The organism is Pseudomonas beijingensis, from assembly GCF_030687295.1.
GTDB classification, from domain to species: Bacteria; Pseudomonadota; Gammaproteobacteria; order Pseudomonadales; family Pseudomonadaceae; genus Aquipseudomonas; species Aquipseudomonas beijingensis.
In genome coordinates this window covers 3,416,700-3,474,370 of sequence record NZ_CP117425.1, presented here as the reverse complement: position 1 = coordinate 3,474,370, position 57,671 = coordinate 3,416,700, and the positions used below count along the sequence as shown (strand labels likewise).

The 57,671-nt window shown below is 62.0% G+C and carries 44 protein-coding genes, 3 pseudogenes and 2 riboswitches (2 of these 49 cut by a window edge); of the genes and pseudogenes, 21 read left to right on the top strand and 26 right to left on the bottom strand.

The features are described 5' to 3' along the window. From gacA to PSH84_RS15765, 3 genes are all read right to left on the bottom strand, one after another. Positions 1-13 carry the start of a response regulator transcription factor GacA gene (gacA, locus tag PSH84_RS15775; RefSeq protein WP_003200277.1) on the bottom strand. Its footprint begins 629 nt before the window's first position, so 13 of the gene's 642 nt are visible here — the first part of the coding sequence; its start codon is at positions 11-13; its stop codon lies off the left edge, out of view. 126 nt (positions 14-139) lie between these two features. After that, positions 140-574 (bottom strand): GNAT family N-acetyltransferase, encoded by a 435-nt coding sequence (locus PSH84_RS15770; protein ID WP_122568226.1) that lies wholly within the window; start codon positions 572-574, stop codon positions 140-142. A 7-nt stretch (positions 575-581) separates the two neighbouring features. Next, positions 582-1,343, bottom strand: a complete 762-nt coding sequence (locus PSH84_RS15765) for a carbon-nitrogen hydrolase family protein (RefSeq protein ID WP_305470521.1) — start codon at positions 1,341-1,343, stop codon at positions 582-584. Positions 1,344-1,957: 614 nt separating this feature from the next. Between PSH84_RS15765 and PSH84_RS15760 the strand changes: the two genes are divergently transcribed. Continuing rightward, positions 1,958-3,028 (top strand): 3-deoxy-7-phosphoheptulonate synthase, encoded by a 1,071-nt coding sequence (locus PSH84_RS15760; protein WP_305470520.1) that lies wholly within the window; start codon positions 1,958-1,960, stop codon positions 3,026-3,028. A gap of 153 nt (positions 3,029-3,181) precedes the next feature. Here PSH84_RS15760 and PSH84_RS15755 read toward each other — a convergent pair whose 3' ends face one another. Next, on the bottom strand, positions 3,182-4,243 hold the full coding sequence (locus PSH84_RS15755) for a hypothetical protein (RefSeq protein ID WP_305470519.1): 1,062 nt from the start codon (positions 4,241-4,243) through the stop codon (positions 3,182-3,184). Between the two features lie 323 nt (positions 4,244-4,566). Between PSH84_RS15755 and PSH84_RS15750 the strand changes: the two genes are divergently transcribed. The 6 genes from PSH84_RS15750 to PSH84_RS15725 all read left to right on the top strand — a co-directional run bounded on the left by PSH84_RS15750 (position 4,567) and on the right by PSH84_RS15725 (position 11,594). Further along, positions 4,567-5,436, top strand: a complete 870-nt coding sequence (locus PSH84_RS15750) for an esterase/lipase family protein (RefSeq protein ID WP_122568416.1) — start codon at positions 4,567-4,569, stop codon at positions 5,434-5,436. A gap of 96 nt (positions 5,437-5,532) precedes the next feature. Continuing rightward, complete coding sequence (locus PSH84_RS15745) at positions 5,533-5,814, top strand: peptidylprolyl isomerase (protein ID WP_305470518.1); 282 nt, start codon at positions 5,533-5,535, stop codon at positions 5,812-5,814. A 230-nt stretch (positions 5,815-6,044) separates the two neighbouring features. Beyond that, positions 6,045-7,913, top strand: coding sequence for an extracellular solute-binding protein (locus tag PSH84_RS15740; RefSeq protein ID WP_305470517.1), 1,869 nt, complete (start codon positions 6,045-6,047; stop codon positions 7,911-7,913). Beyond that, on the top strand, positions 7,913-8,971 hold the full coding sequence (locus PSH84_RS15735; protein WP_122568220.1) for a microcin C ABC transporter permease YejB: 1,059 nt from the start codon (positions 7,913-7,915) through the stop codon (positions 8,969-8,971). The genes PSH84_RS15740 and PSH84_RS15735 overlap by 1 nt, the downstream gene beginning before the upstream one ends. Continuing rightward, positions 8,971-9,993 carry an ABC transporter permease gene (locus PSH84_RS15730; RefSeq protein WP_122568219.1) on the top strand — a complete coding sequence of 341 codons (1,023 nt, stop codon included), beginning with the start codon at positions 8,971-8,973 and terminating at the stop codon, positions 9,991-9,993. Before PSH84_RS15735 ends, PSH84_RS15730 begins: the two co-directional genes overlap by 1 nt. A 26-nt stretch (positions 9,994-10,019) precedes the next feature. Next, on the top strand, positions 10,020-11,594 hold the full coding sequence (locus PSH84_RS15725; protein ID WP_305471176.1) for an ABC transporter ATP-binding protein: 1,575 nt from the start codon (positions 10,020-10,022) through the stop codon (positions 11,592-11,594). 12 nt (positions 11,595-11,606) lie between these two features. Here the strand turns inward: PSH84_RS15725 and PSH84_RS15720 are convergent, their stop codons facing one another. Then, positions 11,607-12,941 (bottom strand): methyl-accepting chemotaxis protein, encoded by a 1,335-nt coding sequence (locus PSH84_RS15720; protein ID WP_305481352.1) that lies wholly within the window; start codon positions 12,939-12,941, stop codon positions 11,607-11,609. A gap of 168 nt (positions 12,942-13,109) precedes the next feature. Continuing rightward, positions 13,110-13,325 carry a TIGR02450 family Trp-rich protein gene (locus PSH84_RS15715; protein ID WP_305470515.1) on the bottom strand — a complete coding sequence of 72 codons (216 nt, stop codon included), beginning with the start codon at positions 13,323-13,325 and terminating at the stop codon, positions 13,110-13,112. A 226-nt stretch (positions 13,326-13,551) separates the two neighbouring features. Between PSH84_RS15715 and PSH84_RS15710 the strand changes: the two genes are divergently transcribed. The 4 genes from PSH84_RS15710 to PSH84_RS15695 all read left to right on the top strand — a co-directional run bounded on the left by PSH84_RS15710 (position 13,552) and on the right by PSH84_RS15695 (position 19,556). Then, positions 13,552-14,967 carry a sigma-54 interaction domain-containing protein gene (locus PSH84_RS15710; protein ID WP_305470514.1) on the top strand — a complete coding sequence of 472 codons (1,416 nt, stop codon included), beginning with the start codon at positions 13,552-13,554 and terminating at the stop codon, positions 14,965-14,967. A gap of 303 nt (positions 14,968-15,270) precedes the next feature. Further along, on the top strand, positions 15,271-16,662 hold the full coding sequence (locus PSH84_RS15705; RefSeq protein WP_305470513.1) for a GntP family permease: 1,392 nt from the start codon (positions 15,271-15,273) through the stop codon (positions 16,660-16,662). An 8-nt stretch (positions 16,663-16,670) separates the two neighbouring features. After that, positions 16,671-17,447, top strand: a complete 777-nt coding sequence (locus tag PSH84_RS15700) for a 3-hydroxybutyrate dehydrogenase (protein ID WP_305470512.1) — start codon at positions 16,671-16,673, stop codon at positions 17,445-17,447. Between the two features lie 153 nt (positions 17,448-17,600). Then, positions 17,601-19,556 (top strand): acetoacetate--CoA ligase, encoded by a 1,956-nt coding sequence (locus tag PSH84_RS15695; protein ID WP_305470511.1) that lies wholly within the window; start codon positions 17,601-17,603, stop codon positions 19,554-19,556. 173 nt (positions 19,557-19,729) lie between these two features. Here PSH84_RS15695 and PSH84_RS15690 read toward each other — a convergent pair. Further along, a pseudogene (locus PSH84_RS15690) lies at positions 19,730-20,849 on the bottom strand (PilT/PilU family type 4a pilus ATPase). 132 nt (positions 20,850-20,981) lie between these two features. Between PSH84_RS15690 and PSH84_RS15685 the strand changes: the two are divergent. Both PSH84_RS15685 and PSH84_RS15680 read left to right on the top strand, forming a co-directional pair. After that, entirely contained in the window at positions 20,982-23,519 is a 2,538-nt protein-coding gene (locus tag PSH84_RS15685; protein ID WP_305470510.1) for a hybrid sensor histidine kinase/response regulator, read from the top strand. Positions 23,520-23,567: 48 nt separating this feature from the next. Then, positions 23,568-23,843 carry a peptidylprolyl isomerase gene (locus PSH84_RS15680; RefSeq protein WP_305470509.1) on the top strand — a complete coding sequence of 92 codons (276 nt, stop codon included), beginning with the start codon at positions 23,568-23,570 and terminating at the stop codon, positions 23,841-23,843. Positions 23,844-23,977: 134 nt separating this feature from the next. Here the strand turns inward: PSH84_RS15680 and PSH84_RS15675 are convergent, their stop codons facing one another. From PSH84_RS15675 to PSH84_RS28785, 15 genes and pseudogenes are all read right to left on the bottom strand, one after another. Further along, a complete protein-coding gene (locus PSH84_RS15675) occupies positions 23,978-24,892 on the bottom strand; it encodes a sugar kinase (RefSeq protein WP_305470508.1) in 915 nt (304 codons plus the stop codon). A gap of 153 nt (positions 24,893-25,045) precedes the next feature. Further along, positions 25,046-26,263 carry an amino acid deaminase gene (locus tag PSH84_RS15670; RefSeq protein ID WP_305470507.1) on the bottom strand — a complete coding sequence of 406 codons (1,218 nt, stop codon included), beginning with the start codon at positions 26,261-26,263 and terminating at the stop codon, positions 25,046-25,048. Positions 26,264-26,303: 40 nt separating this feature from the next. Beyond that, positions 26,304-27,068: an IclR family transcriptional regulator gene (locus PSH84_RS15665; protein WP_122568413.1), complete on the bottom strand. Its 765-nt coding sequence runs from the start codon at positions 27,066-27,068 to the stop codon at positions 26,304-26,306. 145 nt (positions 27,069-27,213) lie between these two features. Further along, complete coding sequence (locus PSH84_RS15660) at positions 27,214-27,603, bottom strand: RidA family protein (protein ID WP_305470506.1); 390 nt, start codon at positions 27,601-27,603, stop codon at positions 27,214-27,216. Between the two features lie 24 nt (positions 27,604-27,627). Then, positions 27,628-28,465, bottom strand: a pseudogene (locus PSH84_RS15655) (amino acid ABC transporter ATP-binding protein). Further along, positions 28,462-29,124 (bottom strand): amino acid ABC transporter permease, encoded by a 663-nt coding sequence (locus tag PSH84_RS15650; protein ID WP_305481351.1) that lies wholly within the window; start codon positions 29,122-29,124, stop codon positions 28,462-28,464. The pseudogene PSH84_RS15655 and the gene PSH84_RS15650 overlap by 4 nt, the downstream one beginning before the upstream one ends. A 9-nt stretch (positions 29,125-29,133) precedes the next feature. After that, positions 29,134-29,796, bottom strand: a complete 663-nt coding sequence (locus PSH84_RS15645) for an amino acid ABC transporter permease (protein ID WP_122568207.1) — start codon at positions 29,794-29,796, stop codon at positions 29,134-29,136. A gap of 54 nt (positions 29,797-29,850) precedes the next feature. Next, a complete protein-coding gene (locus tag PSH84_RS15640) occupies positions 29,851-30,699 on the bottom strand; it encodes a transporter substrate-binding protein (RefSeq protein ID WP_060738109.1) in 849 nt (282 codons plus the stop codon). Positions 30,700-31,087: 388 nt separating this feature from the next. Then, positions 31,088-31,429 carry a YdcA family protein gene (locus PSH84_RS15635; protein ID WP_305470504.1) on the bottom strand — a complete coding sequence of 114 codons (342 nt, stop codon included), beginning with the start codon at positions 31,427-31,429 and terminating at the stop codon, positions 31,088-31,090. A 55-nt stretch (positions 31,430-31,484) separates the two neighbouring features. Beyond that, entirely contained in the window at positions 31,485-33,131 is a 1,647-nt protein-coding gene (locus PSH84_RS15630) for a phospholipase D-like domain-containing protein (protein ID WP_305470503.1), read from the bottom strand. Between the two features lie 199 nt (positions 33,132-33,330). Further along, on the bottom strand, positions 33,331-33,888 hold the full coding sequence (locus tag PSH84_RS15625; protein WP_305481349.1) for a vWA domain-containing protein: 558 nt from the start codon (positions 33,886-33,888) through the stop codon (positions 33,331-33,333). Positions 33,889-33,989: 101 nt separating this feature from the next. Continuing rightward, positions 33,990-34,994 carry a magnesium chelatase ATPase subunit I gene (locus PSH84_RS15620; RefSeq protein ID WP_305481347.1) on the bottom strand — a complete coding sequence of 335 codons (1,005 nt, stop codon included), beginning with the start codon at positions 34,992-34,994 and terminating at the stop codon, positions 33,990-33,992. A 209-nt stretch (positions 34,995-35,203) separates the two neighbouring features. Beyond that, a complete protein-coding gene (gene cobN, locus PSH84_RS15615) occupies positions 35,204-38,977 on the bottom strand; it encodes a cobaltochelatase subunit CobN (RefSeq protein ID WP_305481346.1) in 3,774 nt (1,257 codons plus the stop codon). A 3-nt stretch (positions 38,978-38,980) separates the two neighbouring features. Continuing rightward, a complete protein-coding gene (gene cobW / locus PSH84_RS15610) occupies positions 38,981-40,045 on the bottom strand; it encodes a cobalamin biosynthesis protein CobW (RefSeq protein WP_305481344.1) in 1,065 nt (354 codons plus the stop codon). A gap of 98 nt (positions 40,046-40,143) precedes the next feature. After that, positions 40,144-40,358: riboswitch (cobalamin riboswitch) on the bottom strand. Between the two features lie 1,273 nt (positions 40,359-41,631). Continuing rightward, the gene (locus PSH84_RS28785; RefSeq protein ID WP_500862547.1) at positions 41,632-42,018 is read right to left on the bottom strand and encodes a toxin-activating lysine-acyltransferase; all 387 of its coding nucleotides are present in this window, start codon (positions 42,016-42,018) and stop codon (positions 41,632-41,634) included. Positions 42,019-42,302: 284 nt separating this feature from the next. Then, positions 42,303-42,525: riboswitch (cobalamin riboswitch) on the top strand. 101 nt (positions 42,526-42,626) lie between these two features. Between PSH84_RS28785 and PSH84_RS15605 the strand changes: the two genes are divergently transcribed. The 4 genes from PSH84_RS15605 to cobM all read left to right on the top strand — a co-directional run bounded on the left by PSH84_RS15605 (position 42,627) and on the right by cobM (position 44,747). Then, positions 42,627-42,815 carry a CbtB domain-containing protein gene (locus PSH84_RS15605; RefSeq protein WP_014338677.1) on the top strand — a complete coding sequence of 63 codons (189 nt, stop codon included), beginning with the start codon at positions 42,627-42,629 and terminating at the stop codon, positions 42,813-42,815. 11 nt (positions 42,816-42,826) lie between these two features. Beyond that, positions 42,827-43,522: a CbtA family protein gene (locus PSH84_RS15600; RefSeq protein WP_305481343.1), complete on the top strand. Its 696-nt coding sequence runs from the start codon at positions 42,827-42,829 to the stop codon at positions 43,520-43,522. Further along, positions 43,519-43,923: a cobalamin biosynthesis protein gene (locus tag PSH84_RS15595; RefSeq protein WP_122568197.1), complete on the top strand. Its 405-nt coding sequence runs from the start codon at positions 43,519-43,521 to the stop codon at positions 43,921-43,923. The genes PSH84_RS15600 and PSH84_RS15595 overlap by 4 nt, the downstream gene beginning before the upstream one ends. A 77-nt stretch (positions 43,924-44,000) precedes the next feature. Further along, a complete protein-coding gene (gene cobM, locus PSH84_RS15590) occupies positions 44,001-44,747 on the top strand; it encodes a precorrin-4 C(11)-methyltransferase (protein ID WP_122568196.1) in 747 nt (248 codons plus the stop codon). A gap of 402 nt (positions 44,748-45,149) precedes the next feature. On the opposite strand, the gene nfuA is transcribed toward cobM, so the two are convergent. Both nfuA and PSH84_RS15580 read right to left on the bottom strand, forming a co-directional pair. After that, positions 45,150-45,734, bottom strand: a complete 585-nt coding sequence (gene nfuA / locus PSH84_RS15585; protein WP_003182850.1) for a Fe-S biogenesis protein NfuA — start codon at positions 45,732-45,734, stop codon at positions 45,150-45,152. 116 nt (positions 45,735-45,850) lie between these two features. After that, positions 45,851-48,142 (bottom strand): fatty acid cis/trans isomerase, encoded by a 2,292-nt coding sequence (locus PSH84_RS15580; protein WP_305481342.1) that lies wholly within the window; start codon positions 48,140-48,142, stop codon positions 45,851-45,853. A gap of 156 nt (positions 48,143-48,298) precedes the next feature. On the opposite strand from PSH84_RS15580, the pseudogene metH reads away from it, so the two are divergent. Further along, a pseudogene (gene metH, locus PSH84_RS15575) lies at positions 48,299-52,011 on the top strand (methionine synthase). A gap of 153 nt (positions 52,012-52,164) precedes the next feature. On the opposite strand, the gene PSH84_RS15570 reads toward metH, so the two are convergent. Then, positions 52,165-53,634 carry a zinc metalloprotease gene (locus tag PSH84_RS15570; RefSeq protein WP_305481340.1) on the bottom strand — a complete coding sequence of 490 codons (1,470 nt, stop codon included), beginning with the start codon at positions 53,632-53,634 and terminating at the stop codon, positions 52,165-52,167. A gap of 227 nt (positions 53,635-53,861) precedes the next feature. Here PSH84_RS15570 and PSH84_RS15565 point away from each other — a divergent pair, with 227 nt between their 5' ends. After that, positions 53,862-54,080, top strand: coding sequence for a DUF2970 domain-containing protein (locus tag PSH84_RS15565; RefSeq protein ID WP_122568192.1), 219 nt, complete (start codon positions 53,862-53,864; stop codon positions 54,078-54,080). An 86-nt stretch (positions 54,081-54,166) separates the two neighbouring features. On the opposite strand, the gene PSH84_RS15560 is transcribed toward PSH84_RS15565, so the two are convergent. Continuing rightward, complete coding sequence (locus PSH84_RS15560; protein WP_305481339.1) at positions 54,167-55,306, bottom strand: ABC transporter substrate-binding protein; 1,140 nt, start codon at positions 55,304-55,306, stop codon at positions 54,167-54,169. Between the two features lie 503 nt (positions 55,307-55,809). On the opposite strand from PSH84_RS15560, the gene PSH84_RS15555 reads away from it, so the two are divergent. Further along, entirely contained in the window at positions 55,810-57,468 is a 1,659-nt protein-coding gene (locus tag PSH84_RS15555) for a nitrite/sulfite reductase (RefSeq protein WP_122568191.1), read from the top strand. Beyond that, positions 57,452-57,671, top strand: partial view of a DUF934 domain-containing protein gene (locus PSH84_RS15550; protein WP_053121484.1) — the 5' portion only. 275 nt of this gene lie beyond the right edge of the window; only the first 220 of its 495 coding nucleotides appear in the window; the start codon lies at positions 57,452-57,454; its stop codon lies off the right edge, out of view. Before PSH84_RS15555 ends, PSH84_RS15550 begins: the two co-directional genes overlap by 17 nt.

The window sequence follows — 57,671 nt, the reverse complement described above, 5'->3', positions numbered from 1 at the left end:
ACACCCTAATCAAGCAGACACCTCACGATTTGGTCTTATTTGGGTTGCACAACACCTTAGCAAAAAGCATCCGGCAGACCTAGCGCAAAGGGACAGATAAAAGTTACAACGCATCTTTATCGGCACGGCATCCGAGGCTTCAAGCACCGACGTCTCGCTGCATCCTCAGGAAACACTCGTCCTCGCCCACGACACGCAGCCCCATGCGTTCGTACAACGCCCTGGCCGGATTATCCTTGAACACCGTCAGGCGCAGCGCCGGCCGACGTTCCAGCGCCACCAGGTCCCAAACCTGTCCGATCGCCCAGGTCCCGGCGCCCTGCCCGCGGAACGCCTCGCTTATCTGCAACTCCCGGATATACAACGCCCGGGCATCACGACTGAGGCTCACAAAGCCCAGCGCCTGGCCTGCACGGCTGATTATCCAGTTCTGGCGAATGATCCAGGCCAGATCGAATGCTTCGTCCTGCCAGAGCAAATCATGCCTGAGGTAATAAGGAAGCATGTTGTCGCAGGTCAGTTGCCGGGCGAAGTCGATGTCCCCGTTCGTTGCAGCACGCCACTCAAAGCTCATGAGGACTTCATCCGCCGTTGGTCACCGGCACGACTTGCCCGGCCCAGCCGTTGGCGTCGCGGCGGGCAACCACCAACAGCTCGCCCGTGCCTGGCGCCGCTGCGAGCAGCGAGCCATCAGGGCCCCAGATGGCGCTGCGGCCAGCCGATTCCCAACCGCCAGTGACGCCGCCATGATTAGCCATCAGCACGGTCATGGCATGCTGTCGGGCATAGCCTTGCAACAACGTCGTATCGGCCACGTAGCCACCCTCGGTGATCAACACCCCCGCTGCATACAGCGTAGCGCCCTGCCCGGCTGCCGCGGCCGCATGGCTGGCGTGGGAAAAATCGGCACACACCGCCAGGGCGATGTGATCCTCCCCCATTGTCAGCATCGAGCCACCATGGCCCGGAGCGAAGGCGACTTCTTCCCCTGGGTGCAGATGTTGCTTGCTGTACACCCCGAGGGAGCCGTCAGCGCCGAGGACCAACGCGCCGATCAACACCGGAGCGTCGGCCGACAGTCGAATGGGCATGCCCACCACGGCGGTCAGGCCGAGTTCCCGCGCCAGGTCACGCAGCGGTTGCAGTACGGCATCCTGCGGCAGGATCGCCAGATCCGCCGCCAGGCCACGTTCGTAACCGGTGAGCGACAATTCCGGGAAGACCAGCAACTGCACGCCCTGCTCAGCGGCAGCCTGCATGAAACGCTGATGACACGCGAGGTTGGTGCGAATGTCTCCCGCGACGGAAATCGACTGGGCGGCGGCGAAGGCTGGAACGGTCATGGGTCATCCCTGGGAGGTGGTGCAAACCTGAAGTGTGTCATAAAGCCCGGCGGACTCAAGCCAGAGCGAACAATTGCATGCCCTCGATAGAATTTTCTGATTGAACCGCCGCCCCGCCCTCTAGTAAGCTCAGGGCCATTCATCGGAGACAGACCATGTTCAACGCCCTCTCACCGCTTAACACCGCCAGCGCCCCGCGCTCGGTTGCGGCTGCCCGGGCGAACAGTGTTCAAACTCCGGTCAGCTTTTATTTTGGGTATTGGTTTAGCCACTGGCGCGCCTGATACCCAACCGGCGCCCACTTTAAACGGGTCGCCTTCCAGAGTTTTCCAAACCCCCGGTCGGCCTCCCGACCGGGGGTTTTGTTTTTCCGGCCCCAGACATTCGCAACACCAGACAACTTGAGGATTGAGCCATGAACTACGCCACTTATTACCGTTACGACAGTTTTTCCGCCTGGCGATTTACCAGCCCCCGCTCGGGACAGCCTGCCGCCTCCGATCGGTCACCTACCGGTGGCAAGCCTCAATTTCGGGCCCATACGGCCAACTGTCGAACACCCCACTAGGACCGGCGCGGGAACGAACCCGCCGCCCGTCCAGGAAGCCAAAATCATGAATTCGTCCGTCTCTGCTTTGCCGCTGTCCACGCTCAACCCTGCCAACGAAGCCCTGACCCTGCGTCTGCCAAGCTCGTTGCAACTCAAGCATCAATTGCCGCTCAACACCGCGTTGAGCCACCAAGTGGACGCCCATCGCCAGGCGATCCGCGCGATCCTAGACGGTGAAGACTCCCGCCTGCTGGTCATCGTCGGCCCCTGCTCGATCCATGACCCCAAATCCGCCCTCGAATACGCCTCCAACCTGGCTCGCCTCGCCCGCGAAGTGAGCGACAGCATGCTGCTGGTCATGCGCGCCTACGTGGAAAAGCCCCGCACGACTGTGGGTTGGAAAGGCCTGGCCTACGATCCAAGCCTGGATGGCAGCGACGATATGGCCGCCGGCCTGACCTTGTCCCGGGAGCTGATGCGCGAAATGCTGCAACTGGGCCTGCCCGTCGCCACCGAACTGTTGCAACCCATGGCCGCCAGTTACTTCGATGACCTGCTCAGTTGGGTCGCCATTGGCGCTCGCACCACCGAATCACAGATCCACCGGGAAATGGCCAGCGGCCTGGGCATGCCGGTAGGGTTCAAGAACGGCACGGACGGCGGGGTTGGCATTGCTTGCGATGCGATGCGCTCTGCCGCCCACCCCCATCGGCATTTCGGCGTCGACAGCCAGGGACATCCGGCGATCATCCAGACACCGGGCAACCCCGACACCCACCTGGTGCTGCGCGGTGGCCATCGCGGACCGAACTATGATCGCCAGAGCGTCACGCAGATACACAGTGACCTGACCCGCCTCAAGATACCGGCGCGGATCATGGTGGACTGCAGCCACGCCAACAGCGGCAAAGACCCGTTGCGCCAGCCGCAGGTGTTCAATGACGTGCTGGAACAACGGCTGCAAGGGAACCGCTCCCTGATCGGCATGATGCTCGAAAGCCACCTGTTCGAAGGCTGCCAGCCACTGGGTCCGTCGATGCGCTACGGCGTCTCGGTCACCGATGGCTGCCTGGGCTGGGAGTCCACCGAGCAGCTGTTGCGCGAGGCTCATCGCCGGTTGCAATTGCCCGCCTGAGTCCCGAACCCGCCTTCCCCTGGAACCAGGGGTAAGCATGGGCCCCTTTGTGGGAGCGAGCTTGCTCGCGATGGCGTCAGTTCAGCCAGCATTGATGTTGCCTGACCCAATGTCATCGCGAGCAAGCTCGCTCCCACAAAGGCTGTGCAGGCCTTAGATCAGCGTCTTGGAACGCACCCGGACCGTCACCCACTCGGACCGCTGGCTGACGTCATCCAGGCGCTCGACCTGATAGAACACACTCACCGACCTGCCGCGCTGGTCCTGCCAGTAACTTGCAGGCATCACAAACACCACCGGTTTACCTGCCGTGGCCTCAGTGATTTCGCGCTCCAGGACATAAGCGGAGTTGCCGTTGCACTGCAACCAGACCAGCTCGCCCGCCTCAAGCCCGGGATCATCGATGACAATCGTTACCCCCTCTTGCAGCTCGTCGGCCTCCAGCCACCCTTCGTTCATCTCCCGAATCTGAAGGGCCTTCAGCGCAGGGCGCTGCAGCGGGCCGATATGCAACGACAAAGGCTCAGCCCGACGCACCGAGTGTCCACGCCTGACGACATAAGCCAAGGCCAGGTCGTGTCCCACATGGGGCGCGATCAGCGAATGATCGATCCAGAGCGATACCTCACGGCCAACCGCATGAGCTTCTATATCCAGTACATCGCGCCACAGCGCTTTGAAATCCTTGCTGGCAGTCAGGATCACGCGATCGCCGACCGCCATCCTGGCGTAGGGTCGAATGCTCACCCAGGTGCCTTCAGGCACCCGGTTCGGATCGAGGCTGCCTCCCACCGCATCGTTGGCAATGGCGGGCAGCAGTTGCGGCGATGCATCGCCGATCTCCAGTTGCAGGTGCTCCGAAACCAGCGCGGTCGGCAACCGCTTGCCCGTCACCTGGTAGGAGATCTCCAGCGAGCCGCCGTCCAACTCGGCGATATGCGGTTCGCGCACGACGAACACAACGTCTCGCCCCACCTGCCGCTCCGTGACGAACCCGGCCACGTCATGCCGGTAGGGTTCGCCATCGTTGTTGAGGCCGTGCCAACGCAGCAACACCTCATCCCCACACGTCATCATGGGATAAGGCTTGACGGTCACCACGGTGTTGCGCCAAGCGGGGTTGATCACCCCGTCCCTGGCCGCTGCCAGGACCGGTGGCGGCAGCCTTGTTGCAGAGGTTGAACGGAATCGTTGAAGCGATGGATAGGTGATCATGTACAGGCTCCAGTCCTTGGATGAAGGCATCGTTTGCATAACGGTGCCCGGGGGAGCCATTAAAACCCGCTCGCGCCAAACCCGCTGCCAGACAAGACGACAGCTGAAGTGGTCCTTGGCGTTCGAACCTGTAGCTGCAAACGACAGCGGCTATAGGAGGCCTCCTACATCCTCAAGTAGCGGCGGATTACTTCGCTCTCTTCCCACTTTTTTTATGCCGGTTTCCTTGGATCAGGGCGGTTTCTTCCTACACCGCACAGGATGAGCCTGCTTTAGAGTGAAGTCGCAAACTCAAGGTGAACCTCTTCGAAAAAGGTACGAACATGCAACGGAATGCAACCACTCAATTTCCCATCCTGTTGGTCCATGGGTTGTTCGGGTTTGACAAGGTCGGCGGCGTCGAACTTTTCCATGGCATCAAACAGGCCCTACGCGCAGGCGGTGCTCGGGTGTTCATCCCGTACTTGTCGGCCATCCACTCCAACGAGGCCAGAGGCGAACAACTGCTGGCCCAGATCGATCGGGTGCTGGTCGGCACCGGCACCACCCGGGTCAACCTGATCGGCCACAGCCAGGGTGCGCTGGCCGCTCGCTATGCCGCCGCGCTGGCACCCGACAGGGTGGCCTCGGTCACGTCGGTCAGCGGCCCCAATCATGGTTCTGAACTGGCCGACTTCTTGCGCAAGGCCCTTACTCCCGGACGGCTGCCAGGGCATGTGGCGAGAGGCGTCGCCACGCTGTTCGCCGATTTCATTTCATTTTTGAACGGCCAGGCGCAGCTATCGCCGGCCGCCGTCGCCGCGCTGGCGACGCTGACCACCGAGGGCGTGGGCGCCTTCAATGACAAATATCCCCAGGGCCTGCCGAAGCACTGGGGCGGGGACGGCCCGGCCAGGGTCAACGGCGTGCGCTACTACTCGTGGAGCGGCACGCTGCGAAAATCGACGGACGAAGAACAAGAGCCTTTGCAGGCTTTCTGCCGGGCCTTTTCCGAGTACTTCATCACCGAAGCCGGGCAGAACGACGGTCTGGTCGGGCGTTTCAGCTCGCACCTGGGCAAGGTCATTCGCTCCGACTATCCCATGGACCACCTGGAGGCTATCAGCCCGGGAGGCGGCAAGACATGCAAGGGGGTAGCCCCCACAGAGCTTTACCTGCGCCACGCCGAGCGCTTGCGCAAAGCCGGCCTTTGATCGCCAAGCCCAAGGTTTTGACGCAATTTTGACAACACCCCGCCAATGAATCCGGTAGGCTCAGCACCTTTAAATACATCGAAAGGAATTTGCCCCATGGCCAAAGCCACTGCCCGCCACATCCTGGTTTCCACCGAAGACAAGTGCAACGAACTCAAGGCCCAGATCGAGGCTGGCGCCGATTTCGCTGAAATTGCCAAGGCCAACTCCTCCTGCCCGTCCAGCCGTCAGGGCGGCGACCTGGGTTCGTTCGGCCCGGGCCAGATGGTCAAGGAATTCGACACCGTGGTGTTCAGCGCACCGCTCAACACCGTCCAAGGCCCGGTCAAGACCCAGTTCGGCTACCACCTGCTGGAAGTCACCAGCCGCCAGAATTGATGGTCCCTTGTGGGAGCAAGGCTTGCCGCCGCGATGAACGATAACGCGGAACAGCTGTTGGACCGCGGCGCAGCAATCGCGGGCAAGCCTTGCTCCCACAGGCATTGCTCCTACAGGCATTGCTCCCACAGGCCTTGCTCCTACAGATAATCCCTCGCCACAAGGGCTGGCGATTCAGGCGCCGCTCGCGTACAAATCGTCTCATCGATCACCCGGCTCTAAGGCTGACAATGCGACTGGCGTTCCCTTCACTGCTATTGATTGCCGTGGTCCTGCTGACAGGCGCTGCCGCCGTCGATGCGGCACCGCAACATGCCCTGACCGTCTATGGCGAACCCGCCAAATATGCCGAAGGCTTCGGCCACTTCGCCTACGCCAACCCCCAGGCACCAAAGGGCGGGACCATGCGCCGCTCGGCTGTGGAGATTGGTCACTTCGACCACATCCTGCCCTACATCGACAAAGGCATCGGCGTCAGCCAGATCGACGGGATGCTGTATTCGCCCCTGGCCCAGCGCTCCCTGGACGAGCCCTATACCGTCTATGGCCTGGTGGCGCAGAAGATGGAGCGTGCCGACGATGGCTTGTCACTGCGCTTCTACCTGAACCCCAAGGCCCGCTTCGCCGATGGCAAGCCCATCACCGCCCAGGATGTGCGCTACAGCTTCGAGCTGTTGATGACCCAAGGCAGCCTGCGCTATCGCACCCAGTTCGCGGCGGTCAAGGACGTCGTGGTCGAGGACGAGCGCACCGTGCGCTTCAACTTCAAGAACAACGAAAGCCGCACCCTGCCCCTCGACATCGCCACCCTGCCGGTCTTTCCCGAACATTGGTGGAAGACCCGCGATTTCGCCAACGGCGGTGGCTACGAGGCGCCACTGGGCAGTGGCCCTTACCGGGTGAGCAAGGTCGATTCCGGGCGCAGCATCACGTTCGAGCGCAATGCCGATTGGTGGGGCAAGGACTTGCCGGTCAGTCGCGGGCTCTACAATTTCGACCACTTCAGCATCGAGTACTTTGGCGACACCGACGTCGCCCGCCAAGTGCTGCGCGGCGGCGCCTATGACTACAATCGCGAGTTTTCCGCCACCGGCTATTCCATCGGCTATGACGGCCCGGCCCTGCAGGACGGCCGTCTGCAAAAAGCCCACCTGGCCAAAGAGGCGCCCCAAACCGCCCAGGGTTTTGTCTTCAACCTGCAAAAACCGCAGTTCCAGGACCGCCGCGTGCGCCAGGCCCTGGCCATGCTCTGGGATTTCGAATGGAGCAACCGCCAGATGATGCGCAACGTCTATGTGCGTCAGCAGAGTTACTTTTCCAACACTGACCTCGCCGCCCGCAAACTGCCCGATGCCGGCGAGCTGGCAATTCTGGAGCCGTTGCGCGGGCAGATTCCCGACGAAGTCTTCACCCAGGTCTTCCAGGCCCCGAAAACCGACGGCAGCGGCGTGATCCGCGATAAGCAACTGCAAGCCCTGGCCTTGTTGGAACAGGCCGGCTGGAAACCCGACGGCGACCGTCTGGTGAATGCCGAGGGCGAACCGCTGAGCTTCACGTTCCTGAACAGCCAGAACGGTATCGACCGCCTGCTACTGCCCTACAAACGCACCCTGGCGCAAATCGGCATCGACATGAGCATCCGCCGCATCGACGCGTCCCAATACGTCAATCGCCTGATGAGTCGCGACTACGACATGATCATCACCGGCTACCCCGTCAGCACCTCGCCGGGCATGGAACTCTATAATTACTTCGGTTCGGCGGCCGCCAACGATCCGGGGGCCAACAACTACATGGCCTTGAAGAACCCGGCGGTGGACGCGCTGATCGACGGCTTGGTCAAGGCCACCACCCAAGCCGACATGCTGCGCCATGCCCATGCCCTGGACCGGGTGCTGCAATGGAATTACTACTGGATCCCCAACTATTACCCGCCGGGCAGCTCGACCGTGTGGTGGAACCGCTTCGGCATGCCAAAGGTTCAGGCCAGCAATGACGAGGCCATCGAAAGCTGGTGGGAAGTGAGCACCACACCGCTGACCAACGAGCAGATGCGCGCCGAACGCATCAGGCGCGGCACACCCGGAGGGCCGCATTGATGTGGGCTTATATCGCGCGACGCCTGTTGTTGATCATCCCCACCCTGGTAATCATCCTGCTGGTGAACTTCGTCATCGTGCAGGCCGCGCCCGGCGGGCCGGTGGAACAGGCCATCGCCCATCTGCAAGGCATCGGCGGCGGCAGTGTCGGCAGCTCGGGCAGTGAGATGAGCGGCAGTTCCCGCGCCAGTCGCGGCCTGGACCCGCAACTGATCAAGGACATCGAGAAACAGTACGGCTTCGATAAACCGGCCCACGAGCGCCTGTGGCTGATGCTCAGCAGTTACGCCCGCCTCGACTTCGGCAAGAGTTTCTTTCGCGGTGCCACGGTCACCGACCTGATCCTGGAAAAGATGCCGGTGACCATTTCCCTTGGGCTCTGGGCAACGCTGATCACCTACCTGGTGTCGATCCCCCTGGGTATCCGCAAGGCCGTGCGCCACGGCTCGGCATTCGATGTGTGGAGCAGCACGGCGATCATCATTGGCTACGCCATGCCGGCGTTCCTCTTCGCGATGTTCCTGATCGTGATGTTCGCCGGCGGCACCTCGCTGAACTGGTTTCCGGTGCGCGGGCTGGTCTCGGACAACTTCGAGTCGCTGTCGACGCTGGGCAAGATCGCCGATTACTTCTGGCACCTGGTGCTGCCGGTCACCTCGCTGGTGATCGGCGGCTTCGCCACCCTGACGATCCTGACCAAGAACTCGTTCCTCAATGAAATCACCCGCCAGTATGTGGTCACGGCGCGGGCCAAGGGCATGAGCGAACAGCGGGTGCTCTACGGTCACGTGTTCCGCAATGCGATGCTACTGGTGGTCTCTGGCATTCCACAGGCGTTCATCAGCGTGTTCTTCGCCGGCTCCTTGCTGATCGAGGTGATCTTTTCCCTCGACGGCCTGGGACGCATGAGCTACGAGGCCGCGGTGTCCCGGGATTATCCGGTGGTGTTCGGCTCGCTGTTCATCTTCACGCTGTTCGGCCTGCTGATCAAACTCATCGGCGACCTCTGCTACACCCTGGTGGACCCGCGCATCGACTTCGCCGCGAGGAATGCCTGATGTTCAAGCTTTCTCCCTTGGGCCGTCGACGCTTCGAACGTTTCAAGAAAAACCGTCGGGGCTGGTGGTCGCTGTGGCTGTTCATCAGCCTGTTCATCCTGAGCCTGGGCGGCGAGTTGATCGCCAATGACAAGCCACTGGTGGTCAGCTATCAGGGCTCGCTGTATTTCCCGGTGTTCAAGCGCTACACCGAGCAGGAGTTTGGCGGGCAGTTGCCGTTCCAGGCCGACTACCGCAGCAGCTACGTGCAGAACCTGATTCACAAGGACGGCGGCTGGCTGTGGTTTCCACCGATCCCGTTCAGCGACGACACCCCCAACTACGACCTCAATCAACCGGCGCCGAGCCCACCCTCGACGGTGAACTGGCTGGGCACTGACGACCAGTCCCGGGATGTGCTGGCCCGGGTGATCTTCGGCGCGCGGGTGTCGATCCTGTTTGCCCTGGCCCTGACCGCCATCAGCGCGCTGATCGGTATCGCCGCCGGTGCGTTGCAGGGCTATTACGGCGGTTGGGTGGATCTGCTCGGGCAACGCCTGCTGGAAGTCTGGTCCGGACTACCGGTGCTCTACCTGTTGATCATACTGTCCGGTTTTGTGGAGCCGAATTTCTGGTGGCTGCTGGGGATCATGGCGCTGTTTTCCTGGCTGGCCCTGGTGGACGTGGTCCGCGCCGAGTTCCTGCGCGGGCGCAACCTGGAATACGTCAAAGCCGCCAGGGCTCTGGGCTTGTCCGACCGCAAGGTGATCGTGCGGCATATCCTGCCCAACGCGATGAACGCCACCTTGAGCTATCTGCCCTTCATCCTTACCGGGGCGATCTCCACCCTCACCGCCTTGGATTTTCTTGGCTTCGGCATGCCGGCCGGGAGCGCCTCTCTGGGGGAACTGATCGCCCAGGGCAAGCAAAACCTGCAAGCACCGTGGCTGGGACTGACGGCGTTTTTCACCTTGGCGCTGATTCTTTCCCTGCTGGTGTTTATCGGCGAGGCGCTGCGCGACGCCTTTGATCCACGCTCTTGAAAACAGCCATGAAGCGGAACCTTGAGATGAGCAAAAACCTGATCGAAATCCGCGACCTGAGCGTGGCCTTCAACGACCAGACGGTGGTGCGCAACCTGTGCTTGGATATCCGCCCCGGCGAATGCCTGGCCCTGGTGGGCGAGTCGGGCTCCGGCAAGTCGGTGACGGCCCATTCGATCCTGCAATTGCTACCCGAGACCGGCACCCGCACCACCGGCAGCATTCGCTATCGCGGCCAGGAACTGCTGGGAGCCGAGGCCAAGACCCTGCGGGAGTTGCGCGGCAACCGCATTGCCATGATCTTCCAGGAGCCGATGACCTCGCTGAACCCGCTGCACAGCGTCGAGAAACAGATCGGTGAAACCCTGATGCTGCACCGGGGCCTGGGCGGCAAGGCGGCGCGTCAGCGCATTCTCGAGCTGCTGGCCCTGGTGGGCATCCAGAAACCCACCGAGCGACTCAAGGCTTACCCCCATCAACTGTCCGGCGGCCAGCGGCAACGGGTGATGATCGCCATGGCCCTAGCGTGCGAGCCGGAACTGTTGATTGCCGACGAACCGACCACGGCGCTGGACGTGACCGTGCAACGCAAGATCCTGCTGTTGCTCAAGTCCTTGCAGCAACGCCTCGGCATGTCCTTGCTGCTGATCAGTCACGACCTCAACCTGGTGCGCAGCATCGCCCAACGGGTGTGCGTGATGAAGGCCGGGGAAATCGTCGAGCAGGCGACGTGCGAAACCCTGTTCAGCGCACCGAAACACCCCTATAGCTGCGAGTTGCTGCACGCCGAGCCGGAAGGCGAAGCCCTGCCCCGGGACGAACGCGAAGACGTGTTGCAGGTGCGGGACCTGCGCGTGAGCTTTGCCCTGGGTGGCGGGCTGTTCCGGCGCAAGGAATATTTGCGCGCCGTGGACGGTATCAGCCTGAGCATCCAGCGCGGCAAGACCTTGGGCATCGTCGGCGAATCCGGTTCCGGCAAGTCCACGCTTGGCCAGGCGATCCTGCGACTGATCGAGTCCGAAGGCAGCATCCACTTCCAGGGCCAAGCCCTTGAGCAGTTATCCCACAAGGCACTGCGGCCGTGGCGCAAGAAAATGCAGGTGGTGTTCCAGGATCCGTTCGGCAGCCTCAGCCCGCGCATGTCGGTGCAGCAGATCATCAGCGAAGGCCTCGAAGTCCACAGCCCGTCCAGCCCCAAGGAGTGTGAAGCACGGGTGATCCAGGCCCTTGAGGAAGTCGGCCTCGACCCGCAGAGCCGCCACCGCTACCCCCATGAATTTTCCGGTGGCCAGCGCCAACGCATCGCCATCGCCCGGGCCCTGGTGCTCAAGCCGGCCCTGATCCTGCTGGACGAACCGACCTCGGCCCTGGACCGCACCGTGCAGAAACAAGTGGTCGCGCTGCTGCGCCAGCTCCAGGAAAAGCACGGCCTGACCTACCTGTTCATCAGCCATGACCTGGCGGTGGTCCGCGCCCTGGCCCACGACATGATCGTGATCAAGGACGGCAAAGTGGTCGAGCAGGGCGCCAGCCATGACGTGTTCGACGCGCCCCAGCATCCCTATACCAAGGAGTTGTTGGCGGCGGCGCAGCCGCAGTAATCCCGGGTTCGCTCAGGCGCCACGTCGTTGATCCAGCGCTTGAGCGAATTCTCCCATCACCTCCACAACCTGCTGCGCGCCTCGATGAATATCCAGAATGACAGTGCCGGCCTGGTTAGCCAGTTTCACCCCCTGCTCCGCCTTGAGCGTGCTCGATTGCATGCTGCTCACCGCTTGCCTGGCCAATTCACGGTTCTTGGCGACGACCTGAGTAATGGCCACAGTTGACTGGCTTGTACGTCGCGCCAGATTGCGCACCTCATCGGCCACCACCGCGAAGCCGCGTCCCTGCTCCCCGGCACGAGCCGCTTCGATGGCTGCATTGAGGGCAAGCAGATTGGTCTGTTCGGCGATGCCCCGGATGGCATCGACGATGCTACCGATTTCCTCGGACTGCGCGCTCAGGGCACCTATCCCGGCTGACACCTGTTGAAGCTCATCGGCGATGCATTGCACCACCGTAACGGTTTGCTGAACCACACACGTGCCGATCCGGGTTTGCTCATCGGTCTGCCGGGACGTCTCGAAAGCAAGTCCGGCCGCTTTTGATTCACTTTGGCGCTGCTCGACTTCGCGAGTGCTGTCAGTGGCGAACTTGACCACGCCATACAAGCGCCCCCGTGCATCGTAGAGAGGGTTGTAGGTAGCCTGCAGCCAGACAGTCGCGCCTCGATTGTCGACGCGTTCGAAAAGGCCGGTCCTGTATTCACCGCGATTGAGCCCGGCCCAGAAGCCACGATAAGCCTCGCTCTGGGCCTCGCTTGGTTTGCAGAAAATCCGGTGATGCTGCCCCCGAATCTCTTGCAGGCGGTACCCCATGACGTTCATGAAATTCTCGTTGGCATTCACGACCTGACCGCTCAGATCAAATTCGATAACCGCCATGGAGCGGTCGATCGCTTGCATGAAGCTGGTTTCGGCCTGGGCGCGCAACACCTGCTCATTGATATCGCGAACGATCAGGATGATGCGCTGCACCTTTGCATGTTGATCCAGCACAGGGACGTAACTTGCATGCACCCACAGCCAGCTTCCATCACGCCGCAAATGCAGAAACTGGCTGTCGGCAGAAGAGCCCTGCCCCAACTGCCGCCATAACGCCGAGCACTCGGCGCTGCGCGAATAGGCAGGCTCACAAAACATCGAATGATGCTGACCGAGGGTTTCGCTGAGTGAATACCCCATCATTTTCAAAAAAACCGGGCTGACGTCGAGCACCTCACCCGTCGGGGTGAACTCGATGATTGCCATGCATTGCTGCAAGGCCGTCCGTTCGGCTTCGAGAATAGCCTGCCTGGCCTGGATTTCGTGCAAGGCGTCCTGATGCTTGCGAGTACGAATGAACATGGGTGGGGCTCCCGGAGGCGGTGAATGCGTGGCTGTAGCCACACGAAGGCAGAGATGCCCTCGCTAGATAGCCGCATTAAGCCACTACCGCAGGAAAACTTGTACAATTTTATTATTATGTATAACTATCGTCAGTCATACGGATCTCTATGGCACAGCCCAAGCCATTCAGCACCAGCCCATTTTCCAATGCTTGCTGTCGCGCAACTCGCGCCAGTCGAACACCGCTACACGAGCGCTGTACACAGCTTCAAGCTCAACCTGAATGGGTGTTCCCTCCTCATCACAGAGCAGCTTGGTGACGAGAAAATGCTTTTCCCGATCAGTCGGCGCACAGGCCGTCCATTTGGAGAGCTGCAGCTTGCGAGGGTTGAATTTATTCATGAGCGCTCTCAAAAATGTACAAAATAAGAATAACTGTACAACTTTCTCCAGCTGCCCACTACTGCGCAGACTTGCCGAGACCTCGTGTTGCCAGCGAGGCGCGCCACGCCACGGCAAAGAATGCGGGCGGAGTAGTGCTCGGCCAGCCGCTCCCGGCATAATGCCGCTCTTTGGCAACCCCTTTGATCGGAGGATGCCGGCAAATCCCACCTTCTGGAAATGCCCGATGAACCCCACCGAAAGCCTCAAGGATTACAAGCGCGTGCGCACGCTGGCGATCCGTTCGTTGTTCGAGATCATCGAGCAGTCCAGCGAAGGCACGGTGATTGTCGACCGTGACGCGAATATCGTCTGGATGAACGAACGCTACGCCCGGCGCTTCGGCCTGAACTCGGCGCAGGAAGCGATTGGTCGGGCGTGCGAGAGCGTGATTCCCGGCAGCCTGTTGCGCGAAGTGGTGCGCACCGGGCGGCCGATCCTGCTGGACATGCAGGACACCCCCAAGGAGCCGCTGGTGGTGATGCGCCTGCCGATCCACGACAGCGCGGGCGCGGTGATCGGTGCCATCGGCTTTGCCTTGTTCGATGAATTGCGCAGCCTGTCGCCGATGCTCAAGCGCTATCTGAGCATGCAGGAAGAACTGGCCTCCACCCGTTCGCTGCTGCGGGCGCGGCAAACCAAGTACAACTTTGCCCATTTCATTGGCACCAGCAACGCCGGTCTTGAGGTCAAGCGCCGTGCCCGGCGCAGCGCCAGCGCCGATTCGCCGGTGCTGCTGCTCGGCGAAACCGGCACCGGCAAGGAACTGCTGGCCCAGGCCATCCACAGCGCTTCGCCGCGGGCGCACAAGGCGTTCGTCAGCATCAACAGCGCGGCGATTCCTGAATCACTGCTGGAAGCCGAATTCTTTGGTACCGCGCCTGGGGCCTTTACCGGGGCCGACCGCAAGGGCCGCGCCGGCAAGCTGCAGATCGCCCAGGGTGGCACGCTGTTCCTCGACGAGATCGGCGACATGCCGCTGCCGCTGCAAAGCAAACTGCTGCGAGTGCTCCAAGAAAAAGAGTACGAACCGGTGGGCTCCAACGAGGTGCTGCAAAGCGACGTGCGAATCATCGCCGCCACCTCCATGGACCTGGAAGCGGCGATCAAGCGCGGAGAGTTCCGCGCCGACCTGTATTACCGCCTCAACGTACTGCCGATCCAGGTCCCGCCGCTGCGCGAACGCCTGGATGATTTGCCGGCCCTGAGCGAAGCGATCCTGGAAGAGCTGCGCAGCCAGCACGAACTGAACCCCGCCGCCCTCGACCTGCTGCGGCAACACGCCTGGCCAGGCAACATCCGCGAACTGCGCAACGTGCTGGAACGGGCCGCGCTGCTCAGCGATGACCTGATGCTCACGGCGGCGGACATTCGCGCAGCCATCGGGACCTTCATCCCGGTGACACGCCCGGCGGACGCGAGCTTCGAACCCCTGCCCCATGAAACCTTCAGCCAGGCCCGGGCGCGCTTCGACCGGCACTTGATCGAAACCACCCTCGCGCAATGCGGGGGCAAGGTGGTCGAAGCGGCCGGGCGGTTGGGGCTGGGGAGGTCGACGTTGTACAAGAAGATGGTGGCGTTGGGGATTGCGGAGTCTCAATAAAGAGATTCAATTCTCAAAATATAGACTATTGGTTTTTGGAGCGCTTTACGCTCATCGCGAGCAAGCTCGCTCCCACAGGGGACGGGGTTCTCTTGAGCTACGCGGTCAACTGTGGGAGCGAGCTTGCTCGCGATGAGGCCAGCCCAGCCCCTAAAAATCTCCAGATAGAGACAAAACCCTCGCACCCGCCCTACAAATCAAAATAATTTCCTTATATTTCAGATAGTTATACACCTGGCACAAAACTCGCTAAAGCCCTCCCCACAGTTTCACCACAACAATAACAATCCCAGGAGACACACCATGAGTGTGATCATTGCCTTGGCAGCCCTCGCGCTGCTGATGGTTGCCGCCTACCGTGGCTACAGCGTTATCCTCTTTGCTCCCATCGCCGCCCTCGGTGCCGTCCTGCTCACCGACCCGTCCGCCGTCGCCCCTGCCTTCACCGGGGTGTTCATGGAGAAAATGGTCGGTTTCATCAAACTGTATTTCCCGGTGTTCCTGCTCGGCGCGGTGTTCGGCAAGCTGATCGAGCTGTCGGGGTTCTCCCGCTCCATCGTCGCCGCAGCGATTCGCTTGCTGGGCACACGCCAGGCCATGCTGGTGATCGTGCTGGTCTGCGCCGTGCTGACCTATGGCGGTGTGTCGCTGTTTGTCGTGGTGTTCGCGGTGTACCCGTTCGCCGCCGAGATGTTCCGCCAGAGCAATATTCCCAAGCGCCTGATCCCGGCCACCATCGCCCTCGGCGCGTTCTCCTTCACCATGGACGCCCTGCCCGGCACGCCGCAGATCCAGAACATCATCCCCAGCACGTTCTTCAACACCACCGCCTGGGCCGCACCGTGGCTGGGGGTGATCGGTACGATCTTCGTGTTCAGCCTCGGCATGCTGTTTTTGCAACGCCAGCGCAACAAGGCCCAGCGTGTGGGCGAAGGCTACGGCACCGAGTTGCGCAACGAGCCGGAAACCGCCGAAGACATCAAGCTGCCGAACCCCTGGATCGCCGTTTCGCCGCTGCTGGCGGTAGGGGTCATGAACCTGCTGTTCACCCAGTGGATTCCCCAATGGTATGGCAAGACCCACAGCCTGGCGCTGCCAGGCATGGCGACACCAGTGACCAGCGACATCGCCAAGCTCACCGCGATCTGGGCGGTGCAGGCGGCGTTGCTGGTGGGCATCATCATGGTCCTGCTGTTCGGCTTCCGGGCCATTCGCAGCAAACTGGCCGAAGGCAGCAAGAGTGCCGTGGGCGGTGCGTTGCTGGCGGCGATGAACACCGCGTCGGAATACGGCTTCGGCGCGGTCATCGCATCCTTGCCGGGCTTCCTGGTGCTGGCCGACTGGCTCAAGAACATTCCCAACCCATTGGTCAATGAAGCGGTGACGGTCACACTGCTGGCGGGCATCACCGGCTCTGCCTCGGGTGGCATGAGCATCGCCTTGGCGGCAATGTCTGAAAGCTTCATCAGCGCCGCCCACGCCGCCAATATTCCCCTGGAAGTGCTGCACCGGGTGGCCGCCATGGCCAGCGGCGGCATGGACACCCTGCCCCACAACGGCGCGGTGATTACCCTGCTGGCGGTGACCGGGCTGACCCACCGTGAGGCCTACAAAGACATTTTCTGCATTACGCTGATCAAGACCCTCGCGGTGTTCTTCGTGATCGCTGTGTTCTACGCCACTGGCATTGTGTGAGGCTCCCCATGACAACCCCTCTTTCGGGCAAGACCGCCCTGGTCACCGGCTCTACCAGCGGCATCGGCCTGGGCATCGCCCTGAGCCTGGCCAAGGCCGGCGCCAACCTGATCCTCAACGGCTTCGGCGATGCCTCGACGGTGATCGCCGAGGTGAAACAGTTCGGCGGCAAGGTCGGTCATCATCCGGCCGATGTCAGCGACCCGGCGCAGATCGCCGACATGCTCGCCTACGCCGAGCGCGAGTTCGGTGGCGTGGACATCCTGGTGAACAACGCCGGGATCCAGCACGTGGCCGCGGTGGAGGATTTCCCGGTGGAGCGCTGGGATTCGATCATTGCCATCAACCTGTCCTCGGTGTTCCACGCCACCCGCCTGAGCCTGCCAGGCATGCGCGCCAAGGGCTGGGGGCGGATTATCAACGTCGCCTCGGTGCACGGTCAGGTCGGTTCAGTAGGCAAGGCGGCGTACGTCGCGGCCAAGCATGGGGTGATCGGCCTGACCAAGGTGGTCGGCCTGGAGACCGCCACCAGCAACGTGACCTGCAACGCCATCTGCCCGGGCTGGGTGCTGACGCCGCTGGTGCAAAAACAGATCGACGACCGCATTGCCTCCGGCGTCGACCCGCAACAGGCACAGCATGACCTGCTAGCCGAGAAGCAGCCGTCCCTGGAATTCGTCACCCCGCCGCAGTTAGGAGAACTGGTGCTGTTTCTGTGCAGCGAAGCTGGGAGCCAGGTGCGGGGTGCGGCGTGGAATATTGATGGTGGATGGTTGGCTCAGTAAGCTCCTGCGAAGCCCTGTGGGAGCAAGGCTTGCCCGCGATGAAGTCGATGCGATTTTCAGAATCGAGGCTCCTGTTTCGCGAGCAAGCTTTGCTCCCACACCAGATTGAGCCGCTCTATAGTTTGTGTGTGCATAAAAAAACAAGAGGCCCCCATGTCCGACATCCTCTGGCAACCCAGCCCCGAACGCATCGCCCAGTCGCGCATGAACGCCTTTCGTCGGTTCGTCAACGCGCGGCATCACCTGCAACTGAACGACTACCCTACCCTGCACGCCTGGAGCATCGACCAGCGCGAGGCCTTCTGGCAGGCCATTGTCGATTTCTTCGAGATTCACTTTCACCAAGCGCCCGACGCGGTAGTGGTGGAGGGCGCGCAAATGCCCAGCGCTCGGTGGTTCCCTGGCGCCACGCTGAACTTCGCCGAACACCTGCTGCGTCGCCGCGATGACGCCGTCGCGGTGGTGGCGCTGGCCGAAAACGGCGGCCAGGAGCAACTGACCTGGAGCGAACTCGCCGTCCATGTTGCCGGCCTGCAAAAAAGCCTGCAAGCCGCCGGCGTCACCCGGGGCGACCGGGTCGCGGCGTGCATGCCCAACACCTGGCAGACACTGGTGGGCATGCTCGCCAGCACCAGCCTGGGCGCCATCTGGTCGTGCTCGTCACCGGACTTCGGCACCCAGGGCGTCATCGACCGGTTCGGCCAGATCGAGCCCAAGGTGCTGATCACCTGCGCCGGTTATCGCTATGCCGGCAAGCTCATCGACCAGCGCGCCAAGGTCAATGAAATCCTCGAACGGCTGCCGTCGCTGCAACAACTGATCGTGTTGCCTTATGCCCAACCTGACGCCCGCGTCGAAGACTTCAAGACCCCGGCCGCGGTTGCGTTGTGGAACGACTTCTATCAACCCGGTGGCGAGCCGGAATTCGTCAGCGTTCCGTTCGACCACCCGCTGTACATCCTCTACTCCAGCGGCACCACCGGGGTGCCTAAATGCATCGTCCATGGCACCGGTGGCGTGCTGCTGCAACACGTCAAGGAACATGGCCTGCACGTCGACCTCGGCCCCGAAGATCGGCTGTTCTACTACACGACCTGCGGCTGGATGATGTGGAACTGGCTGGTGTCGGCCCTCGCCGTGGGCAGCGCGGTGGTGCTCTACGATGGCTCGCCGTTCCACCCCGGTCCCGAGCGCTTGCTGGACCTGATCGATGAGCAGCGCATCAGCGTTTTCGGCACCAGCCCAAAATTCCTCGCGGCTCTGGAAAGCGAAGGCCTCAAGCCCCGACAGACGCATCGTTTGGGCAGCCTGAAAACCCTCCTGTCCACCGGTTCGGCACTGGCGCCCCATAGCTACGACTACGTGTACCGGGACTTCAAGCCCGACGTCTGCCTGGCCTCGATGTCCGGCGGCACCGACATTGTCTCGTGCTTCGTCAACGGCAACCCACTGTCACCGGTGCGCCGGGGCGAAATGCAAGGCAAGAGCCTGGGCATGGCCGTGCAGGTCTGGAGCGAGGCCGGCAACCCGGTCATCGCTGAAAAAGGTGAGTTGGTGTGCACCCGGCATTTCCCGGCAATGCCCATTGGTTTATGGAATGACCCTCGACAGGAAAAACTGCGCGCGTCCTACTTCGCCCAGTTCCCCGGCGTCTGGGCCCAAGGTGACTACGCCGAAGAACTGCCCCACGGCGGCCTGTTGATCCATGGACGCTCCGACGCCGTGCTCAACCCGGGTGGCGTGCGCATCGGCACGGCGGAAATCTATCGGCAGGTGGAAAAGGTCGAGCAGGTGCTGGACAGCGTCGCCATCGGCCAGCAATGGCAGGGTGATGTCCGGGTGGTGCTGTTCGTGCGCCTGCGCGATGGCGTGACGCTGGATGATGCCTTGGAACAACGGATCCGCCAGGTCATCCGCGCCAACACCACACCACGGCATGTGCCGGCGAAAATCCTCGCGGTCAGTGATATTCCGCGAACCATCAGCGGCAAGGTGGTGGAGTTGGCGGTGCGCAATGTGGTGCATGGCGAGGTGGTGAAGAACACCGATGCCCTCGCCAACCCCGGGGCGCTGGAGCAGTTTCGGGATCGGCCGGAGCTTGCGAGCTGACCGTCAGGGCCTCACCTGTGCGGAGCAAAAACCTGTGGGAGCAAAGCTTGCTCGCGATGAACGGTAACGCGGTAGGTCTGAAAAACCGCGTCGCCAGCATCGCGAGCAAGCTTTGCTCCCACAGTTTTGCCCCCCAGGTGTTGCTCCCACAAGTGTTGTTCTCACAGAAATTTTCAATCCATAAGCCCCCACTCCCCCGCCGCCGGATCGGCCGGTGGCGCCGCAGTCCCCGACTCGCTATGCAACTTCAAACGCAACCGCAGGTTGTTCGCCGAGTCGGCGTTTTTCAGGGCTTCCTCCTCATCGATGGCGCCTTCGACCACCAGGTTGAACAGGGCCTGGTCAAAGGTTTGCATTCCCAGTTCCTCTGACTTCTCCATGATGCCCTTGAGCTCGCCAAGTTCGTTGCGCCGGATCAGGTCGGCCACCGTCGGTGAGCCCAGCATCACCTCCACCGCCGCCCGCCGCTGGCCGGCACGGGTGCGCACCAGGCGTTGGGAAACGAACGCCTTGAGGTTGTTGCCCAGGTCGTTGAGCAGCTGCGGCCGGCGCTCTTCCGGGAAGAAATTGATCACCCGGTCCAGGGCCTGGTTGGCGTTATGGGCATGCAAGGTGGAAATCACCAGGTGCCCGGTATCGGCGAACGCCAGGGCATGCTCCATGGTTTCCCGATCGCGGATCTCGCCGATCAGCACCACATCCGGCGCCTGGCGCAGGGTGTTTTTCAGGGCCGCATGAAAACTGCGGGTGTCGACACCGACCTCCCGTTGGTTGATGATGGATTTCTTGTGCCGATGGATATACTCCACCGGATCCTCGATGGTGATGATGTGGCCGCTGCTGTTGCGATTGCGGTAATCGATCAGCGCCGCCAGGGAGGTCGACTTGCCTGAGCCGGTCGCACCGACGAACAGCATCAACCCCTGTTTCTCCATGATGCTGTCCAACAGCACCCGGGGCAGTTTCAGGTCTTCGAAGCGCGGGATGTCCAGCTTGACGTTGCGGATCACCATGGACACGTCATTGCGCTGCTTGAAGACATTGACCCGGAACCGCCCGACGCCGGCCAGGGGAGATCGCCAGGTTCATTTCCAATTCCCGATCGAACTCAAGCCGCTGTTCGGCGTCCATCAAAGACTCGGCGAGCCGGGCAATGTCGCCGACCTTGAAGGCTTCGTTACCCAAGGGCTTGAGCACGCCCTCGAAACGCGCGCACGGCGGCGCCCCCGTGGACATGTAAAGGTCGGAACCATTTTGGCTCGCCAGGATTCGCAATAACGGATCGATTTCCATGGACTGAAACTTCCGCGAGACATCAATGAAACAAGTTGAGCCGAACATGAAACCCTTCAGACCCACCCGCACTTACTTTCCTCAAAGGATAGTAGACCCCGTGGTACAGACACGACAGCCAGGGATCGCGTGATGAACGTGACATCCGCCGGCAGCGATACACAGCGCCTGGTCAGCCTGGTGGACTGGGCCAAGACCCCGTTGGGCGCTGCCCGAAACTGGCCCCAGAGCTTGCACACCGCCGTGGACATCGTGCTCCATTCGCCCATGCCGATGGCCTTGCTGTGGGGACCGCAACTGTCCCATCTCTACAACGACGCCTTCGGCCGACTGGCCGGGGACAAGCACCCCCAGGCGTTCGGCCAGCCGACCCATGCAGCATGGCCCGAACTCAAAGAAACGAGCGAAGGGATTTACCACCGCGTGTTGCAAGGCCAGACGCACACCTGCCGCGATCAGCACTGGCGCGTGCCTTTCGCCGGTCGCCTCTGCGATGTCTGGCTGGACCTGACCTACAGCCCGGTGCGTGACGAAAGCGGCAGCGTCGCCGGCATCCTGGTCACCGCCATCGAGACCAGCGAACGACGCCGCCTGGCCATGGAGTTCGAACGGCGCTCCGAGGCCAGCCTCAAGGCCCAGCACGAAAGTGAAGAGCGCCTGCAACTGGCCTTGGCCGCCGCCGACGCGCTGGGTACCTGGGATTGGGACATCAGCGAAGACCGCTTCATTGCCGACGCGCATTTCGCTTTATTGCATGGCGTCGATCCGAACCTGTCGCGCCAGTTGCCCATCAGCGCCTACCTCGAAGGTGTGCATCCCGAGGATCGGGCGATGGTTGCCCGCAGCATCAAGCACTGCATCACCCACGGCACCGAATACGCCGAGGAGTACCGGCTGCTGCAACCCGACAATGAGTTGCGCTGGGTGTACGTGCGCGGCCGTTGCTACAAGGACCGCCACGGCCGGCCCAAGCGCTTTCTTGGCGCGGCCCTGGACCTGACCGAACGCAAGCGCACCGAGCAAGCCCTGCGCCAGAGCCAGACCGAGCTGCAGTTGATCATCAATGCCATGCCGATCCTCATCAGCTACGTGGACCGCGAAGAGCGTTTCCGGCTGAACAACAGCGCCTACCTGAACTGGTATGGCCTGACCCCGCAGGAGCTCTATGGCAAGACCGTCCGCGAAGTGCTCGGCGAAGAGGCCTATGCCGCCCGCGCCCAACAGATCGCCGACGCCCTGGCCGGCAAGCCGTGCAGCTTCACCGTGCAGATGGACCATCGCGACGGTCGCCCGCGCCATTCACTGATCAACTACCTGCCCCGCCACGGCGCGGACGGTGCGGTGAACGGTTTCTACATCTTCGTGATCGACGAGACCGAGAGCCGGAAAACCGAGGAAGCCCTGCGCAACCTCAACGAAACACTGGAGGAACGGGTCATCGCCCGGACCCAGCAATTGGCCGAAGCCAACCAGCGCCTGCAAAGCGAGATGTTCGAACGCGAGCGCGCCGAAGAAGCCCTGCGCCATGCGCAGAAAATGGAGGCCGTGGGCCAACTCACCGGCGGCATTGCCCATGACTTCAACAACATGCTCACCGGCATCCTCGGCAGCCTCGACCTGATGCAACGCTACATCGCCGCCGGGCGCACCGCCGAGATCGGTCGCTTCACCGAGGCGGCAGTGGCCTCGGCCAACCGCGCCGCGTCCCTGACCCATCGACTGCTGGCGTTTTCCCGCCGTCAGTCCCTGGACCGCAAGCCGCTGGACGCCAACGAGCTGGTGTGCTCGCTCGAAGACCTGCTGAGCCGGACCACCGGCGATCACATCGTGCTGCGCCTGCAACTGACCCACGAGCTGTGGCCAGTCAGCACCGATGCCAGCCAGTTGGAAAACGCCCTGCTCAACCTGGTGATCAACGCCCGGGATGCGATGCCCGACGGCGGCGAGTTGGTCGTCGAAACCGCCAACGTCTACCTAGACGGCACGGACATCAACACCCTGGAACCGGTCAAGGCCGGCGACTACGTGATGATCGCCGTCAGCGACAACGGCAGCGGCATGACCCCCGCCGTGCTGGCCAAGGCCTTCGACCCGTTCTTCACCACCAAGCCCATCGGCCAGGGCACCGGTCTGGGGTTGTCGATGATCTACGGGTTTGCCCAACAGTCGGGTGGGCACCTCAACCTGGACAGCGTGCCGGGCCAGGGCACGCGGGTGCAGTTATACCTGCCGCGCCTGCACGTTTCGCCGGCTCAACAACCCGTCACGCCGGAGACGCTCGACGTACCGCCGGCCATCGCCGGGGAAACCGTATTGCTGGTGGAAGATGAACCCGCCGTGCGCATGCTGGTGCTCGACCTGTTGAAGACCTTGGGCTACACCGCCCTTGAGGCCCAGGACGCCGTGACGGCCCTGCCCATGCTGGAATCGGACCAGCGCATCGACCTATTGGTGACCGACGTCGGGCTACCGGGCATGAATGGCCGGCAACTGGCGGAAATCGCCCGTCAGCACCGGCCGGGGCTGAAAGTGCTGTTCATGACCGGTTACGCGCAGAAAGCCGCCGAACGCCAGGGGTTCCTCGACCAGGGCATGGACATGGTCGCCAAACCCTTCACCCTTGATCTGCTGGCCAACAAGATTCGGACGATGATCAACCATGGCAGCTGACTTGAGGCATAATCGCCGCCCCGTCGCACCGTTCAGGTCATCGCTGCAATGAAAGCCCAAGCCCGCCATATCCTGGTGAAAACCGCCGAAGAAGCCGAACAGCTCAAGCAACGCATCACCAAGGGCGAAGCCTTCGATGTGCTGGCCAAGAAATACTCCACCTGCCCCTCAGGCAAACGCGGCGGCGACCTGGGCGAAGTGCGGCCGGGGCAGATGGTCGGTGCGATCGACGCGGTGATCTTCAAGAAGCCCTTGCGGGTGGTGCATGGGCCGATCAAGAGCAAGTTCGGCTATCACTTGGTGCAGGTGTTCTACCGCGACTAACGATCGCCCAATCTCCCTGTGAATTCCTCTGTGGGAGCGAGCTTGCTCGCGATAGCGCCGGATCAGCCAGTATCCATGTCGACTGACCCACTGCTATCGCGAGCAAGCTCGCTCCCACAGGTTCTGTATCTCCTCTATCTAGGCATCAACGCCCCCGGCACCTGGATCACCCGGCTCGCCAATCGATGCCCCGCCTCGGCCGCCTCCACCGGGCCACCGCCCAGCAAGCGGCTCGCCAGGTAAGCGGCGCTGAAGGAATCTCCCGCCGCCGTGGTGTCGACAACACGCTCGACCCGCAGGGCAGGCACCTCATAGGACTTGCCGTCGCAACGAATCAGGCAGGCCTCGGCGCCGCGCTTGAGCACCACCTCGGGCGTGCCGAGTTGTGCATAGGCGGCGAACACCGCCTCGCTGTCGGCATGACCGAACAAGGCCTGCTCGTCCTCCACGGTCAACAGCGCCAGCTCCACGAAAGGCAGTACGCTGCGATACGCCGCCCGCGCCGCTTCGACCGAGGCCCAGAGCCTTGGCCGGTAGTTATTGTCGAACACCACCTGAGCCCCGCGCCGCCGCGCTTCGATCAGGGTTTCGATGAGTTTGCCACGCCCCTGCTCACCGAGCACCGCCAGGGTAACGCCGCTGAAATACAGCACATCGTAATCAGGCAATGCGGCCAGGATGGGCGCGGCGGCCGGGGTGGTAAAACAATCGCGCACCGCCGCCTCGTTGCGCCAGTAGAGGAATCGCCGCTCGCCCGCCGCATCGGTCTGGATGCAATACAGACCCGGCAGGCGTCCAGGCAAACGCTGGACCCGTTGCAGCCCGATGTTTTCTTCGGCCCAGCGCTCACACATGGCATCGCTGAAACTGTCGTCGCCCAGGGCGGTGACGTAATCCACCGCGCCGCTGTCGCCCAAGGCGCGGGACAGGTACACCGCGGTGTTCAGGGTGTCGCCGCCGAAGCTTTGCAGCAGGCTGCCGTCGGCGCGTTGTTGCAGTTCGATCATGCATTCGCCGATCAGGGCGATGCGGGGTTTGGGGTGGTTCATGGATGATCCTGGTGGTTCGATGGTGTCTGGCAGGCCGCCATCGCGAGCAAGCTCGCTCCCACATTTGGGCCGTTGTGAACACACAATCCGTGCCTGCCAAACATCCCTTGTGGGAGCGAGCTTGCTCGCGATAGCCGCAACTCGGTCTGAAGGCTAGAAACAAGTCTCCATGCTCTCCACCACCCGCAACTGCTCATCCACCAGACACCCCACCCGCCACTTGTCGAACGTCAGGCACGGATGAGAAGTCCCAAACGAAATAATGTCGCCCACACGCAGCTCAACCCCCGCTGCCACACTCATGAACGCATGCTGGTCCATCACCGCCGTCACCTTGCAACCGCTGACGTCGTCACCCGCCACCGCGTCCGACCCGGGCGTGTAGCGCTTGAGCGGCACCGGCAGTCCGGCGTCGTAGGCCACGTCGCGCTTGCCCAGGGCGATCACCGCGAAGCCCGGCTCCGGCAGCGATTGCACGTGGGCCCAGACTTCCAGGGCCGGGCGCAGGCCTTCGTGCAGGTCGCTGCGGCGTTCCAGTACGCAGCACTGGGCCTCTTTGTAGATGCCATGGTCATGGGCCACGTAACTGCCGGGACGCAGCACGCTGAGGAAACGCCCGTGGGCATTCTGGGCTTCGAAGGATTCGGCGATCAGGTCGTACCAGGCCGACCCCGAGGCGGTGATGATCGGCTTGTCGATGGCAAAGGCATCGGTGTCCTGCAACTGCACCGCCAGCCGGACCAACGATGCCGCGAATGCGCGGATGCCGCTGATGGCGTGGTCGCCGTGGATCACCCCTTCGTAGCCTTCGATACCGGTCAACGCCAGCGCCGGTTGACTGCGAATCGCCTCGGCCAGGGCCAACACCTCGGCCTCGGTCCGGCAGCCACACCGACCACCGACGACGCCGTACTCGATCATCACATTGAGCCGCACGCCGCGAGAAGCGAAGTAGGCACCCAGGTCGGCGACGTTGTCCGGATGATCGACCATGCAATGGAATTCGAACGTTGGGTCGGGCAGCAGATCGGCGATCAGCGCCATGTTCGACGTGCCCACCAATTGGTTGGCCATCAACACCCGGCGCACGCCATGGGCGTAGGCGGCACGGGTTTGCACGGCGGTGGCGAGGGTCAGGCCCCAGGCACCAGCCTCCAGCTGTCGGCGAAACAGCGCGGGGGTCATGCTGGTCTTGCCGTGGGGCGCCAGTTCGGCACCGCTGCGGGTGACGAAATCTTGCATCCAGCGGATGTTGTGCTCCAGGGCCGCGCGGTGCAGCACCAGCGCCGGCAGGCTGACGTCCCGTAGCAAGTGGGCGCCGACGGTGGCGGCGCCTTTTTCGACGCAGGCATTAAGGATGGCAGATGACATGTTCGAACTCCTCGCGCACGGCCACTAGTGCCGCAGCTGTCTATTCATTGATACGACGAGCCAGGTTGTTGGCGCTTTCGATCAGCACCCGGCGGTAGTCGGCGTAATTGTTCTTGGCGTCGGCCCGTGGGGCGACGATGCACAGGGTGGCGATGGCCACGCCGCCGGGGTCTTTGACCGGTGCGGCGAAGCAGTGGGTGAAGGTGTCGGCGACGCTGTCGAAGGAGAAAAAGCCATCGATGCCGGCCTGGCGGATTTCCTTGAGAAATTGCTCCACGGGCAGGCGCTCGCCATCCGGCAAAATGAAGTCGTCGGGGTCGATCAGGTCGACAATCTGTTGGTCACTCAGATGCGCCAGCAGCAGGCGCCCGGACGCCGTCCACGGGATCGGCGCGTTTTCACCGATGTCCGATGAAATGCGGAAATGCCGCTCACCTTCCTTCATCAGCGCGACGGTGTATTTGCGCCCGTTGAGCAGGCACATCTGCGCCGTTTCCCGGGTCTGACTCACGATCTCCTGCAAGGCCTGGTCAGCCTCGCGGCTCAGGTCGAAATGCCGCAGGTGCGCCTGCCCGAGAAAATACAACTGGCGGCCCAGATAGACATGACCGTCCTTGCCCACCGGTTCGAGGATGCGTCGCTCCAGCAGCGACGCCACCAGTTCATAGACCGTGGACTTGGGGCTGCCGATGCCGCTGGCAATGTCGTTCGGGCGCAGCGGCTGGCCGATTTCCTTGAGGAAATCGAGGATATCGAACGCCCGATCCAATCCCCGGGCCCGGCGTTTGATGGTGTCTTCGGTCATGTTTTCGGTTCCCATTCAATTGGCCGGGAGTTTAACCAGACTGCTGCGCCGCCTGATAGATCGCTATCGCGGGCAAGCCATGCTCCCACAGAAGAATGCGTTCCCTTGTGGGAGCAAGGCTTGCCCGCGATGAGGCCCCCGTGGTTCAGGCCTTTTTCTTGTAGGCGATGCAATCGATCTCGACCTTGCAATCGACCATCATGCGGGCCTGCACGCAGGCCCTGGCCGGGGCATGTTCCGGGCTGAAGTATTCGCCGAACACCTTGTTGAAACTCCAGAAATCCCGTGGGTCTTCCAACCACACGCCGCAGCGCACCACATCTTCCAGGCCGTACCCGGCCTCTTCGAGAATGGCCACCAGGTTCTTCATGGTCTGGTGGGTCTGCTCGACGATTCCGCCGACAATGATCTCGCCGTTCACCGCCGGTACCTGGCCGGACACGTGCAGCCAGCCATCGGCCTCCACGGCGCGGGCAAATGGCCGTGGCTGGCCGCCGCCTGCGGTGCTGCCGGTGCCGTAGCGCGTAATGCTCATGGGTATCTCCTTGTTGATTGAAGGTTAAAAACGGGTGTTCTTGAGAAATTCCGCCAGACGCGGTGATTGCGGCCGCTCGAACAGTTCTTTGGGTGGCCCTTGCTCTTCGATACGGCCCTGGTTCATGAACACGATCTTGTCGGAGACCTCGAAGGCGAAGCGCATTTCGTGGGTCACCAGCAGCATGGTCATGCCGTCTTCGGCCAGGCCCTTGATCACGTTCAGCACCTCGCCGACCAATTCCGGGTCCAGGGCCGAGGTGACTTCGTCGAACAGCATCAGGCTGGGGTTCATGGCAATCGCCCGGGCAATCGCCACGCGCTGCTGCTGGCCGCCGGACAACTGGCCGGGAAAGTGATCGCGCCGCTCCAACAGGCCCACCCGCTCCAGCCATTTCTCGGCCAGGGCCACCGCCTCGTCCTTGGGCAGTTTTTTCACTTTGAGCAGGCCCCAGGGTGACGTTCTGCAATGCGGTCAAATGCGGGAACAGGTTGAATTGCTGGAAGGCCATGCCGGTCATGGCCCGGTGCCGGGCGATGACCTTCTCGGGGTGGCGCACACGCTTGCCGTCGATGTCGTCGTAGCCGATGGACTCACCATCGAGGACGATCCGCCCACCCTGGAATTCTTCGAGCATGTTGACGCAACGCAGCAGCGTGGTCTTGCCCGAACCGCTGGAGCCGATCAGCGTGACCACGTTGCCGCGCTGCATGCTCAGGTCCACGCCCTTGAGCACTTCCAATGGGCCGTATTGTTTGCGCAGGCCGCGAATGTCCAGCAGCGGCTGGGTGTTGGAGGGCTCTGTGTTGGAGAGCTCTGTGTTGGAGAGGTTCGTATTGGGGAGATTCGAAACGTCAGTCATGGCAACGCCACCCGCTTTTCAATGTGCCGCCCGAGCAACTCGATGGCGTAATTGATGATGAAAAAGAGAAAACCGGCGAACAGGTAAAACTCCAGGGTCATGAAGGTCCGCGCAATGATCTGCTGGGTGCTGAGCAGCAGTTCCGCGACGCCTATCACCGACAACAGGGTCGAGGCCTTGACGATCTCGGTGGAGGAATTGACCCAGGTCGGCAGGATCTGCCGCAACGCCTGGGGCAACAGCACATAGCCCAGCGACTGGTAGAACGTCAGGCCTATGGCCTGGCTCGCCTCCATCTGTCCACAGGGCAATGCCTGCAAGGCCCCGCGCACGATCTCGGCCACGTGGGAGCCGCAGAACAGCGTCAGGCCCAGCACGCCGGCCTGGAACGCACCGATCTGCCAGCCCAGGGCCGGGGCCATGTAGAAGCAGGCCAGCACCAGCACAAACACCGGCGTGCCGCGGATCAGGTCGACGTAGAAGCGAAACGGCGCGCGCATCCAGGTCCGACCATAGGTCAGCACCAGGCCGGCGACCAAGCCAATCAGCGTGCCCAACACGATCGCCAACAACGAACACTGCACACTGGTCAGGAAGCCAGCCCACAGGGTATCCCGGGCGACCCATAACTCATGCAACCAACTGGGTGATTCGTACATGGCAGACTCCTAACGGCGGATCGCCAGGCGCTGCTCGAAATACCGCAGCACCATGGCAATGAGGTAACAGGCCGCGACATACAGGGCCGTGGTCACCAGCCAGGTTTCGATCACCCGGTAGCTCTCCACGTTGATCTTGCGGGCGTAATAGGTCAGCTCCGGCACGGCAATCGCCGCCGCCAGGGAGGTGTCCTTGAACAGCGAGATGAAGTTGTTCGACAAGGCCGGCAACACGTTGCGCAGCATCACCGGCACGGTGACGTAGGCCTTCACCTGCCACTCGCCCAGGCCGATGGCCAGCCCCGCTTCCCGCTGCCCCTTGTGAATGCTCAACAACCCACCGCGAAACACCTCGGTCAGGTAGGCCCCGGCATACAGCGAGAGGGTGATGACGAACGACGGCAACTTGTCCAGGCGGATGCCCAGGCCCGGCAAGGCGAAGTAGATCAACAGGATCAGCACCAGAATCGGCGTATTGCGGATCACCGTGACATACACCGACGCCAGTACCCGCAGGACCCGATGTTTGCTGAGCAGCGCGAACGCCATCGCCAGGCCGATCACGCAACCGATGGCGATCGACACCAGCGCCAGGGAAAGCCCCAGCCCCAGCCCCGCCAGCAGGGTGTCGAAATCGCGCCAGACGGCGGCAAAGTTCAACTGATAATTCATGGTCGGCAGTACCTTCGACGGAGCGCCCGCAAGAGGCGCCCCGGGCTCACAGGGTCATTTGAATTCAACGGGGAAACCGATCGCCGGCGACGGCAGCTCGACGCCGAACCACTGCTTGAAGGACGCCGCGTAGGTGGGGAATTCCACGCCGGTCATGGCTTCATGCAAGGTGGTGTTGACGAAGTTCAGCCAGTCCTGGTCGCCGCGCTTGACCGCACAGGCGTAGGTTTGCGGGCTCCACGCGTAGGCCGGGCTGCGGTAGCGCCCAGGGTTCTGCACCATCAGGTATTTGACCGAGGACTGGTCGGTGGCGGCGGCATCGGCACGGCCGGAGTTCACCGCCTGGTACATCAGGTCGACGCTGTCGTACTGGTCGACCTTGGCCTTGGGCAACGCCTGGTGCACCAATTCTTCGGCGTAGACGTTCTGCAGCACCGCCACGGTGACGTCATCGCCCGCCGCCTTGAGGTCTTCGATTTCCTTGTACTTGCTGTTGGCCGGCAGCAGCAGGCCCACGCCTTCGCGGTAGTACGGCAGGGTGAACGCCACTTGCTGGGCGCGACTGGCGGTGACGGTGATGAATTGGCAGCTCATGTCGACCTTGTCGGTCAACAGGTTGGGAATCCGTGCATCGGACGACTGCACCACGAACTCGACTTTCTCCGGGTCATTGAACAGGCCCTTGGCGACCATACGCGCGATATCGATATCGAAGCCCTGCAACTTGCCATCCGCTCCCTGGAAGTGCCACGGCGCATTGGTACTGCCCGTGCCCACGATCAATTTCCCCCGTTGCAGCACGCTGTCCAGCTTGCTGTCGGCCGCCTGAGCGACCCCCATGGCAGCCGTCGTGGCCGCAAAGAGAAAAACACACGCTTTGAACAAGGAAGGTCGGCGTTGCATGGCAAGCACTCCAGAGTGAGTTTATTCCGCTATACCGGAATATGGTATGTAACAACGGAATAGACAGCAGAAAGTGTGCCACAGGCTTGAGGGCCATGGGTGAGGAAAATGGAAAGTGAGGGAAATCAGGGGGATGGGGAAAACAGACCTGCGGACGGCGGCGTCCGTGTGCAAATGCTGTTGCTACCGTTGGCCACGACGCACGGGTAACAAGGCCCCAAACCGGGTACTCGGCGCACCGAAACGGAGCCACTTAGGAATGGTAAATGGATACCTTGTGGGAGCGAGCTTGCTCGCGATGGCGGTGAATCAGTCAGCGATGAAGCCGACCGACCTGTCGCTATCGCGAGCAAGCTCGCTCCCACAATTGTTCGGTGGTGTGCCTGGCCTACTTGCGCTTGTAGCTCTTGCTGCCGCCAGGCGTGAGGCAATAGACCCCACCCCTGGGGCCGACGCAATAATTGCCACTGCCGCATTGGCAACCGTCGGCGGACTTGAGCAACGACTGCGGCCGGGCCTCGTTCCGAAGCCCCAGCACAGCGGAACAGGACTTTTTCGAAGCACTGATGGAGCCGTCATTGCACAGGAAGGTATCCCCGTCACACCCGGCAATCCCGCCCTTGCGCCCGGAACACGGTTGATTGGCGGCAAGGGCTGAAGTGCCCAGGGTCAACAACAGGATCGCGACACAGGCGCGAAGTAAGGTGGACGGTCCGTGACAGTGCTTCATGGCAGCTTCCAGGCTGATAGATGGCCCTATGCTAGCACCGCATCAGCCACCGCGCCTAACGCCCGCAAAACCTCACCCGGGACAACATCCGCAGATCCCCCTCGCGGTAATAGTCATCGCTCCAACTGTCATCCACCGCCAGCGGCTTGACCTGCTTGAGGGCGAGTTTTTTCGCGAAGTAGCGAAAGCGGTAATGCTCATAGAAACGCAGCAGTTCCAACCCGTAGCGGTCGGCCAGGTCGGTGTCGCCCTGGATGATCAGGTAGTTCTCGTCGTTGCCGCTGCTGGCCGCGGCGCTCAGGTTATGGCTGCCGCTGAGGATGGTCGGCGTGTCGCTGGTGAAGTCGGTGACGATGGCTTTGGTGTGCACCAGCAGGTTGCCCTTCTGGCCTTTCATGTTTTCCCGTAGCCAGCCTTCCAGGCCGGTGTTGAGCAATGCGGTGGCGGCGAATTCAGCGGTGCGGTCGGCGTGAAAGCCGGTGATGCGGCTCTTGGTGTTTTGCAGGCCGTAGCGCAACACGTCGTCATTGGGTGCGCCGAGCAAGGCGTCGAGAATGCGCTCGGGCAACACAAAAGCGGTGACGAACAACAGGTCCTTGCGCGCCCCCTTGATGATGTCGACGAAGCGGTCCAGGTCGCCCTCCCCGGTGCGCGGCGAGAATCCGGCGAATAACGCCTCTTGCGGCGCCATGGCATTGTTCAGCGTCAGCCACTGGCGAGTGGCATCGACGTCTCGGGGCGTTGCCCAGATTTGCTCGAATACCTGAAGATAGCAGTGGCTAACCCGAGGGTCGTCCAACACATGCACGACGTTGGCCTGGCGGTAGATACCGTTGGCGGTGAAGTTGGTGCTGCCGCACAGCACGGCTTCAGGTTGCAATGAGCCGCCGGCCTCCACCTTGCTCAGCACAATGAATTTGTTGTGGAAAATGTTGTGGGTGACCCGTCCACGTTTGTTGGCCGCCGGCATGTGCTCGAGACTGGCCTCGTTGCGCGCCGTGGTGTCGTCTCCCGGCTCGGCGTGATACAGCACCCGCACCTGGGCGCCACGAGCGTGAGCAGCAGTCACTGCGTCGACGATCACCGGCAGCTCGTATTCATAGATGGCGACGTCCAAGGCCCAGCTGGCATCCAGCGCCCGGTCGATGAAACCGGTCAAGCGACCCAGCAAGCCGTTTTCCAACCAGCGACGCGGTGCGTCGGGCCAGTCATCGATGGACAGGTGCTTGTTGGCATCGATCAGCGCGTCCACTTCGGGAAACTTGCGCTGGAACGCCTGGCTGGCGGCTACGGCACGGTTGAAGATAACGCCCTGGTTGGCCGGCTGGCCGTCGTCGCTGGTGACGGTGACGGCCAGTGACTCGCCCAACTGCGGTGCATCGGAGCTGCCATAGGCCAGGTGCACGCGGTAGTGGATCGTCACGCCGGGGTTGACGGCGTAGTCGGCCCAGCGAAATTTCTGCAAGGGCGCCTTGTCGCTGGGGGTGGCGTGGAACTGGGGAAAGGTGTGGGCCTTGTCGGGGAAGGTCAGGCTGTTGAACAAGAACAACCAGGGCTTGTCGCCCTGCTGCTTCTCGATGGCAAAGCCCAGCAAGCCCTTGCGCCGGGATTCAGCCAGGTCCATGGCGAGCAGCACGCCATTGGTGCCGGCATAGGCCTTGACCCGAAAATCGTCCTGGGCGTTGGTGACGAGTACGCGCATGGTTCACTCCTGTGAGGGGGCTGCCTGAGCATAGTGCAGTGATGCGGGTCAAATGGGCAGTTCATTGGAATCGAGGGGATACCATCGCGAGCAAGCTCGCTCCCACAGGGGGCCGGGTGTCCATCGGTTATGTATTCACAACGAAACCCATGTGGGAGCGAGCTTGCTCGCGATAGGGCCCTGACAGTCCCAGCACCTTTCAATCAGCCTCATCGATATGCCGATACTCAGCCCCCAACCGCCCCGCCAACTGCCGGGCCCGGCCCAGGCGAATCGGGCCTCTTTCGATGTCGATCAACAGGCATGGGCAATCGAGAAGCGACGGTGAAAGCCCCTGCTTGACGCGTCCGTCGGTCATCACCAAGACCCGTTGCTGCTCCGCCGGGTAGCGCTTGCGCCGCGCCACCAGCCAGCGCCCGGCCTCGTTCAGCGCCGCCAGCAACGGCGTTCCGCCACCGGCGCCCAAGCCATCAAGCCAGTCGCGCAGACCGGCCGAGGCCTTGAGCCCTTGTACCTGCCAGTTCGGCTGCATGCCGCTGGCCGTCAACAGCGCCAGGCGGGCGCGCTGTCGGTAGGCGTCGTCGAACAGTTGCGCCAACAGGCCTTTGCCGTCACTCAAGGCGCGATGACGACGGGTCGAGGCCGACGCATCGACGATGACCAGCCACAGCTCATGGGGCGAGCGATGGCGAGCGTGCCAGCGCACGTCTTCATGGCGGCGTGGCCGGCCATTGAGCAACGTCCCCGGCCAGTTCACCGCACCGCTGGCCGCCGCTTTGCTCCGGCCCTGGCGGCCCTGGTCGAGTCGCCCGGCACGGGGTCTGGCATTCGCCCCCGCTGGCGAGCGGGGGCGAATGCCTAGCGCTTTTTTGGCCAGATCGGCACGTCACGCCGAGCCCCGGTTGGCAACGTCCGGGCCGGCAGGTCGCCCCACTGGCCCTGGCCTTCATTGGGTTCAGCGGTTTTTTCCGCCCCCGCTCCCGTCGGCGCCTGGGACGGTGCCGGTGCCGAATGCCCCCGCCGCCGGTGACGCAAGGCAAATTCGCCGACTGCCTCGATGTCTTCATCGGCAATCGCGTCGGCACCGCGCCAGGCCGCATGGGCCCGGGCCGCCCGCAGCCAGACCAGGTCGGCGCGCAAGCCATCGACCCCGGCGGCAAAACAACGCTCGGTAATCTGCGCCAATGCCCCGTCATCCAGGGCGATCCCGGCCAAGCGGTCGCGCGCCTGCTGGCAACGTTCGCGCAGCTGCTGTTGGGCCATCTCCCACTGCCCGCAGAACGCCAGCGGATCGCTGTCGAAATCCAACCGCCGCCGGATGATCTGGCCGCGTTCAGCCGGTGCGGTGTGACCGTCAAGGGCGACGTTCAGGCCAAAACGGTCGAGCAACTGCGGACGCAGCTCGCCCTCTTCCGGGTTCATGGTGCCGATCAGCACAAAGCGCGCCGGATGCCGATGGGAAATGCCGTCGCGCTCGATCAGGTTGGTACCACTGGCGGCCACATCGAGCAGCAGATCCACCAGGTGATCGGGTAGCAGGTTCACTTCATCGACGTAAAGTACGCCACCGTCGGCCTTGGCCAGCACGCCGGGAGAAAATTGCGCGCGCCCTTCCCCCAGCGCCGCGTCCAGGTCCAGGGTGCCCACCAGCCGCTCTTCGGTGGCACCGAGGGGCAAGGTGACGAACTGACCGCTGGCCAGCAGATCCGCCAAGCCCCGAGCCAACGTGGACTTGGCTATGCCCCGCGGGCCTTCGATCAGCACGCCGCCGATTTTCGGGTCGATCGCGGCCAGACACAGGGCCAGTTTCAGGTCATCGGCACCGACCACGGCGGAGAGCGGGAAATGGGGGGTGTGGGTCATATCTAATTCTCAAGAGTGGTCGGTAACGTCAATGCGAACAGAGTACTTGTGGGAGCAAGGCTTGCCCGCGATGAACGAAAACGCGGTTTAGCTGCTAAACCGCGGCGCGACCATCGCGGGCAAGCCTTGCTCCCACAGGGTGGAGATAAATCCCTTTGCCACAGGTCAACCCATCACAGGGGTTGTGTCTCGCCTGTTGAGTAGGCACGTCAGCCATCTTCTTCTATGTCCAACAACAAATTCTCCAACGCCTCGCGATACTCCCCCGGTGCCTGCCACATCCCCCGCTGCTGCGCTTCGAGCATGCGCTCGGTCATGTCTCGCAAGGCGTCGGGGTTGTGCTGGCGGACGAAGTCCCGGGTGTCTGGGTCGAGCAGGTAGGCATCGGCCAGCAACGCGTACTGGTGGTCGTCGATCAACCGGGTGGTGGCGTCGAAGGCAAACAGGTTGTCCACCGTCGCCGCCAGCTCGAACGCGCCTTTATAGCCGTGCCGCTTCACGCCGTCGATCCACTTCGGATTCGCCGCGCGGGAGCGGATGACGCGGTTGAGCTCTTCCTTCAGGGTGCGGATCCTGGGCAAGTCCGGCTGGCTGTGATCGCCATGGTAACTGGCCGCCGCGGCGCCACCGAGGGTTTCGACCGCTGCCAGCATGCCGCCCTGGAACTGGTAATAGTCGTTGGAATCGAGCAGGTCGTGCTCGCGGTTGTCCTGGTTCTGTAGCACCGCCTGCACCTGGCTCAAGCGCCGGGAGAACTGATCGCGGGCGGCGGTGCCTTCATCGCTGGCACCGTAGGCGTAGCCACCCCAGTTCAGGTACACCTCGGCCAGATCCTCGCGGCTCTGCCACAAGCGACCGTCGATCGCGCCCTGCACGCCCGCGCCATAGGCCCCGGGCTTGGCACCGAAAATCCGCCAGCCGGCCTGGCGTGCCGCGGCATCTGGCTCAAGACCCGAGACTAGCAAGGCTTCGCGCTCACTGCGCACCTTGGCTGCCAACGGATTCATATCGTCCGGTTCATCGAGGGCGGCGACGGCCTGCACGGCGGCATCGAACAAGCGGATCAGGTTGGCAAAGGCATCCCGGAAGAACCCGGACACGCGCAAGGTGACATCGACCCGAGGCCGGTCCAGGAGGCTCAGCGGCAGGATCTCGAAGTCATCGACCCGCTGGCTGCCGGTGGCCCACACCGGACGCACACCCATCAACGCCATGGCCTGGGCGATGTCGTCGCCGCCGGTGCGCATGGTGGCGGTGCCCCACACCGACAGGCCGAGCTGGCGCAGGTGATCGCCGTGGTCCTGCAAGTGCCGCTCAAGGATCAAGTTGGCCGACTGGAAACCGATGCGCCACGCCGTGGTGGTGGGTAGGTTGCGTACGTCCACCGAGAAGAAGTTGCGCCCGGTCGGCAATACGTCCAGGCGCCCACGGCTCGGCGCGCCGCTGGGGCCGGCCGGCACGAAGCGCCCGCTCAAAGCATCGAGCAAACCGCGCATTTCCGCCGGGCCGCAGGCGTCCAGGCGCGGAGCGACGACGGATCGCAGGTTTTCAATGATGCTGCCCACCCCTTCCCAACCCGGCGCGTCGAGCTGCTCGACCGTGCCGTCCAACGCCTGCTCGATCAACTGGGCAGCGAACAGCTCCAAGCGCTCACGGGTATCGCCAGCGGTGCGCCAAGGCTCGGCGCTGACCCGGCGCAACGCTTCGGGACGATCGCCGGCCCAGGGCTCGGCCAAGGCACAATCCAGCGGATCGAAACCCAGCCCGAACGCCTTGGCCAGCGCCGGCAACAAGCTCGACTGCGCGCCTTTGCCGTCACCCCGGGGAATGCGCAGCAACGCCAGCAAGGTGTCGATGCGCAGCCGCCCGCTAGGCGATTCACCAAAAATGTGCAGGCCGTCACGGATCTGCGACTCCTTCAGATCACACAAATATGTGTCCAGGCGCGGCAGCCAGATTGCTGCGTCAGCATCGCTGTCGAGGCCGGCATCCAGTTGCAACTCGCGGTCGATGTGGGTCTCGCGCACCAGGTTGAGGATGTCCCGTTGCAGCTCCCGGGCGCGGCGCGGATCGAGCAACTGCGCCTCGTAGTACTCGTCCGCCAACAGCTCGAGGTTGCGCAGCGGTCCATAGGTTTCGGCCCGGGTCAGCGGCGGCATCAAGTGGTCGATGATCACCGCCTGGGTGCGACGCTTGGCCTGGGCACCCTCGCCCGGGTCGTTGACGATGAACGGATAGATGTTCGGCAGTGGCCCCAGCAGCACGTCCGGCCAGCAGTTCTCCGAGAGCCCGACACCTTTGCCCGGCAGCCATTCGAGGTTGCCGTGCTTGCCGACGTGGATCACCCCGTGGACGCCGTAGGTGTGGCGCAACCAGAAATAAAACGCCAGGTAACCGTGGGGCGGCACCAGGTCCGGGTCGTGGTACACCGCGCTCGGGTCGACCTGATACCCCCGCGCCGGCTGGATGCCGACGAAGGTCAGGCCCAGGCGCAGGCCGGCGATCATCAGGCGGCCGTCGCGGTACATCGGGTCTTTGTCCGGCGCACCCCAGCGTTCCAGCACCGCTTGGCGATTGGCCTCGGGCAGCGCGTCGAACATGACCTGGTAGGCATCCAGGGCCAGGCTCTGGTGACACGGACGCGCGTCGAGGCTATCCAGGTCGTTGCTGACGCCACCGAGCAATTGCTGGATCAGCGCAGTGCCGCTCTCAGGCAATTCGGCCGGCAGCGGATAACCTTCGGTTTGCATGGCGCGCAGGATATTCAGCGCCGCCGCCGGGGTATCCAGGCCGACCCCGTTACCGATACGTCCATCCCGAGTCGGGTAGTTGGCGAGGATCAGCGCCACGCGCTTTTCTGCGTTGGGCAGGCGCGCCAGGGTGGTCCAGCGCTGAGCCAGTTCGGCGACAAAATCCATGCGTTCGGGCACAGCGCGGTAGCAGACCACGTCGCTCTGGCTGCGCTCGCTGCGCCAGGCCAGGTCCTTGAAGCTGATCGGGCGGCTGATGATTCGGCCATCCAGCTCCGGCAAGGCAATGTGCATCGCCAGGTCCCGTGGTCCCAAGCCCTGTTCGCTGGCACGCCAGCCGGGTTCGTTGTCCTGGGCGCAAATGGCCTGGATCACCGGAATGTTGCGGCGAAACGGCCGCAAGTGCGGGGCTTCGGGGCTGGATTGAGCGAAGCCGGTGGTGTTGAGGATCACCCCTGCTTCCACTTCGTCCAGCCAGTCCTCTACCAGCGCCAGGCAAGCCGGTTCCTTGAGGCTGGCCACGGCAATCGGCAGCGGATTGAGCCCTGCCGCTTGCAGGCGCTGGCAGAACACGTCGATGAACGCGGTGTTCGCCGCTTGCAGGTGGGAGCGATAGAACAGCACCACCGCCACCGGTTGATCGACCTGCCAGTCGGCCTGCCAATCGCCGAGGCTGGCGTTGGTGTTTGCGGGATGATAGATCGCCGTGCGCGGCAGGGCCTGCGGCTCGGCCCACGGGTAGTCGCGGCCGAACCATTGACTGCCGAGGTTGTGAAACAAGTCCAGGGCATTGCCCAGGCCGCCCTGGCGCAAGAACTGCCAGAGCCGGTCGCGGTCCTCAATGGGTACGTTGCTCAGGTCACTGAGTTCCGGGTCGGGACGATCATCCCCCGGCACCAGGATCAACTTCACCCCGCGCCCGGCCAATTCCATCAGACGCTCGATGCCGTAGCGCCAATAGCCGATGCCGCCGTGCAGCGACAGCAGGATGACCTTGGCATGACGTAGCACGTCCTCGAAGTACAGATCCACCGAGGCGTGGTTCTGCACCTGCATCGGGTTGGCGAGGCGAAACTGCGGGTAGTCGTCCGGCAACTGCCGCGCCGCTTCGGCCAGCAGCGCCAGGCTGGAGTCGCCGCTGCACAGGATCACCAGTTCGGCGGGGGTTTGCCCCAGGTCGGCAATGTTGTCGTCCGATACAAAACCGCCGGGCTGGGTCCTGAGCAGGTGCATGGCTTAGGCGCTGAGAGCGGCGCGCAACTGCGCTTCGAGCAATGCGGCATCCAGCGCCTGGCCGATCAGCACCAGACGGGTGACCCGCACTTCGTCGGCGCCCCACTGGCGGTCGAAATGTTTGTCGAAACGCGTGCCAACGCCTTGGATCAGCAGGCGCATCGGCTTGTTCGGAATTGCCGCGAAACCCTTGACCCGCAGCACGCCGTGCTGGACCACCAGTTGCGTCAGCGCGTCCAGCAACAGGCTTTCGTCGGCCTGGGGCAGTTCGATGGAAATGGAATCGAAGGCGTCATGATCGTGGTCGTCATCGTCGCCATCGTGGTGATGGTCGTGATGACTGTGGCGGCCGTCGATGTGTTCTTCGGAACCGGCCCCCAGGCCGATCAACACGTCCAGCGGCAGGCGACCGCTGCTGGCTTCGATGACCTTGACCGCCGGTGGCAGTTCTTCGGCGACCTCCAGGCGCACCTTGGCCAGGTCTTCAGGGCTGATCAGATCGGCCTTGTTGAGGATCACCAGGTCGGCGCTTGCCAGTTGGTCGGCGAACAGTTCGTGCAGCGGCGATTCGTGATCCAGGTTCGGATCGAGTTTGCGCTGGGCATCGACCTGGTCGGGGAAGGCGGCGAAGGTACCGGCGGCCACGGCCGGGCTGTCGACCACGGTGATCACCGCATCGACGGTGCAGGCGCTGCGGATTTCCGGCCATTGGAAGGCCTGGACCAGCGGCTTGGGCAGGGCCAGGCCAGAAGTTTCGATGAGGATGTGGTCGAGGTCACCACGCCGGGCCACCAGTTCACGCATCACCGGGAAGAACTCTTCCTGCACCGTGCAGCACAGGCAACCGTTGGCCAGCTCATAGACGCGGCCGTTGGCTTCTTCTTCGGTGCAACCGATGGAACACTGCTTGAGGATCTCGCCGTCGATGCCCAGCTCGCCGAACTCGTTGACGATCACGGCGATACGCCGGCCCTGGGCGTTGTCGAGCATGTGCCGCAGCAAGGTGGTCTTACCCGAGCCGAGGAAGCCGGTGACGATGGTGACGGAGAGTTTGGCCAGTGTTTTCATCGGATGCCCTTTGGCAAGGTGGCGGGCAAACGGGACGACAACCGCTGGCACAAGCGCGAGCGGAAGATTTCGCCACCGGATCACCCCGCCCGGTTGTAGTGAGAATCTGTCTCGAGGCAGGTCTCCTGGCTGACGGCGGGCCAGTCTCTCGACTGGCAATTGCTGCGCCTTCCCGTGCGCCTTGGGTAAAAGGGCATGCACAGTGGCCTTGCAGAAACCTCACCGTTCACAGTTGCGGGGGCAGCCGCGGCTTGGACCGCGTTCCCTTCTTAGCTTCGGCGCATGCCGAAGAACCTCGAAGGCGCAAGGCTACGCAGGGTGTGGGGGCGGGTCAATCTCCAGAGCGTTCTGCGGTGCATGGGCTGCCATCATCGCGAGCAGGCTCGCGATGGGGGTGACTCGATGCTCCTGCGAATACCTTCCGACTGACACCCCAACCTCGCCGGTAGTTTTTTGTAAACCGCACATGGGGACAGATACATCTTCCGAGCAGACTTGCATCAAGAAAACGGCAAAAATTACAAGTACTGCCAATCTGACTGGTGGAGGCAACTCAAAGCCACTCAGTCGTTTTAACAATAAAAGAATAGTCATCATTAGGAAAATAACGACAAGCCCCAACAGAACGTCCATGAACCCTACACAAAGTTCACTCCAAGAAAATGCCGCCATAGTACCTCCGTCGAATCAGGAATGGCCCTTGTATAGAAATGGCGAAAACATCTATGGCATTAAACATCACCAGCCATTCAGCCACACAAACGGATAGGCATACTCTCTGAACATATGCGCACTATGATGAAGCTCCCTCCCATGAAAGCCAGATACTTAACTGGCTGAGAAAATTCAAACCCAGCAATTTTTTTTATCAACAAACAGATACCCATCATCACAAGAAGCGCCACCCCTCCCCATATTCCACCCGTACCCAACACCATACAGAGCTCACTCCAAAAAAACGCGCCCACCCCACCTCCTCAATAATTAACTGACACCCATACCAATTTACAAAAAAACATTCACACCAACGCAAACAAACCTGAACATCACCAAACTAAAAAAACCCAACCACGATCTTGCAGTCATCCGTTACAAGCCAACGTTCGCGATAGAAGCCCACCCCGCATTCAGCCACGCAGCCACGCAGTGCAATCTTGGACTTCCATCTGCGAATTCAAGCTAAGAAACTAGGCACCAGTATTTCCGAGCCCCCTACTTACGTACCCTCCCGCCAACCCCCCATAAAAACCTATCATCGCTGCCCCGGCTGCTTGTGCGGTGGTAGCGGGCGTAAAAAATCCAGTTACCGCGCCACCCACCATGGCCGCCCCCGCTCCTGTCCACGTGGCCGGCGAACCGCTTCCTGCCTGGGCTCCAACATACCCCGCCCCCGCTGCTGCAGCGCCAGCGACTGCCCCCAATGGACCTACAGCCCCACTGATCATCTCGATTTCAGCCAACGTCAAATCACGCATTTCCATATCTCCTTTCGGTCAATAAAGCGGTTCCAGTAAATTAGCTTACCGCCACCGCCAGCAAATCTTTAAAAAACACCAACTAAACAACCTTAATTGCCCCTTGAAAATCTAAAAGTCCCGCAGTTTCATCGAACAGTTCTTTAAACGTCCGCAACGTGCGGCACAGGGACGTTTGCGAGCCCAGTAAACCCTATCAACACCCTCCCCTCGGAAAATCTCCTTCATCCTCCCTATAGCCTCTTTTGCACCCCCGACAGGAAAACAAAAATCAATAATCCAAGTTCTACCCCCTTCGTTCCACTCCGAAGGGTGAAGCAAAAACTCTGGATCCGTGAGCAAGCGCTCCTCGGAATCAGGCGCCAGGTACGCCCAAGTCACATACCCCCTGGGCAGCCCAACACGATCAAAGAAAAACACTATCTGCCTATGATCAATTGCAGGCGACAACCAGAAATCCAATGTCAGCATCCGAAAGGTGGAATACCGCCTACACATAAACATGACCATGCTTGCGAACCCAAAAAACATTGCCTTCTCTTCAGTTATCGAACAGCGGCATTCAGTCCGCAGATCAAATTCCATCTTCACCTAGACACCTCCTAACTGCGGCTCACTAATTTCAAATGCCTTTAAAAACAGGGTCATGACTGAGTCGCCTGACTAACATCACCGCTTTGACTTGAAGTGAATTAAATATCACTTAATGCTGGATGAATACCCTACATGTGTAGGGGTAGGCGGCACCTCGCCAATTGACGCCCGCCCCCCGCCCATGCTCTCCTGTGCGCCTAGTTACGGGTGCCCTTCACAGGGTGAAACGGGAAACCGGTGAATCGTGTGCTTTACTTCAAAGCCACGTCAGTCCGGTGCTGCCCCCGCAACGGTAAGCGAGCGAAGCGTCTGAACCACTGTGTCCAAGGACATGGGAAGGTGACGCTTGCAGGCCAGGCACAAGCCCGGCCCCTCGCGAGCCCGGAGACCGGCCCATGACTCAAGCATCAACAAACCCGCGGTGGGCGGGCGCTGTTCGAACCTTGGCGGGCTTTCGCCCGGGGTCTCATTGCGCTCGCATCCCCCACGGAACAAAAACAGAGGGAAGCGCCATGTCGACCATCAGCAGCACCGCCCGCACCGCCAGCAGCACCACCACCCTGAGCCAACGCCTGAGCGCCGCGATCCTGGCTTCGATCCTGGGCGCGGGACTGGTCTATTTCGCCGGTTTCTCCCACATCGAAGCGGTGCACAACGCCGCCCACGATACCCGCCACAGCGCCGCCTTCCCGTGCCACTGAGAACTGACGACATGATCAAGCGTATCGCGCAGACCGCCGGTTTCAGTGGCTTGCTGGCGGCCCTGCTGCTGACCCTGCTGCAGAGTTTCTGGGTATCGCCGCTGATTCTCCAGGCGGAAACCTTCGAGAAAGCCCCGGCGACCGAGGTCCATGAACACGCCGACGGGGCCGCCCACAGCCATGACGCCGAAGCCTGGGAACCGGAAGACGGCTGGCAACGCGTGCTGTCCACCACTGGCGGCAACCTGGTAGTCGCGGTGGGTTTCGCCCTGATGCTGGCGGGCCTGTACACCTTGCGCGCACCGACTCGCACCGCCCAGGGCCTGCTTTGGGGCCTGGCCGGTTACGCCACGTTCGTTCTGGCGCCGACGCTTGGTCTGCCGCCGGAACTGCCTGGCACCGCGGCGGCCGACCTGGCCCAGCGGCAGATGTGGTGGATCGGCACCGCGGCGTCCACAGCGGTGGGCATTGCCTTGATCGCCTTCGGCCGGCATTGGCTGCTCAAGGTGCTGGGTGTGGCGACGTTGCTGGTGCCCCACGTCATCGGCGCACCGCAACCTGAAGTCCACTCGATGCTGGCGCCCGAGGCGCTGGAAAGCCAGTTCAAGATCGCCTCGCAGGTGACCAACGTCGCCTTCTGGCTGGCCCTGGGCCTGATCAGCGCCTGGCTGTTTCGCCGTGACGGTCAGGCCCGCCACGACGCATGAGCACCGAGCCGATCCTGGTGATCGGCCTGGGCTGCCAACGCGGTTGCCCGGCCAGCACGCTGCGAGCGCTGCTCGAACAGACGCTGCTGGCCCACGGCATCGGGCTTCACCAGGTGCGGGCTTTGGCCAGTATCGACCTCAAACGTGACGAGCCCGGACTGCTGGAACTGGCCGGGCAACTAGCCCTGCCGCTGACCTGCTTCAGTGCCGAACAGTTGTCGGGCTACGAGCAACGGCTCAGTCACCGCTCCGAGATCGCCTTCGAGCGAACCGGTTGCTACGGCATCGCCGAAAGCGCTGCCCTGGCCTTGGCCGACCAGTTGGGTACGCCGCCAGCAACGCTGCTGGTTCCTCGTCAGAGAGGCCCCATGAGCACGTTGGCATTGGCGGTCGTGGCGTAAATCCCGATAATCGGCGTCCAGGATCATGAGCGTTCTTCATCTGGGCGCCACTCACCCACCTTCCACAGGAGCCGGTCATGACCGTGTACTTCATCGGCGCCGGCCCCGGCGACCCGGACCTCATCACGGTCAAAGGCCAGCGACTGATCCGCCAGTGCGCGGTGATCATCTACGCCGGCTCGCTGGTGCCGACCGCCGTTCTCGAAGGCCACTGTGCCGAACAGGTGATCAACAGCGCCGAGCTGCATCTGGAACAGATCATCGAATTGATCAGGAGCGCCCACCTCAAGGGCCAGGACGTGGCCCGGGTGCACTCCGGCGACCCGAGCCTGTACGGCGCCATCGGCGAGCAGATTCGTTGTCTGCGGGAGCTGGGCATCCCTTTCGAAATCATCCCGGGCGTGACTGCGACCTCAGCCTGCGCAGCCCTGCTGGGCGCCGAACTGACCTTGCCGGACATCTCCCAGAGCCTGATCCTCACCCGTTACGCCGACAAATCCCCGATGCCTGCTGGGGAAGAACTGGGCAGTTTGGCGCAGCACGGGGCGACCATGGCGATTCACCTGGGGGTCAATCACCTGGAAAAAATCGTCGATGAACTGCTCCCCCACTACGGCGCCGACTGCCCGATTGCGGTGATTCACCGGGCGAGCTGGCCGGATCAGGATTGGGTGGTGGGGACGCTGGCTGATATCGCCGAGAAGGTGCAGGCCAAGGGTTTTCGCCGTACGGCGCTGATTCTGGTGGGGCGTGTGCTGGGTAATGAGGTGTTCAGCGAATCGTCGCTGTACCGCGCCGGGCATGCGCATCTCTACAGGCCTTGACCCGCTAGAGAATCCACCGGAATCCCCCTGTGGGAGCGAGCTTGCTCGCGATGACGGCGGCACATTCAACATCATCGCAGGCTGACCCACCGCTATCGCGAGCAAGCTCGCTCCCACAGGGGCGGCGGGTGTCCACCAATTACGAGCCGATCACTGAAGCTTTTGTGGCGAGGGAGCTTGCTCCCGCTGGACCGCGAAGCGGTCCCCAGGCAATCCCTGCATCTATCACGAGAAATGCATCAGACTACTCTGGCGATTGCTGCGCAATCGAGCGGGAGCAAGCTCCCTCGCCACAGAAGCGTTGCACCCGCTCTAACAGCGAGCGCACTCGCCACAGAAGCGTTGCACCCGCTCTAACAGCGAGCGCACTCGCCACAGTGTCTTGTTCGCAGCGCACGCCTATCAGTAGTAAGCGTTTTCTTTCTGCGTATGGTCGGTCACGTCGCGCACGCCCTTGAGCTCCGGAATGCGCTCGAGCAAGGTGCGCTCGATGCCTTCCTTCAAGGTCACGTCAGCCTGGCCGCAGCCCTGGCAGCCGCCGCCGAACTGGAGCACGGCGATGCCGTCTTCCACCACGTCGATCAGCGAAACCTGGCCGCCGTGGCTGGCGAGCCCCGGGTTGATCTCGGTTTGCAAGTAGTAATTGATGCGCTCGTTGACCGGGCTGTCGGCATTGACCATCGGCACCTTGGCGTTCGGCGCCTTGATGGTCAGCTGGCCGCCCATGCGGTCGGTGGCGTAGTCGACCACCGCATCGTCCAGGAAGGCTTCGCTGAACGAGTCGATGTACGCGGTGAAGCTCTTGAGCCCCAACGCAGTGTCTTCAGGTTTTTCTTCCCCCGGCTTGCAGTAGGCAATGCACGTCTCTGCGTACTGGGTGCCGGGCTGGGTAATGAAGATGCGGATCCCGATACCCGGGGTGTTCTGCTTGGACAGCAGGTCGGCCAGGTAATCGTGGGCGGCATCGGTAATGGTAATGGCGGTCATGGAAACTCCTCGCAGGCTTGCCGGCAGTTTACGCCAATCATCGCGCCGGACAAAGTCCTAGTATTTTTGTCAGGAAAGCGTCCGACGGCAGGGGGGTCTGCCGCCGGACAGGCCGATCAAAGGTTCTGGTAGCGATTCATGTCCAGCACACCGCTTTCCACGGGCTCCGTCTCCAGGATGTACTGGCTCAGGTCATGGAAGTAGTACCAGAACTGCGGATGGCTGCGGCGAATCCCCCAGCGCTCGACAATCCGCTCTAACGCCGGCCCATCCTGGGCGCCTTGCATGGCTTCGACGAATGCCGGCACTTGCCCGGCCGGAATGTTGAACATGAAGTTCGGATAGCTGCTGAGCACGCCCGGGTAGACCGTCAGCGTGTCCAGCCCCGGCTGGTAGCGCCGCTCCTCACCCAGCAGAAACGCGACGTTGCTGTGGGCACGATTGCGCAGCAGGCTGTAGATCTCTCGGTGACCGCTGGCGGTTTCGATACGCAACAGGGTCGCTTCCGGCAGTTGGTCGATCACCTTGAGCCCCGCCGCCGGGCGTGACACCAGCCGACTGAGGGCCTGCTCGGCGTTTTGCAGCGTCGGGTCGATGTTCGGACGCGAGCAATAGGCGCCGTCGCAACGGTTGATCGGATCGGGGCGCGCGTTCAACTCGCCATAACGGGCCAGCAATTGCTGGGTGAAATCACCCTTGGGGTCGCGTTCGTCAAGCTTGAGGGCGGTCGGCTTGTCATCGTCGATGGCCTCGTAATCGAGCCACATCTTGAATTTGCCGCCGGCCTGGTACCAATCGTCAAGGTAGCCTTCCCGGGAGTCGGCCGGCATCAGGCGCAGGAAGTTCTGTTCCGCACCGTTGCGGATCAAATCGAAATACAACCGGGTCTGGGCTTGATGGGAGACGTTGCCGAACACGTCGAAATTCACCGCCAACTGATAGTAGGTCCGCTCCAGCAACGGGAAGTCGAACAACCACATCGTCTGCGGCACCTCCCCGATCAGCCCCTTGGTGACCGAAGCACTGTCGAAATGCCGGAAAATGCTCAGCAGCGCGTTGTCGTTGCCGGCCCACAGCGTCGACCAGCTCGGCGCCGGCAGCTCGGCATAGTTGTCGCGGCGCAAGGCCTCGTACTCGTTGCGTTTGTCGCGGTAGTCGAGCCACAGGCTGAGGACGCTGCCCACGTCATCGTTCTGCCCCGGCATCGCCAGCAGCGGCGTGGCCTGACCGCGGTAGTTCGGGTCGGTGATGTACAGGTCGTGTTCGGGGTCCTGGAACAGCGCCCAGAAATTGTCGCGGATCACGTCGGTAGCAATCTGGCCCCGGCACACCGGCCCGCGAATGAAGGTGCGCACGAAATATTCGGCGTTATCGAGCATGAATTGGTAGCGGGCCTGGGCCGGGATCGCTTCGAAGGTGGAAAACGGATTGGCCCGGCGCTCCGGACCGTATCCCGGCAACGCGGCGACCTGCCACTTGCCGCTGTAGAACAGGCTCTTGATCCGCGCCATCTTCGCCGCGCTCAAGCCGTAGGTGATGTGGGTCTTGTGCACGATCACCCCTTGCACCGGCCAGAGCCGATAATAGACGCGAGTGCCGGGATCATCGTTCGGGCGGCGGGTGTTGATCAGGTCGATGGGCTGGCCCGTGGGCGTGCGCGAACGCACCCATTGGAAGAAATGCCCCGGTTCGCCGTCCTTGAAATAGATGTGCGCCAGGAACCAATGTTCGAATAACCAGCGAGCCACCAGGCTTTCCCGGGCACCGGGGGCGTTGAGCAGGTTTTCCCATTGCACCACTTGCAAGGCTTCGGCGGCACTTGGGGCCAGGGCCTGCTGATCGATGGGTGCGCCGGCGGCCAGCCAGCGCTGCAGGGTCTGGTATTGCTGGTCGGTCAGGCCGGTGACGGCCAGGGGCATGCCTTCCTTGGGATGGCTGCCTGCGTATTCGTCGAATTGCCCCGGCATCGGGCAGCTATTATCCCGGTTGAGCCCGAGCACGATGTCTTCCGGTAGCTTGGCGTTGGGCTGCAGCGGCGTGCGGTGGCCCAACTCCAGCATGCGCGCCATCAGCGCAGCCTGGCTGCCCTGGGCGTCGAGCACAGAATAGAAGCCCTTGCGTTGCCAGGCATGCGGGCCAGAGGCGTCATAGAACAAGCGGGTCGGATCGGCCGCCTGGCCCCTCTCGCCGTCATACACCGACAGCTTGCTCGCGCCCCGTGCCGCACCTTCGCCGCTGCCCAGGTTCAACTGGCAGGCGGAGTCATAGCAGGCATGACAGGCCACGCATTTTTCCGTGAAGATCGGCTGGATGTCGCGGGTGTAGGAGATCGCGGGAGCGGGATTCCCGGCGGCTGCGCTAAAAGACAACGACAGCAACAGACTGCCGAATAAGACGCGGTACGGCATGTCTCGGGTCCCTAAGAGATAATCCGCCGATTCTACCGGGCCAGCATCGCCTTGCAAACATGAGCGATATTCATGCAAAAGTCCCTCATGATCAAATCCTACGCAGGTTTGCTATTATCCCGGCCTTCGTAATGGTCTTTTTTTCCAGGTAGTCCTATGTCCGATCGCAGCGCTCGCCTTTATCTTCTCCAGCAAGCCCTCAAGGAACGCATCCTGATCCTCGACGGCGGCATGGGCACGATGATCCAGAGCTACAAACTGGAAGAACAGGACTACCGCGGCAAGCGTTTCGCCGACTGGCCGAGCGACGTCAAAGGCAACAACGACTTGCTGGTGCTCAGCCGTCCAGACGTGATCGGTGCCATTGAAAAAGCCTACCTGGATGCCGGCGCCGACATTCTGGAAACCAACACCTTCAACGCCACCCAGGTGTCCCAGGCCGACTACGGCATGCAGGGCCTGGCCTACGAGCTGAACCTGGAAGGCGCGCGCCTGGCCCGCCAGGTAGCCGACGCCAAGACCCTGGAAACCCCGGACAAGCCGCGCTTCGTCGCTGGCGTGCTCGGCCCGACCAGCCGCACCTGCTCGCTGTCGCCGGACGTGAACAACCCCGGCTACCGCAACGTGACCTTCGACGAACTGGTGGAGAACTACACCGAGGCCACCAAAGGCCTGATCGAAGGCGGCGCCGACCTGATCCTGATCGAGACCATCTTCGACACCCTGAACGCCAAGGCGGCGATTTTTGCCGTGCAAGGGGTCTATGAAGAACTGGGCGTCGAACTGCCGATCATGATCTCCGGCACCATCACCGACGCCTCCGGCCGCACCCTCTCCGGCCAGACCACCGAAGCCTTCTGGAACTCGGTGGCCCACGCCAAGCCGATCTCCGTGGGCCTGAACTGCGCCCTCGGCGCCAGCGAATTGCGCCCCTACCTGGAAGAGCTGTCGAACAAGGCCAGCACCCACGTCTCGGCCCACCCCAACGCCGGCCTGCCCAACGAATTCGGCGAATACGACGAACTGCCGGCCGAGACGGCCAAGGTCATCGAAGAGTTTGCCCAGAGCGGCTTCCTGAACATCGTCGGCGGCTGCTGCGGCACCACCCCGGCGCACATCGAAGCCATCGCCAAGGCTGTGGCCGGCTATGCGCCGCGGCAGATTCCAGACATTCCCCGGGCTTGCCGCCTGTCCGGCCTGGAACCGTTTACCATCGATCGCAGCTCGCTGTTCGTCAACGTTGGCGAGCGGACCAACATCACCGGTTCCGCCAAGTTCGCCCGGCTGATCCGCGAGGACAACTACACCGAAGCGTTGGAAGTGGCCCTGCAACAGGTCGAGGCCGGCGCGCAGGTGATCGACATCAACATGGACGAGGGCATGCTCGATTCGAAGAAGGCCATGGTGACCTTCCTCAATCTGATCGCCGGCGAACCGGACATCTCCCGCGTACCGATCATGATCGACTCCTCCAAATGGGAAGTGATCGAAGCCGGCCTCAAGTGCATCCAGGGCAAGGGCATCGTCAACTCCATCAGCATGAAGGAAGGCGTGGAGCAGTTCATCCACCACGCCAAGCTGTGCAAGCGCTACGGCGCCGCCGTGGTGGTGATGGCGTTCGACGAAGCCGGCCAGGCCGACACCGAGGCGCGCAAGAAGGAAATCTGCAAGCGCTCCTACGACATCCTGGTCAATGAAGTCGGCTTCCCGCCGGAAGACATCATCTTCGACCCGAACATCTTCGCCGTCGCCACCGGTATCGAAGAGCACAACAACTATGCCGTGGACTTCATCAACGCCTGCGCCTACATCCGCGACGAACTGCCGTATGCGCTGACCTCCGGCGGCGTGTCCAACGTGTCGTTCTCGTTCCGCGGCAACAACCCGGTGCGCGAGGCGATCCACTCGGTGTTCCTGCTATATGCGATCCGCGCGGGCCTGACCATGGGCATCGTCAACGCCGGCCAACTGGAGATCTACGACCAGATCCCGGTGGAACTGCGCGACGCCGTGGAAGACGTGATCCTCAACCGCACCCCCGAAGGCACCGACGCCCTGCTCGCCATCGCCGACAAGTACAAGGGCGACGGCAGCGTCAAGGAAGCCGAAACCGAGGAATGGCGCGGCTGGGAGGTGAACAAGCGCCTGGAGCACGCGCTGGTCAAGGGCATCACCACCCACATCGTTGAAGACACCGAGGAATCGCGGCTGTCGTTCGCCCGGCCGATCGAGGTCATCGAAGGCCCGCTGATGGCCGGCATGAACATCGTCGGCGACCTGTTTGGCGCCCGGCAAAATGTTCCTGCCCCAAGTGGTCAAGTCCGCCCGTGTGATGAAGCAGGCCGTGGCCCACCTGATCCCGTTCATCGAGGCGGAAAAAGGCGACAAGCCGGAGGCCAAGGGCAAGATCCTGATGGCCACGGTCAAAGGCGACGTCCATGACATCGGCAAGAACATCGTCGGCGTTGTGCTCGGCTGCAACGGCTATGACATCGTCGACCTGGGCGTGATGGTGCCGGCGGAGAAAATCCTGCAGGTGGCCAAGGAGCAGAAGTGCGACGTCATCGGCCTGTCCGGCCTGATCACCCCGTCCCTGGATGAGATGGTGCATGTGGCGCGGGAGATGCAGCGCCAGGACTTCCATCTGCCGTTGATGATCGGTGGCGCCACCACCTCCAAGGCCCACACGGCGGTGAAGATCGAGCCCCAAGTACAGCAACGACGCGGTGATCTACGTCACCGACGCCTCCCGCGCCGTGGGCGTGGCGACGCAGTTGTTGTCCAAGGAGCTCAAGCCGGCGTTCGTCGAGAAAACCCGCCAGGACTACATCGACGTACGCGAACGCACGGCCAACCGTAGCGCCCGCACCGAACGCCTGAGCTACCCCGCCGCCGTGGCCAAGAAGCCACAGTTCGACTGGAGCAGCTACCAACCGGTCAAGCCGACTTTCACCGGTGCCAAGGTGTTGGACAACATCGACCTGAACGTCCTGGCCGAATACATCGACTGGACCCCGTTCTTCATCTCCTGGGACCTGGCCGGCAAGTACCCGCGCATCCTCACCGACGAAGTGGTCGGCGAAGCGGCCACCGCACTGTACGCCGATGCCCGGGCAATGCTGCGCAAGCTGATCGACGAGAAACTCATCAGCGCCCGCGCCGTGTTCGGCTTCTGGCCGGCCAACCAGGTGCATGACGACGATCTGGAAGTCTACGGCGACGACGGCAAGCCACTGGCGCGCCTGCATCACCTGCGCCAGCAGATCATCAAGACCGACGGCAAGCCGAACTTTTCCCTGGCCGACTTCGTCGCGCCAAAGGACAGCGGCGTGACCGACTACGTTGGCGGCTTCATTACCACCGCCGGCATCGGCGCCGAAGAAGTCGCCAAGGCCTACCAGGAGGCCGGCGACGACTACAACTCGATCATGGTCAAGGCCCTGGCCGACCGCCTGGCCGAGGCCTGTGCCGAATGGCTGCACCAGCAGGTGCGCAAGGAACATTGGGGTTATGCCCAGGACGAGACCCTGGACAACGAGGCGCTGATCAAGGAGCAATACACCGGCATCCGCCCTGCCCCCGGCTACCCGGCCTGCCCGGACCACACCGAGAAAGCCACCTTGTTCCGCCTGCTCGACCCCGAGGCCAGCGAACTGAAGGCCGGGCGCAGCGGCGTGTTCCTCACCGAACACTACGCGATGTTCCCGGCGGCAGCGGTCAGCGGCTGGTATTTTGCCCATCCCCAGGCGCAATACTTCGCCGTGGGCAAGATCGACAAGGACCAGGTCCAGAGCTATACCGCGCGTAAAGGTCAGGACTTGAGTGTGACGGAGCGCTGGTTGGCGCCGAATTTGGGTTACGACAACTAAGTCTGCGGCAATTGAGGATGCTCTTCATTCGTAATCTTGTGTGGAGAGCATCCTGGAGTGCAATGATTGACGCAAACTGCGGCCTCGGCGTGCAGCGGGAAAAACCATATCCACGACAAAACTTTTAAATACACGCAACCTGCAAAGCTCGCATTATTTGCGCAGCGAAACAGCCACCTTTATGGGTATTTTCCAATCAGAATCAGGACTTTGAGCTTCCAATTCAAGTAGACCGTTGTAATAACCTGGCAACAAATCGGCATTACCAATATCAATGGAGGTATATTCAAGCCGAAGAATCGTTGTAAAAGGACCTGTACAAGCTGCATAAACATTCATGGGTGATTTGCATCTTTCCTTGAGACGGCTGGCTCGGAGCCTGACAGTTACGTCATTGCCTTCGGCATTTAGTAACTTCACAGAAAGTAGCGAGGAATTTCCCAAGCCATTTGCCACGAGCCTTATCGGGCCTACCTCTGGCGATAGGGCAACGATGGCGACGTTTGTCGATTCCCCGCCAGGAATACTGAGCACAGCAGCTGCTTGCCCATAGGTATTACCGGGATGACTGACAAGCATCATGCGCAAGCCCGGCAACTCTGCCTTATAACTAGTCAGACGCGTGGTATTTTCCCTCCATACACGGGCCATATCTGCAGTTTGGCTGTTGCCCAACGGCAAACCATGAGCATCATTGACTGCGGGGGTGGAATAATAAGGAGCCCCGTTACCGCAAAGGTAGGTCCGGGATTGGCCATTGTTATAACCAAAATTATATCTGGCCGGATTATCATTACAGTGCATTCCGCCAGCATTGTGCCCAACTTCATGACGAAAAGCGGTTGGCTGTGCCCAGTTGTTAACACTCGTATAGCCAGGCGCAAAAGCTCTTCCCCCCGCATCCCCTACCACGGAGTAAGCTGCACTGACGTCAGTGCCATAGAGGGTTCTGTAAGGCGCCAGCATAGTCTGCCAAGCGCGCAATCCTGCCTCCGAAGTATCGTGGGTCACGTCAAAAACATTTACTGCGGCGAGTCGCAAGGAAAGACTCTCAACCCGTGAATTCCTGAGGCCGAGATTGGCTGACTCCAGTTGTGCCAGAGCAAAGGCGACAGGGTCTGTGTTCAATCGACCCAAGGCATAGGCGGTGTAAGCCACCAGCATATCGATATAGCGCGTCTCGCCGGCCTTTGAATTGTCCTTCGCAGGCGGTGAAGTCTCAGACATCTCAACGGTGTCAGGGGTCATATAGTCATAGGGCGGTTCTGGGGTAAAAGTGCTTTTCCCCTGCGCATCGACCACTAGCAAACCACGTTTGCCGGGCTCATCGACAATCGCGGTGACCGTACCGTCAGGTGACCTGACCACCACTAATGAGCCAGTCTCACCGTCGCGAGTATATAAATTGCCGCTTTCTACCGTATAACCCTGCTCAACCTTGATCGCTGAGCGCTCAAAGCGTGCGCTACCGATCACATCGGCATACACGCTGGCAGACGTTGCTTGTGGCGATTCCTCACGACTATTGGTTGTCGCGCTGACGAGGCTGGGTAGAGCGAGCGCAAACGCAAGCGCAGCCAAACGGGAAAAACCCGCTGCTGCGAACGAATTTCCAATGTTCATGGCGTAGTCCTTGTATGACAAGAACCCTGAGGCTGATCCCATTACACCTGGACAGCCACTGTCAGAAATGACAGTGGCGACGAGAGGTTCACAAGATTTGGATTCCGCTATTCACCTCGGCCGGAGCAAACACCTTGAAGGTCAACGCCAGTCGTTGACGATTGGGCTACCGCAGGCTGCGATCTTTTGTCTATGCTTGTCCCAAACACATGGCAGACGAGGGATTTATGGACGATCCAGTCGACAACAAGCCGCCAACCCTCTGGCAAATGCTCCACAGCGTGGGAGCGGCGGCCTTTGGCGTGCAAAGCGGCAAGAACCGCGCCCGCGACTTCACCCACGGCAAGCCGAGTCACTTCATAGTCCTCGGCATCCTGTTTACGGTGGTTTTCGGGTTGACGTTGTATGGGATCGTCAATTTGGTGCTGTACTTTGCGGGTGTATAGAACGTATCTGCACAGTATGGAACTCGGTCTCTTTCGAACCGAAACAGTCACATTGCCCGTCTCCCCTCCCGTACTGAGCCGCCGTACTAGCGACGCCCCAGCGCATCGAGCGAAAAGGCATAGCGCTCGCCATCCGGGTGGGACACCAGGCTGAAGCGCTTGAAGTCCAGGCGGTAGTCCTTGGCGGGATTCATGTTCAACCAAATGCGGGCGCGGGCCGGATCGAGGGATTGCATCAGGTCGACCTGCTGGTTGTAGCCGCCGTGGCGTGCGAGGTCGACGCCTCGGGCGTGATCATGGAGCAGCACCATGGCAAAGCCACCCAAGCTGAAATGACCGGTGAACAGAACGCTCAAGCGCCCGTCGATACGTGCCTGGAGGGCCGCCCTGGAGCTGTTCATCGCGCTGAACAACACATCCTTGCCTGGCTGGCGACCTGCCTCCTCGAACGCCTGCATGACACCCAGGGCCATTTCATCGTTGGCCGACCAGACCAGCTCGGTCCGCGGATAGCGCTTGACCAACTGGCTCGCCTGATCATGAGCCCGGTCGCGACTCCACTCGCCATAGACCAATTGACGCAGATGCACTTGCGGGTGCTCGGCCAACGCCCGGAGCAGGCCTTTCTCGCGCAGTTGCGCCGAAGGGGTGAATTTCCTCCCGGAAAAGGCCAGCAAGTCGAGCGTCTGCCCAGGCGCCAGCGGCCCGTATTGGCGCAAGAGTTCCTTGAGCATCAGGTAACCACTGCGTTCGTCGTTGGGCACCAGGCTGCCTAGCAGCTCGGGAGGCGGGTTACCGCTCTCTGCCAGCAGGCGACTCTGGTCACTGGTCAAGGTGTTGTTCACCAGGAACAGCTTGACCCCACTGCCCTGCGCCAACTGCAAGATTCGCGGGGCGACATACTGTTCGTTGACCAATACCAGGTAGTCTGGACGGTCTTTCGCCGTGACGACTTCGCGTGCCTGGCGAATCATCGCCTGGGGATCGCGCTCGGCATATTCCACGCGCAGCCGCAAACCCAGTCCGCTTGCCGCCGCTTGCATGAATTCGGTGTAGTTGACCCAGAAGGGCTCGGTGGAGTGCCCCGGGTTAAGGAACACGACTGAAGGGGCAACCGACCCGGCGGCCAAAACCTCGGCCGAAGCAGACACCGCACTGGCGGTCTGGGCTTGAGCCCAGAATGACAGGCATAACAGCCCAAATAGCCTGCAGATAAACTTCGACATCCCGCCCGCCCCGAATAATACGCCACCCAGTATAACGACCCGGGTGGCGAACGGGCACATGAACACGAGACCTTCATGTGGCCTGCAACGGCTCGAACTTATTGATGACTGACCCAGAATACTGCGGTGCCCACCACCAGGATAATCAGGAACAAAATGGCCCAGGCATCAACAGTACTGTCGCTTTTCCTTGCTTTGGTCGGATTGCTCATTGCATCGCCTCTTGTCGGTTTTGTAGGTGATTGCATAGGGACTCGACCACAGTTAAGACGATGATTGCCCGTACGACAAATGTGGGTTAGGCAATAATCAATCTCATTAGTCGATTTGGTTCTTTACATATACTCAAACATCACTTTTGCGCATAACTCAAAACAGGTATCTTGCACCGGCTCCCCTAGGAGTGCGCGGCCGTGCGCGCAGAATTGCCGAGGCAGAACCCGATTCCAGCGAGCCAACATGCAGCTGTTTCTGATCGGCCCAAGCCTGAGACCGAGACTTATATGTACGTATATGACGAGTACGATCAGCGAATCATCGAGGACCGCGTCAAGCAGTTCCGTGATCAGACCCGACGCTATCTGGCAGGCGAGCTGAGCGAAGAAGAATTCCGCCCTCTGCGCTTGCAGAATGGCCTGTATATCCAGCGCTTCGCCCCGATGCTGCGCGTGGCTGTGCCTTACGGCCAGTTGACTTCGCGCCAGGTGCGCAAGCTGGCGCAAATTGCCCGTGACTATGACAAGGGCTATGCCCACATCAGTACCCGGCAGAACGTCCAGTACAACTGGCCGGCCCTGGAAGATGTGCCCCAGATCCTGGCCGAGCTGGCCACCGTGCAGATGCACGCGATCCAGACCAGCGGCAACTGCCTGCGCAACGTCACCACCGACCAGTTCGCCGGTGTCGCGGCCGACGAGTTGATCGACCCGCGGCCATGGTGCGAAATCGTTCGCCAGTGGACGACGTTCCACCCGGAATTCGCCTACCTGCCGCGCAAGTTCAAGATCGCCATCAACGGCTCGACCTCGGACCGTGCGGCCATCGAAGTCCATGACATCGGCCTGGAGACGGTCTACAACGCGGCCGGCGAGCTGGGCTTCCGTGTATTGGTGGGCGGCGGCCTGGGGCGTACCCCGGTGGTCGGCGCGTTCATCAACGAGTTCCTGCCGTGGCAGGACCTGCTGAGCTACCTCGATGCGATCCTGCGGGTGTACAACCGCTACGGCCGGCGCGACAACAAGTACAAGGCGCGGATCAAGATCCTGGTCAAGGCCCTGACCCCTGAGGTGTTCGCCGAGAAGGTCGAAGCCGAGATGGCTCACCTGCGTGGCGGCCAGACCACCCTGACCGAGGCCGAAGTGCATCGCGTCGCCAAACACTTCGTCGACCCGCAGTACAAAGCGCTGGGCAACCAGGACGCAGAGCTGGCGGCCCTCGACAAGGAACACCCAGGCTTCGCCCGCTGGCGCACCCGTAACACCCTGGCCCACAAGAAGCCGGGTTATGTCGCGGTGACCCTGTCCCTGAAGCCGACCGGCGTCGCGCCGGGCGACATCACCGACAAGCAACTGGACGCCGTGGCCGACCTGGCCGAGCGCTACAGCTTCGGCCAACTGCGCACCTCCCACGAGCAGAACATCATCCTGGCGGACGTTGAACAGAGTCAGTTGTTCACCTTGTGGGGCGAGCTGCGCGAGCAAGGCTTCGCCACCCCGAACATCGGCCTGCTTACCGACATGATCTGCTGCCCCGGCGGCGACTTCTGCTCGCTGGCCAACGCCAAGTCGATCCCTATCGCCGAATCGATCCAGCGTCGTTTCGACGACCTGGACTACCTGTTTGACATCGGCGAGCTGGACCTGAACATTTCCGGCTGCATGAACGCCTGTGGTCACCACCACGTCGGCCACATCGGCATCCTGGGCGTGGACAAGAAAGGCGAAGAGTTCTACCAGGTCTCCCTGGGCGGCAGCGGTAGCCGCGACGCCAGCCTGGGCAAGATCCTCGGCCCGTCGTTTGCTCAGGATGACATGCCTGACGTGATCGAGAAGCTGATCGACGTGTACATCGAGCAACGTACCGAAGACGAGCGCTTCATCGACACTTACCAACGTATTGGCATCGACCTCTTCAAGGAACGCGTCTATGCAGCGAATCATTAAGAACAACGAGGTCATCGACGAAACCTGGCACCTGCTGCCCAAGGACGCGACCTTCGATGGCATCTCCAACTGTGACGACCTGATCGTGCCCTTGGCCCTGTGGCGCGATCATGCCCACGCCCTCAAGGCCCGCGACGGCGGCCTGGGTGTGTGGCTGGACGCCGACGAGGAAGCCGAGGAGATCGGCGACGACGCCAATCAGT

Coding starts and splice junctions, on each gene's coding strand:
- PSH84_RS15770 (WP_122568226.1), bottom strand. CDS start 574: ATGAGCTTTGAGTGGCGTGCTGCAACGAACGGGGACATCGACTTCGCC.
- PSH84_RS15765 (WP_305470521.1), bottom strand. CDS start 1,343: ATGACCGTTCCAGCCTTCGCCGCCGCCCAGTCGATTTCCGTCGCGGGA.
- PSH84_RS15760 (WP_305470520.1), top strand. CDS start 1,958: ATGAATTCGTCCGTCTCTGCTTTGCCGCTGTCCACGCTCAACCCTGCC.
- PSH84_RS15755 (WP_305470519.1), bottom strand. CDS start 4,243: ATGATCACCTATCCATCGCTTCAACGATTCCGTTCAACCTCTGCAACA.
- PSH84_RS15750 (WP_122568416.1), top strand. CDS start 4,567: ATGCAACGGAATGCAACCACTCAATTTCCCATCCTGTTGGTCCATGGG.
- PSH84_RS15745 (WP_305470518.1), top strand. CDS start 5,533: ATGGCCAAAGCCACTGCCCGCCACATCCTGGTTTCCACCGAAGACAAG.
- PSH84_RS15740 (WP_305470517.1), top strand. CDS start 6,045: ATGCGACTGGCGTTCCCTTCACTGCTATTGATTGCCGTGGTCCTGCTG.
- PSH84_RS15735 (WP_122568220.1), top strand. CDS start 7,913: ATGTGGGCTTATATCGCGCGACGCCTGTTGTTGATCATCCCCACCCTG.
- PSH84_RS15730 (WP_122568219.1), top strand. CDS start 8,971: ATGTTCAAGCTTTCTCCCTTGGGCCGTCGACGCTTCGAACGTTTCAAG.
- PSH84_RS15725 (WP_305471176.1), top strand. CDS start 10,020: ATGAGCAAAAACCTGATCGAAATCCGCGACCTGAGCGTGGCCTTCAAC.
- PSH84_RS15720 (WP_305481352.1), bottom strand. CDS start 12,941: ATGTTCATTCGTACTCGCAAGCATCAGGACGCCTTGCACGAAATCCAG.
- PSH84_RS15715 (WP_305470515.1), bottom strand. CDS start 13,325: ATGAATAAATTCAACCCTCGCAAGCTGCAGCTCTCCAAATGGACGGCC.
- PSH84_RS15710 (WP_305470514.1), top strand. CDS start 13,552: ATGAACCCCACCGAAAGCCTCAAGGATTACAAGCGCGTGCGCACGCTG.
- PSH84_RS15705 (WP_305470513.1), top strand. CDS start 15,271: ATGAGTGTGATCATTGCCTTGGCAGCCCTCGCGCTGCTGATGGTTGCC.
- PSH84_RS15700 (WP_305470512.1), top strand. CDS start 16,671: ATGACAACCCCTCTTTCGGGCAAGACCGCCCTGGTCACCGGCTCTACC.
- PSH84_RS15695 (WP_305470511.1), top strand. CDS start 17,601: ATGTCCGACATCCTCTGGCAACCCAGCCCCGAACGCATCGCCCAGTCG.
- PSH84_RS15685 (WP_305470510.1), top strand. CDS start 20,982: ATGAACGTGACATCCGCCGGCAGCGATACACAGCGCCTGGTCAGCCTG.
- PSH84_RS15680 (WP_305470509.1), top strand. CDS start 23,568: ATGAAAGCCCAAGCCCGCCATATCCTGGTGAAAACCGCCGAAGAAGCC.
- PSH84_RS15675 (WP_305470508.1), bottom strand. CDS start 24,892: ATGAACCACCCCAAACCCCGCATCGCCCTGATCGGCGAATGCATGATC.
- PSH84_RS15670 (WP_305470507.1), bottom strand. CDS start 26,263: ATGTCATCTGCCATCCTTAATGCCTGCGTCGAAAAAGGCGCCGCCACC.
- PSH84_RS15665 (WP_122568413.1), bottom strand. CDS start 27,068: ATGACCGAAGACACCATCAAACGCCGGGCCCGGGGATTGGATCGGGCG.
- PSH84_RS15660 (WP_305470506.1), bottom strand. CDS start 27,603: ATGAGCATTACGCGCTACGGCACCGGCAGCACCGCAGGCGGCGGCCAG.
- PSH84_RS15650 (WP_305481351.1), bottom strand. CDS start 29,124: ATGTACGAATCACCCAGTTGGTTGCATGAGTTATGGGTCGCCCGGGAT.
- PSH84_RS15645 (WP_122568207.1), bottom strand. CDS start 29,796: ATGAATTATCAGTTGAACTTTGCCGCCGTCTGGCGCGATTTCGACACC.
- PSH84_RS15640 (WP_060738109.1), bottom strand. CDS start 30,699: ATGCAACGCCGACCTTCCTTGTTCAAAGCGTGTGTTTTTCTCTTTGCG.
- PSH84_RS15635 (WP_305470504.1), bottom strand. CDS start 31,429: ATGAAGCACTGTCACGGACCGTCCACCTTACTTCGCGCCTGTGTCGCG.
- PSH84_RS15630 (WP_305470503.1), bottom strand. CDS start 33,131: ATGCGCGTACTCGTCACCAACGCCCAGGACGATTTTCGGGTCAAGGCC.
- PSH84_RS15620 (WP_305481347.1), bottom strand. CDS start 34,994: ATGACCCACACCCCCCATTTCCCGCTCTCCGCCGTGGTCGGTGCCGAT.
- cobN (WP_305481346.1), bottom strand. CDS start 38,977: ATGCACCTGCTCAGGACCCAGCCCGGCGGTTTTGTATCGGACGACAAC.
- cobW (WP_305481344.1), bottom strand. CDS start 40,045: ATGAAAACACTGGCCAAACTCTCCGTCACCATCGTCACCGGCTTCCTC.
- PSH84_RS28785 (WP_500862547.1), bottom strand. CDS start 42,018: ATGTGTAGGCGGTATTCCACCTTTCGGATGCTGACATTGGATTTCTGG.
- PSH84_RS15605 (WP_014338677.1), top strand. CDS start 42,627: ATGTCGACCATCAGCAGCACCGCCCGCACCGCCAGCAGCACCACCACC.
- PSH84_RS15600 (WP_305481343.1), top strand. CDS start 42,827: ATGATCAAGCGTATCGCGCAGACCGCCGGTTTCAGTGGCTTGCTGGCG.
- PSH84_RS15595 (WP_122568197.1), top strand. CDS start 43,519: ATGAGCACCGAGCCGATCCTGGTGATCGGCCTGGGCTGCCAACGCGGT.
- cobM (WP_122568196.1), top strand. CDS start 44,001: ATGACCGTGTACTTCATCGGCGCCGGCCCCGGCGACCCGGACCTCATC.
- nfuA (WP_003182850.1), bottom strand. CDS start 45,734: ATGACCGCCATTACCATTACCGATGCCGCCCACGATTACCTGGCCGAC.
- PSH84_RS15580 (WP_305481342.1), bottom strand. CDS start 48,142: ATGCCGTACCGCGTCTTATTCGGCAGTCTGTTGCTGTCGTTGTCTTTT.
- PSH84_RS15570 (WP_305481340.1), bottom strand. CDS start 53,634: ATGAACATTGGAAATTCGTTCGCAGCAGCGGGTTTTTCCCGTTTGGCT.
- PSH84_RS15565 (WP_122568192.1), top strand. CDS start 53,862: ATGGACGATCCAGTCGACAACAAGCCGCCAACCCTCTGGCAAATGCTC.
- PSH84_RS15560 (WP_305481339.1), bottom strand. CDS start 55,306: ATGTCGAAGTTTATCTGCAGGCTATTTGGGCTGTTATGCCTGTCATTC.
- PSH84_RS15555 (WP_122568191.1), top strand. CDS start 55,810: ATGTACGTATATGACGAGTACGATCAGCGAATCATCGAGGACCGCGTC.